Raw genomic sequence first — 53,537 nt, forward strand, 5'->3', positions numbered from 1 at the left:
CCGCCAAGCTCCCGACCGCCGAGCAGCGCCAGCGCATGCTCGATTCGGTCAAGGACAACCCGGAACAGTTGGAGCGCCGCAAGCGCTTCCTCGAGGCGCTGGACCGCGGCGACCCGGCGGCGCTGGAGCGCTGGCAGCGCATGTCCGAAGGCCGCGGCGAGGGCGGACAGGGCAGGCGCGGCCCATGACAGGCAATAGCCGCTGCAGCGCGGAGACCTCCCGGTGAGCCCCTCACGCCCGTTCATTCTCCGGCCGGTGGCGACCTCGCTGCTGATGGTCGCCATCGTGCTGGCCGGACTGGTGGCGTTCCGCTTCCTGCCGCTGTCGGCCTTGCCGCAGGTTGACTACCCGACCATCCAGGTGCAGACGCTTTACCCCGGGGGCAGCCCCGAGGTGATGAGCAACACCGTCACTGCGCCGCTGGAGCGCCAGTTCGGCCAGATGTCGGGGCTCGACCGCATGAGCTCGACCAGCGCCGCGGGTGTGTCGATCATCACGCTGCAGTTCTCGCTCGGCCAGACGCTCGACGTCGCCGAGCAGGAAGTGCAGGCCGCCATCAATGCCGGCGGCTCGCTGCTGCCGGCCGACCTGCCCGCGCCGCCGGTGTATGCCAAGGTCAATCCGGCCGATGCACCGGTGCTCACGCTGGCCGTCACGTCCGACACGCTGCCGCTCACCGAGGTGCAGAACCTCGTCAACACGCGGCTCGCACAGAAGATCAGCCAGGTCTCGGGCGTCGGGCTGGTGTCGCTCAGCGGGGGGCAGCGCCCGGCCGTGCGCATCCAGGCCAACACGCAGGCCCTCGCCGCCAACGGCATCGGGCTGGACACGCTGCGTACCGCCATCAGCGCGGCCAACTCGAACGGCGCCAAGGGCAGCTTCGACGGCCCCAAGCGCGCCTACACCATCAACTCGAACGACCAGCTGCTCACGGTCGAGGACTACAAGAACCTCATCGTCAGCTACAAGAAGGGCGCGCCGATCCGCATGGTCGACGTGGCGCAGGTGGTCAACAGCGCGGAGAACACGCAGCTCGGCGCATGGGCCGGGACAAAGTGCCCCCCCGAAGTTGCTTCGCAACCTCCCCCCCAGGGGGGCGACTGCCTTGGGACGGCCCGGCGCCAGCCCGGGACCGCCGAGGCCGGCGAGGGCAAGCTCACGCCGGCCATCATCCTGAACGTGCAGCGCCAGCCGGGCGCGAACGTGATCGCCACCGTCAACGCCATCAAGAAGCTGCTGCCCGAGCTCCAGGCCGGCTTTCCCGCGGGCCTGAAGATCGAAGTGCTCAGCGACCGCACCGCGGGCATCCGCGCTTCGGTGCAGCACGTGGAGATGGAACTGGTGCTGGCCGTGGTGCTGGTGGTGCTGGTGATCTTCGCCTTTCTCGGCAGCCTGCGCGCCACCGTCATTGCCAGTGTCGCGGTGCCCATCTCGCTCATCGGCACCTTCGGCCTGATGTACATGCTGGGCTACAGCCTGAACAACCTGAGCCTGATGGCGCTGACCATCGCCACCGGCTTCGTGGTGGACGACGCGATCGTGATGATCGAGAACATCGCGCGCTACATCGAGGAGGGCGAGAAGCCCCTGCAGGCGGCCTTCAAGGGCGCGACGCAGATCGGCTTCACCATCATCTCGCTGACGGTGTCGCTTATTGCCGTGCTGATCCCGCTGCTCTTCATGGGCGACGTGGTGGGGCGGCTGTTTCGCGAGTTCGCGGTAACGCTGGCCATCACCATCCTGATCTCGGCCGTGGTCTCGCTCACGCTCGTGCCGATGATGTCGGCGCGCTGGCTCAAGCACCAGCCGAAGAAAGAAGGCGGCACGGGCTTCGGCGCGCGTGCCCAGCGTTTCTTCGAAGGCGTGATGCTGCGCTACGACCGCTCGCTGCATTGGGTGATCGATCACCAGCCGCTCACGCTGCTGGTCGCCTTGCTCACCATGGTGCTGACCGTGGTGCTGTACCTCACGATCCCGAAGGGCCTGTTCCCCACGCAGGACACCGGCCAGCTGCAGGGCCGCATCCAGGCGGCGCAGGACGTGTCGTTCGACCGCATGTCGCAGCTGCAGCAGCAGGCGGCCCGCGCGATTCTGGACGACCCCGACGTGGAGAACCTCAGCTCCTTTGTCGGCGTGGACGCCGCCAACAACACCATGCTGCATACGGGCAGCATGCTCATCAACCTGAAGTCCGGCCACGACAGCCAGCAGAAGGTGATGGACCGGCTGCGCGAACGCGCGCGGCAGGTGGCCGGCGTCACGCTGTACCTGCAGCCCACGCAAGACCTGACCATCGACGCCGAGACCGGGCCGACCGAATACCGCGTGTCGCTCGAAGGCGTGGACAGCGCGACGATCACCGGGTGGATGAAGAAGCTCGTGGCGAAGCTGCAGGACTCCGACAAGGTGCGCAACGTGAGCAGCGATGCCGGGGCGCAAGGGCTGGCCGCCTTCGTGAACGTGAACCGCGATACGGCGGCCCGGCTGTCGATCACCGCGAGCACGGTGGACGATGCGCTCTACAGCGCCTTCGGCCAGCGCATCGTGTCGACGATCTTCACCGAGACGAACCAGTACCGCGTGATCCTCGAGGCGCAGCCCGGGATGGTGAACACGCCGCAGACGCTCGGGCAGCTGAGCCTGATCGCGGGCTCCGGCACCGCGACGCCGCTGTCCGCCATTGCCGACATCACCGAGCAGCAGGCACCGCTGCAGATCACGCACGTGGCGCAGTACCCGGCGAGCACGCTGAACTTCGATACCGCACCTGGGGTTTCGCTTGGCGCCTCGGTCGATGCGATTCGCGCGGCGGCCAAGGAGATCGGGCTGCCGGGCAGCGTGACGATGACTTTCCTGGGCGCTTCAGGGGCCTACGAGAGGTCGCTGTCGAACCAGCTGTGGCTGATTCTTGCCGCCGTGGTCTGCGTGTACATCGTGCTGGGGGTGCTGTACGAGAGCTACGTGCATCCGCTGACGATCCTGTCCACGCTGCCTTCTGCCGGGGTCGGTGCGTTGCTCGCGTTGATGATCACGGGCAACGACCTGGGGGTGATCGGGATCATCGGGATCATCCTGCTGATCGGCATCGTGAAGAAGAACGCGATCATGATGATCGACTTCGCTATCGATGCGGAGCGTACCCAGGGCAAGTCTGCGCGCGAAGCCATTCATCAGGCTGCCTTGCTGCGCTTCCGGCCCATCTTGATGACGACGCTGGCCGCCTTGTTTGCTGCCATTCCTTTGATGTTGAGTTTTGGGGAAGGCGCCGAGTTGCGCAGGCCTCTGGGCTTGGCGATCTTCGGCGGGCTGATCGTCAGCCAGTTGCTGACGCTGTTCACTACGCCTGTGATCTACCTGGCGTTTGACCGGCTGGGTGGGGGGAGCTCTCGACGGGTCGTGATCGAGGAGGAGGCGGTTTGATGCTGTCTGACTCCTGGTGCCTGGTTTGCTTTCCGGGGCCGAGGCCCGGCCGGCGCCCCGAGCAGGGGGCACAGCGATGAATCTCTCGCTGCCCTTCGTCCGCCGCCCCATAGGCACAGTCCTGCTGACCATCGGCGTCGCCCTCGCAGGCATCGCCGCGTTCTTCGTCCTCCCCGTCTCACCGCTACCCCAGGTCGACTACCCGGTCATCTCGGTAAGAGCATCCATCCCGGGAGCAAGCCCCGAGACGATGGCAACCAGCGTAGCAACCCCGCTGGAGCGCCACCTGGGCACCATCGCAGGCGTCAACGAAATGACGTCCACCAGCTCGGTAGGCTCCTCAAGAGTCACCCTGCAGTTCGACCTGAGCCGCAACATCGACGGCGCGGCCCGCGAAGTGCAGGCCGCCATCAACGCCAGCCGCGTGGACCTTCCCGCCACGCTGCGCAGCAACCCGACCTACCGCAAGGCCAACCCGGCGGCCTCGCCGGTCATCATCCTGGCCCTCACGTCCAAGACCAAGACTCCGGGCCAGATCTACGACGCCGTCTCGAACATCGTGAGCCAGCGACTGTCGCAGGTGGATGGGGTGGGCGACGTGGAGATCGGCGGCGGCTCGCTTCCCGCGGTGCGCGTGGAACTGCTGCCTTTCGCGCTCAACCGCTACGGCATCAGCACCGAGGACGTGCGTGCCGCCATCCAGGCCTCCAACGCCAACCGCCCCAAGGGCATCGTGCAGGGCGAAGGCCGCAAGCTCCAGATCTACACGCAGACGCCGGCCCTGCGCGCCAGCGACTACGCCTCGATGGTGGTGGCCTGGCGAAACGGCGCGGCGGTGCGGCTGCAGGACGTGGCGGAGGTGCTCGACGGCGTGGAAGACACGCGCACGCTGGGCCTCTTCAATGGCCAGCCGGCGATCGTCATCCTCATCACGCGGCAGCCCTCGGCCAACATCATCGAAACCGTCGACAGCGTGCGCGCGCTGCTGCCCGAACTGCAGGCGCAACTGCCGCCCGACGTCACGCTGCAGGTCGCGTCGGACAGCACCAACTCCATCCGCGCCTCGTTGCGCGAGGTCGAGTTCACGCTGATCGCCGCGGTGCTGCTCGTGGTGCTGGTGGTCAGCCTGTTCCTGCGCAGCGTTCGCGCCACCATCGTGCCGGCGGTGGCCACGGTGGCGGCCCTGCTCGGCACCTTCGGGGTGATGTACCTGCTGGGCTTCAGCCTCAACAACCTGAGCCTGATGGCGCTCACGGTGGCGACGGGCTTCGTGGTGGACGACGCCATCGTCGTGCTCGAGAACACCAGCCGGCACATCGAGTCGGGCATGACGCGCATGAAGGCGGCGCTGCTGGGCGCGAAGGAAGTGGGCTTCACCGTGCTGTCGATCAGCGTGTCGCTGGTGGCGGTGTTCATTCCGCTGCTGTTCATGGGCGGGCAGGTGGGGCGGCTGTTCCGCGAGTTCGCGATCACGCTGTCGGCGGCGGTGATGATCTCGCTGGTCATCTCGCTCACCACCACGCCGATGATGTGCGCATGGCTCCTGAAGCCCGGCGGCGAGCACGACAAGAACAAGCCGCAGGGACGCCTCGGCCGCATGGCGGCGCGCAGCTACGACTGGGTGCTCAAGCGCTACGAGAACAGCCTCGACTGGGCGCTCGACAGCAAGGCGCTCGTCATGCTCATTCTGGTGGCAGTAGTCGGGCTCAACGTCTACCTGTTCAGCGCCGCGCCCAAGGGTTTCTTTCCGCAGCAGGACAGCGGCCAGCTCAATGGCGGGCTGCGCGCCGACCAGAGCATTTCGTCGCAGGCGCTGGCCGACAAGCTGCGGCAAGTGATCGATATCGTCCGCAAGGACCCCGCGGTTGACACGGTGATCGGCTTCACCGGCGGATCGCGTGCGGGTGGCGGCTTCATGTTCGTCAACCTGAAGCCGGCCAACCAGCGCACGGAAAGCGGCCTGGCCGTGATCGCGCGGCTGCGGCCGCAGCTCAACGAGGTGACCGGCCTGCGCGTTTTCCTCGGCCCCGTGCAGGACGTGCGCTCGGGCGGCCGCGCCAGCAATTCCACCTACCAGTACTCGCTCAAGAGCGACAGCCTGGCCGACCTGCGCACCTGGGCCGTCAAGCTGTCCGACGAACTGAAGCTGCAGCCGGTGCTGACCGACATCGACACCGACCAGGACCAGAACGGCGTGGAGACGGTGGCCAAGGTCGACCCGGACAGCGCGCGCCGGCTCGGCCTGACTTCCACCGCCATCGACAACGCGCTCTACAACGCCTTCGGCCAGCGGCAGGTGGCAACCATCTACACCGAGCTCAACCAGTACCACGTGGTGATGGAGTGGGCGCCGCGCTACACGCGCAGCCCCAATTCGCTGAGCGATGTGTACGTGCCGGCGACCAAGACCTCGGTGATCGGCGGGCAGACGGTGACCACGCAGGTGGCGGCGGCGACGGGTACCACGTCGTCCTCCGGCAGTTCGGCGGCATCGGCCACGGCCGCGAGCGCGACGGTGCCGGTCTCGGCCAACGCGGGCCTGCGCGGCGCGTCGACCGGCAACGTGCTCAGCAACACGCCCACCGCCCTGGTGCCGCTGTCGGCGGTGGCGAAGTTCGAGGAGCAATCCGTCGCAACCTCGGTAAGCCATGAAGACGGCGAGTTGGCGACCACGATCTCGTTCAACCTTGCCGAGGGCGCGAACCTCGGCGACGCGCGCGAGGCCATCGCCAAGGCCGAGGCCAACATCGCCATGCCCACCAACGTGCGCGGCGCGTTCGCCGGCACGGCAGCCAGTGCGCAGCAGTCGCAGGGGCAGCAGTTGATGCTGATCCTGGCGGCGCTGGTCGTGATCTACATCGTGCTGGGCATCCTCTATGAAAGCCTGGTGCATCCGATCACCGTGCTGTCGACGCTGCCGTCGGCCGGCGTGGGCGCGGTGCTGGCGCTGCTGATGTTCCGCATGGAGTTCTCGATCATTGCGCTGATCGGCGTGTTCCTGCTGATCGGCATCGTGAAGAAGAACGCCATCCTGATCATCGACTTTGCGCTGGAGGCGGAGCGCTCGCGCGGGCTCACGCCGCTCGAGGCGGTCCGCGAGGCCTGCCTGCTGCGCTTCCGACCGATCCTGATGACCACGCTGGCAGCCGCGTTGGGTGCGCTGCCGCTGGCCATCGGCTTCGGGGAGGGCGCCGAGCTGCGCCGGCCGCTGGGCGTGGCCATCATCGGCGGGCTGATCGCGAGCCAGCTGTTGACCCTGTTGACGACGCCAGTGGTCTACCTGTTGCTGGACAAGCTGCGCCGCCGAAGCAAACATGAACACGAATTGAGCCGTGCCACGCCCGTCTGAGAACAACACCGCCATGAACGCACTGCTTTCCACTTCGCGCTTTTCGCTCTCGGCGCTCGCGCTCGCCGCGGCCCTCGCCGGCTGCGCCGTCGGCCCGCGCTACGTGCAGCCCACCACCGCAGCGTCCATCGACTGGAAAGAGCAGAAAACCGCCGAAGGCTGGCTGCCCGCCGCGCCGGCCGATGCGCTCGACCGCGGCGAGTGGTGGAAGCTGTTCGCAGACCCCGCGCTCGACGAACTGGCTGGCCGCGTGCAGGTGTCGAACCAGAACATCGCCGCGGCGGTGGCCAACTACACGCAGGCCCAGGCGCTGGTGCGCGGCGAGCGGGCGGCACTGTTCCCGTCGGTGTCGCTCGACGGTTCGGGCAAGCGCTCCGGCACGGTGGGTGGCAGCAGCACGTCGAGCCCGGCGAACACTTTCTCGGTCACGCTCGGCGCGAGCTGGACGCCCGATGTGTGGGGCCGCCTGCGCGAAGCCGTGAGCAGCGCGCAGGCCAACGCGCAGGCGAGCGAGGCCGATCTTGCGGCCGCGCGGCTCTCGGCCATTGGCAGCCTCGCGACCAACTACTTTTCCCTGCGCGAGGCCGATGCCGAGATCGTGCTGCTCGACGAGACCATCCAGGGCTATCAGCGCGCCTTCGAGATCACGAGCAACCGCTATGCGGCCGGCATCGCCGCGCAGACCGATGTGCTGCAGGCGCAGACGCAGCTCGTCAACGCCAAGGCCGAGCGCGTGGGCCTGCAGCGCACGCGCTCCACCTACGAGCACGCCATTGCGATGCTGCTGGGCGTGGCGCCCGCCGACTTCAGCCTGCCGGCCGCGCAATGGGCGCCCATGGTGCCCGGCGTGCCGCTCGGCGTGCCTTCCACGCTGCTGCAGCGCCGGCCCGACATCGCGGCGGCCGAGCGCTCGGTGGCGGCGGCCAATGCGCAGATCGGCATTGCGCGCGCGGCGTACTTCCCGAACATCGGCCTCACGGCCTCGGTGGGCAGCAACGCAAGCCGCGTGAAGGATCTGTTCGGCTCGGCCAACACACTGTGGGGGCTCGGGCTGTCGGTGGCACAGGTGATATTCGACGCGGGCGCGATTGCGGCCAATGTCGATTCCGCCAAGGCCGGCTACGAGTCCAGCGTGGCGCGCTACCGCCAGACAGTGCTCACCGCCTTCCAGGCCGTGGAAGACCAGCTCACCGCCAGCGCAACGCTCGCGCAGCAAGAGGGCCTGCGCCGCGAGGCATCCGCGGCGGCCGACAAGACCGAGCAGCAGCTGCTCAACCGCTACCGCGCCGCACAGGTGAGCTACACCGACGTGGTCACGGCACAGGCTGCCGCGCTCAGCGCGCGGCGCACGCTGGTGCAACTGCAGGTCAATCGCCAGAACACCGCCGTCGCGCTGATCCAGGCGATGGGTGGCGGATGGCAGGCCGGGTGGATGGAGGGCAACGCCAAGGCGGATGCGGCAGCACCGCACCCCGCCGCTTCCCGCACACAGTAGGGCGGCGATGCCGGGGATGGGCGCGAGGCCCATCCGCAAGCCCGAAGGTCAGCGCAGGCGCTTCGCCGGGCCTAATTGCAATGTCACGACGTCCGGGCGGTCAATGCGCCGTACGGTCGATGGTGTGGCCCAGATAGTCCTTGTCGGTCACCAGCACCCACAGCGCCAGCACCAGGATCACCGCGGCCACGAGCACCGCGTTGACCATGGCCATCTCGATGCCGCGGAAACCGAGCACCCAGGGCGAAACCGCGAGCCAGGCTGCCAGGCCCACCTCGGTCCATTCTTCCCACTGCCGGGGCACGAAGGTCGCACCGAGCGCCACCGCGCCGAGCAGGATGCCGGTCGCAACCATCGTCCACATGGCGGCCGTCGTGCCCGAAAAGCCCAGAACCCAGGGCGAGACGATCAGCCAGGCGCCGGCGGCGGCGTTGACAGGGTCTTGCCAATGCTTCACTTGCTTCATGGTCATTACCTCCTGTCGCGACAAGGCGCCGCGACAGCGGTTGGATACACCGTTGCGGGCAGGGTTCCGCTGGAGGAAGCTAGCTGCCCCGCGCCGCCGGGGCCGTGAGGTAGGCCCCCGATTCGAACAGTTGCGCCTCCGCCTGGTCGATGCGCCGGATCACGGGCTTGCCGGCGCGGCTGGCCAGCAGCTCGACCAGCGCTTCCGTTACCGCCACCCCGGCCGCGACCGAGGGGAAGAACGAGGGGCTGTTGATCGTGAAGAGCAGGGTTTCGTCCGCCAGCAGCGACAGCGGCGAGGCCGCGCTGTCGGTGATGGCAACGATGCGGCAGCCCGCCGCCCGGGCCGCCTGCGCCACCTGCAGCGCCTCGCGCGAGTAGGGCGCAAAGCTCGCCACCACCAGCGCGTCGCCCTTGGCGAAAGCGCGCTGCTGCATCTCCAGCGAGCCGCCCTGGCCGTCGACCAGGTGCACGCTGGCGCGGAAGAGCCGGTACACGTAGACGAATGAAAAGGCGATCGGAAAGCACGCCCTGAAACCCGCGGCGTGCACGGCCGGCGCCTTCTCGATCAGCACGCAGGCCTTCTGCAGCGCCTGCTCGCTTTGCTGGTGGGTGGCCTCGAGGTTGCGGCGCTGCACCTCGAACATTTCGCCCGTCAGCGTCTGGTCTTTCGCGCGGCCGACGAGCTGCTTGGCGCGCCCGCCGTAGGTTTCGGAGCCCAGGCCCATGTCGGCGGCAAATGCTTCCTTGAGCTGCGGCCAGCCTCCGAAACCCAGATGCTGGGCGAACCGCACGAGCGTGGCAGGCGTGCTCTGCGAACGCGTGCCGACGTTGCGCATCGAGCCCGTGACCACCTCGTTCGGATGGTCGAGCACGTAGCGCGCCACCTGCTGCAGTGCGGGGCTCAGTTCGTTGAAACGCTGGCGGATCTGCTCTCTGGTGTTCATTGGATGACCTCCGTGCTGCGCACTGCGGTGCGCGCTTGCTTGGGGCGGGCCGGCGGCGGCGCTCATGGCTCCGTCTCTCTTCGGCTGCGGTTGGAACAAATGTACCGGAGGTGGAAGACGGGAACAGTTGACGGAACAAATGTTCCAAACAATAATCCGGGCGAAACGTTGGTTCCAAGCATCCGAAACACCATGACGCACGTCTTCCACCGCCACCTTCGCCAGACCCCGCCCGTAGCCGCCGGCTCCCACGGCATGTTCATCCGTGACGCCGAAGGCCGCGAATACCTCGACGCTTCGGGCGGCGCTGCGGTGTCGTCGCTGGGCCATGCGCACCCCGAGGTGCTGGCCGCCATGCACGCCCAGCTCGACAAGCTGGCCTATGCGCACACCAGCTTCTTCACGAGCGAGGTGGCCGAACAGCTGGCCGACGAGATGATCGGCTCCGCTCCCGAAGGCATGAGCCACGTCTACCTGGTGAGCGGCGGTTCGGAGGCGGTGGAGTCGGCGCTGAAGATGGCGCGGCAATACTTCGTCGAAATTGGCCAGCCGCAGCGCACGCACTTCATCGCGCGCCGCCAGAGCTATCACGGCAATACGCTCGGCGCGCTGGCGGTGGGCGGCAACGCGTGGCGGCGCGAGCCCTTCGCGCCGATTCTCGTGCCGGCCACGCATGTGGCGCCGTGCTATCCGTACCGCGAGCAGCGCGCCGACGAAAGCGCCGAACAGTACGGCCTGCGCCTCGCGGCCGAACTCGAGGCGGCCATCCTCGCGCAGGGTGCCGACCGGGTGATCGCCTTCGTGGCCGAGACCGTCGGCGGTGCCACGGCCGGCGTGCTCACGCCCGTGCCGGGCTACTTCAAGGCGGTGCGCGCGGTGTGCGACAAGTACGGCGTGCTGCTGATCCTCGACGAGGTGATGTGCGGCATGGGCCGCACCGGCTCGCTGCACGCCTGCGAGCAGGAGGGCGTGGTGCCCGACCTGATGACCGTCGCCAAGGGCTTGGGCGGCGGCTACCAGCCCATCGGCGCGGTGCTGGCGCAGCGCAGCATCGTCGATGCCATGTCGAAGGGCAGCGGCTTCTTCCAGCACGGCCACACCTACCTCGGCCATCCGATGGCCTGTGCCGCCGCGCTCGCGGTGCAGCGGGTGATCCGGCGCGACGGGCTGGTGGCCAAGGTGCGCGAAGGCGGCATTGCGTTCGGCGCGATGCTGGCCGAGGCGCTGGGCGCGCACCCGCACGTGGGCGACGTCCGTGGCCGCGGCTTCTTCTGGGGCATCGAGTTGGTGGCCGATCGCGCGAGCAAGGCGCCGTTCGACCCGGCGCTGAAGCTCAACGCCACCGTCAAGAAGGACGCCATGGCGCGTGGCCTGCTGTGCTACCCCTTCGGCGGCACGGTCGATGGCCGGCAGGGCGACCACGTGCTGCTGGCACCGCCCTTCATCGCCACGCGGCAGGACCTGCAGGAGATCGCCGCGCGGCTCGCGGCCTCCATCGACGCTGTCACGCGCGCCGCTGCGGCAGCTGCGCGCTGAGCACCACTTTTTCAGTTCTCTTTTCCTTCAACCGTCCTTCCGAGGAGCGTTCCATGCCCAAGCTTCGTCTGCCGTTTCCCTTCGGTGCCACCGCGCTCGCGATGCTCTTCGCGGCCCTCATGCCGCTCACGGCCGCACAGGCCCAGGACAACGACACGCTTGCCAAGATCAAGGCCAGCGGCGCCATCACCTTCGGCTACCGGGAGTCGTCGTTCGGCTTCTCGTACCTCGACGGCAACCTCAAGCCCGTGGGCTACAGCATCGAGATCTGCAACCGCATCGTCGAGGCGGTGAAGGCCGAGCTGAAGCTGCCCGCCATCGAGATCAAGTACCAGGCTGTCACCTCCGCCAACCGCATGCCGCTGGTGCAGAACGGCACGGTCGACATCGAGTGCGGCTCCACCACCAACCTGGTCGAGCGCCAGAAGCAGGTGGCGTTCTCGCCGGACATCTTCCGCTACAACGTGCGCATGCTGGTGAAGGCCGATTCGGGCATCAAGGGCATCGCCGACCTGCAGGGCAAGACCGTGGCCACCACCACCGGCACCACCTCGTTCCGCCTGCTGCGCGAGGCCGACCGGGGCCGCAGCCTCGACGTGACCAACCTCGCGGGCAAGGACCACAGCGACTCCTTCCTGCTGGTGGAAAGCGGCCGCGCCCAGGCCTTCGTGCTCGACGACATCCTGCTGGCCGGGCAGATCGCGAATGCGCGCAACCCGAAGGACTTCCTCATCACCGGCGAGAGCCTTCGCACCGAGAACCAGTCGCTGATGTTCCGCAAGGACGACCCGGCCTTCAAGGCGCTGGTCGACCGCGTGGTGTCGGGCATGATGAAGTCGGGCGAGATGGAAAAGCTCTATGCCAAGTGGTTCATGTCGCCCATCCCGCCGAAGGGCATCAACATCAACTACCCGCTCAACGCCGAGACGAAGGACGCCTTCGCGATCCCCTCGTCGAAAGGCATCTGAACCCCCGTGACCCCATGACTCGCATTGCCCTGATCCACGCCCTGTCGCACTCGGTCGCGCCCATCAACGACGCCTTCGCGCGCGACTGGCCCGAGGCTCGGCGCATGAACCTGCTCGACGACAGCCTGTCGGCCGACCTCGCGCGCAACGGCAGCAAGGGGCTCGACGGCGCCATGCACGAGCGCTTCCAGCGGCTCGCGCAGTACGCGGTCGACACGGGCGCGCAGGGCATTCTCTTCACCTGCTCGGCCTTCGGGCCGTGCATCGAGGCGGTGGCGCGGTGCCATGCGGGCATTCCGGTGCTCAAGCCCAACGAAGCCATGATCGACGAGGTGGCGCAAGGGCAGGGGCGGCTCGGGCTGATCGCCACCTTCGCGCCGACGCTGGCCTCCATGCCGCCCGAGTTTCCGCGGGGTACGGCAATCGAACCCGCGCTGGCCGAAGGCGCGCTCGACGCATTGAATGCCGGCGACACGCAGCAGCACGACGCCCTGATCGCCGCGCAGGCCGTGGCCCTGAGCAAGCGCGGCTGCACGCGCATTGCCTTGGCCCAGTTCAGCATGGCGCGGGCGCGCGCCGCCTGCGAAACGGCCAGCGGCCTGCCGGTGCTGACCACGGTCGACAGCGCAGTGCGCGCACTGCGCCGGCGCATCGGGCCCGGGTCAGCGTGAGCGCGAGCCTTCGATGACCGAGAACAGCGCCGTCATCGCGATCTGCGCCGCGTCGCTGCGCCCCAGGTAGCGGGGTATGCCGGTTTCGCGGTCGGTTGCGTCCAGGCCTTGCGACAGCCGCCGGTAGATGCCCGCCGAGGGCATGCACGCCGAGGTGCCCAGCGCATCGCAATAGGTGTCGATGAGCACGCCCGCGAGCTGCTCGCTCTGCGCGTTCGACAGCTTCATCGGGGTGCCCGCGAACACGGCGGCGATGCAGTGCATCAGGTAGGCCTGCGTTTCGAGCGAGAACGACTGCTGCCGCACGTAGCACTCGACGGCTGCCCAGAACAGCGGCTCGGAGGTGCGGCGCCAGCTTTCCAGCACCTTGCGCGCCTTGGCCACCAGGTCGGCGTGCGCATCGCCGGGCTCGGTGGGGCGCAGCGCCAGGCCCTGCAGCGTGAGCGCGGCCTCGGGGCCGGCCGCACCGAGGATGAAGCTCCAGAACTTCCAGCGGGCGTACCACTTCTTGTCGTGCGCCGGGTCCAGCGTTTCGAGCAGCCGGAAATCGATGCTCTGCATGGCGTCGACCTGCTGTTCGGCCATGTTGCCGCCGCCGAGGTCCAGCACCGACATGCCCGATTGCATGCGGTCGGCCGCGATATGGCCCTGCGCCACGATGCCGGCACTCGTGCCCGAGCGGTCGATGTCGAGCAGCCGCTGCATCAGCTGCTGCAGCTCGCTGGTCGATGCGCCGGTGGCCTCGGCCACCCGCCGCATCGAGGCGCGCTGCTCGCGCTCGAGATCCTGCGCGTTCTTCCGGCGGTCTTCGCCGTGATCGTCGGCGGTCGAGGCGTGTTCTTCGAGCCCGTCGTTGGGCGTGAACGTTCGCATTGGGTCAAGGCTCCTTCGGGCGCCACACATGCCCGAACATGCCCGACTGTGTGCCAACGCACCGGGTCTGAACATCACCCGAACAGGGGAGCCTGAATGGCGCCTGACTGCTCCCTCGCGATAATGGCCGCTCTTCAAAGGAGTGCGCGTGGACATTGTTTTGCTGGTCAAGGCCGCCGTGATGGGCATCGTCGAAGGGCTGACCGAATTCCTGCCGATCTCGTCGACCGGCCACCTGATTCTTGCGGGCTCGCTGCTCGGTTTCGACGACGACAAGGCCAAGGTCTTCGACATCGCCATCCAGACCGGCGCGATCTTCGCGGTGATCCTGGTCTACTGGCACAAGATCAAGTCGACCGTCGTCGCGCTGCCCCGGCAGCCGAAGGCGCAGCGCCTGGCGCTGAACATCTTCATCGGCTTCCTGCCCGCGGTGGTGCTGGGCCTGCTGTTCGGCAAGGCCATCAAGGCGCACCTGTTCATCCCGACCGTGGTGGCGAGCACCTTCATCATCGGCGGCTTCATCATCCTCTGGGCCGAGAAGCGGCCGCCGGGTTCGGTGCGCGTGGAGCATGTCGACGACATGTCGCCCTGGGACGCACTCAAGGTCGGCCTGGTGCAGTGCTTCGCGATGATCCCCGGCACCAGCCGCAGCGGCTCGACCATCATCGGCGGCATGCTGCTGGGGCTGTCGCGGCAGGCGGCGACAGATTTCTCGTTCTTCCTGGCCATTCCCACGCTGATCGGTGCCGGCGTGTACAGCCTCTACAAGGAGCGCGCGCTGCTGTCGGTGGCCGACCTCCCGCTGTTCGCGGTGGGGCTGGTGTTCTCGTTCATCAGCGCATGGTTGTGCGTGCGCTGGCTGCTGAAGTACATCAGCACCCACAACTTCATTCCGTTCGCCTGGTACCGCATCGCCTTCGGCATCGTGGTGCTGGTCACTGCGTGGACCGGCACGGTGGTCTGGGCGGACTGATCCGGACTTGATTCCTCAGGCCGAGGCGCCCAGCAGGGCGCTTGCGGCCCTGGCTTCCTGCCGCACCGCCGCGGCGATGGGCCCATCGATGGACGGGTCGAAGCCCCCCGTGGCGCCCAGCGCGGTGATCACGGCGCAGACCCTCCCCGCATAGTCGTACACCGGCGCCGCCACGGCGCTGATGCCGCGCAGGTAGGTGTCCCTGACGCTCGCGCAGCGCGCCTGCCGCACCTCGTGGCGCAGCTGGCCGATCGGGTCTTTCGCGTCGAGCAGGGCGCGCATCTCCGGCGTGGCATCGGCCAGCTCCTGCTCGGCCAGCGCCAGCACGCGCGACTCGTCGAGCAGCCCCAGAAAGGCGCGGCCGGTGGCCGACCACAGCATCGACATCACCGAGCCGGCGCGCACGTTCACCGTCACCGGCAGTCCCGGCTCCTCGAAGCGCACGATGGTCGGGCCCTTGTTTCCCATCACCGCCACGAAGCAGGTCACCTCCAGCGATTCGCGCAGGCGGATCAGGCAGGGCTCGGCCGCTCGGATCGGATCGGCCTGGCGCATGGCGGCCAGCCCGATCTGGATGGCTTCGGTGCCCAGGTAGTAGTGCTGCGAGGCGGCGTCCTGCAGCACCAGGCCCGCTTCCATCAGGCTCGCGAGGTAGCGGTGCACCTTGGCGGGGCTCTCGGCGACGTGCGCCGACAGCGCGGTCAGGCTGCTGCGCCCGCCCAGGTGCGCCAGCCCCTTGAGCACGGACATGCCGGTCTCGGCGGACTGCACGCGCTGGCGGCGTTCGCGGGTGGGAGGAGAGGAGGGCTCGGATTCCGTGGACTGCGTCATGACGGCTGGATGTTAGGTGCTCGCGCGATGGGGTCGGGTAAACCCGCGATCCGTGAATTACGCTATGCGTATGATAATTACGCAATACACAAAATCCAGTACGGAGACACCCTCATGAAGAAGCACTTCGCCCGCTGCCTCGCGGTTCTTTCCCTGGCTGCCGTCGCTGCCGGCGCCGGCGCACAGCAGGCCTTTCCCGCCAAGCCGATCCGCTGGATCGTTCCCTACGCAGCCGGCGGCGGTTCCGACTTCCTTGCGCGCACGGTGGCGCAGACGCTGTCCACCCAGGTCGCGCAGCCGGTGCTGGTGGACAACAAGCCGGGTGGCAACACCGCGCTGGCTGCTTCCGAAACCGCGCGCGCGGCGGCCGACGGCTACACCATCCTCTCGGCCGACAACGGCACGCTGGTGTTCAACCCCGCGCTCTACAAGTCGCTGAGCTACAGCCCCACGAAAGACCTGGCGCCCGTCACGCTGATGGGCAAGTTCCCGATGATCCTGGTCGTCGGCGCCAACTCGGGCTTCAGTTCGGCCAAGGACTTCATCGCCCAGGCCCGGGCCAAGCCGGGCGGCATCAACTACGCCTCGGCCGGCGCGGGCAGCCCGCACCACCTGGCCATGGAGCTGCTGAAGGTGGAGGCCAAGCTCTTCATGGTGCATGTGCCGTACCGCGGCGCGGCACCCGCGCTGGCTGACGTGGTCGGCGGGCAGCTGCCGGCCATGATGGTCGACCTGGCCGCGGGCTCCGGCTTCATCAAGGGCGGCAAGGTGCGCGCACTGGCCGTGGCCAACCCCACGCGCCTGCCGCAGCTGCCCGACGTGCCCACCTTCGCCGAGCTGGGCTACAAGAACGTCGAGGCCGCCGCGCTGGTCGGCGTGGTGGTGCCCTCGGCCACGCCAGCCGACGTGGTGAACACGCTCAACCGCCAGCTGGTCGCCGCCATCAGCGAGCCCTCGGTGCGCACGCGCATGGTCGACTTCGGCGTGGAGCCGGTGGGCAACACGCCCGCGCAGTACGCCGAGCTGCTGAAGAACGAGACGGTGCGCTGGCACAAGCTCATCCGCGACCTGAAGATCACCCTCGACTGAAGCTGCCCGCCATGCCAGATACCGCCACGTCCTCGCGCACCTCCGGCTGCCCCGTCGCGCACGGGGCGCTGTCCTCCGAGCGCACGCCCACCGGCTGCCCGGTGAGCCAGCGCGCCGCCGGCTTCGACCCCTTCGAGGACGGCTACCAGCAGGACCCGCCCGAGTACGTGCGCTGGGCGCGCGAGCAGGAGCCCATCTTCTACAGCCCCAAGCTGGGCTACTGGGTGCTCACGCGCTACGAGGACATCAAGGCGGTGTTCCGCGACAACATCACCTTCAGCCCCTCGATCGCGCTGGAGAAGATCACGCCCACCGGCGAGGAGGCCAACGCGGTGCTGGCCTCCTACGGCTTCGCGCTCAACCGCACGCTGGTGAACGAGGACGAGCCCGCCCACATGCCGCGCCGCCGCGCGCTGATGGACCCGTTCACGCCCGAGGCGCTGAAGCACCACGAGCCCATGGTGCGCGAGCTGGCGCGCGAGTACGTCGACCGCTTCATCGACGACGGCCGCGCCGACCTCGTCGACCAGATGCTGTGGGAAATTCCGCTCACGGTAGCGCTGCACTTCCTCGGCGTGCCCGAGGAAGACATGGACACGCTGCGCAAGTACTCCATCGCGCACACCGTCAACACCTGGGGCCGTCCGAAGCCCGAGGAGCAGGTGGCCGTGGCGCACGCGGTGGGCAACTTCTGGCAGTACGCCGGCAAGGTGCTCGACAAGATGCGGCAGGACCCCGATGCGCCCGGCTGGATGCAGTACGGCATCCGCAAGCAGATGCTGCACCCCGAGGTGGTGACCGACTCGTACCTGCACTCGATGATGATGGCCGGCATCGTCGCCGCGCACGAGACCACCGCCAACGCCACCGCCAACGCGGTGAAGCTGCTGCTGCAGCACCCGCAGGTGTGGCGCGAGCTGTGCGAGGACCCGGGGCTCATTCCCAACGCGGTGGAAGAGTGCCTGCGCCACAACGGCTCGGTGGCCGCGTGGCGGCGCATGGTCACGAAAGACACTCAGGTCGGCGGCGTCGACCTGCCGGCGGGCTCGCGCCTGCTGATCGTCACCTCTTCGGCCAACCACGACGAGGGGCATTTTTTCGATGCCGACCTGTTCGACATCCGCCGCGACAACGCCAGCGACCACCTGACCTTCGGCTACGGCTCGCACCAGTGCATGGGCAAGAACCTGGCGCGCATGGAGATGCAGATCTTCCTGGAGGAGTTCACGCGCCGGCTGCCGCACATGCGGCTTTCCGAGCAGCGCTTCACCTATGTGCCGAACACCTCCTTCCGCGGCCCCGAGCACCTGTGGGTGGAATGGGACCCGGCCGCCAACCCCGAGCGCGCGAACCCCGGCCTGCGCGACGTGCGCGTGCCGGTGCGCATCGGCGAGCCTTCGGCGCACGCCATCGCACGGCCCGTGGTGGTGCAGGCCGTGACGCCCGTGGCCGATGGCATCGTCAGGCTGCGCCTGGTGTCGCCCGACGGCAAGCCGCTGCCGCGCTGGACGGCCGGCTCGCACATCGACGTGGAATGCGGCACGCCCGAGCTGTCGCGCCAGTACTCGCTGTGCGGCGACCCGGACGACGCGGGCGCCTTCGAGATCGCCGTGCTGCACGAGCCCGAGGGGCGCGGCGGCTCGGCCTGGGTGCATGGCAGCGTGAAGGCGGGCGACCGGCTGCGCATCCGCGGCCCGCGCAACCACTTCAGGCTCGACGAGTCGCTGAAGAAGGCGATCTTCATCGCCGGCGGCATCGGCATCACGCCGGTGAGCGCGATGGCGCGGCGCGCGAAGGCGCTGGGCATGGACTACGAGCTGCACTACAGCGGCCGCAGCCGCAGCAGCATGGCCTTCGTCGACGAGTTGGCCGCGCTGCACGGCGAGCGGCTGCACCTGCACGTCGCGGACGAAGGCCGGCGCAACGACCTGCAGGCGCTGCTCGCGCAGCCGGTGCCCGGCGCGCAGGTGTATGCCTGCGGCCCGCTGCGCATGCTCGAGGCGCTGGAAGACTGCTGCGCCGCCTGGCCCGAGGGAGCGCTGCGCGTGGAGCATTTCGAATCCACGCTGGCCACGCTCGATCCGTCGAAGGAACATGCCTTCGAGGTGGAGTTGAAGGATTCCGGCCTCGTCCTCACGGTGCCGCCCGACCAGACTCTGCTGACCGCGCTGCGCGCTGCGAACGTCGACGTGCAGAGCGATTGCGAGGAAGGCCTGTGCGGCTCCTGCGAGGTGCGCGTGCTCTCCGGCAAGGTCGATCACCGTGACGTGGTGCTCACGCGGGTGGAGCGCGACGCCAACACCAAGATGATGGCCTGCTGCTCGCGCGCCTGCGAAGGGCGGCTGGTGCTGGAGCTCTGATCAGACTGCCAGCGGCATTCGCAGCGCGACTTGCGTTTCGCCCGGGCGCGACTGCAGCAGCAGCTCCGCGCCCAGCCGGCGCGCCCGCGTGCGCAGATTGCGCAGGCCCGCGCCGGCCGTCTGGCCCTCGACCTCGAAGCCGCGCCCGTCGTCGCGCACGCTGAGCCGCAGATCGGCGCCATCGCGCGCCACCGTCACGTCCACCCGGCGGCTCGCGCTGTGCTTGAGCACGTTGGTCAGCGCCTCCTGCAGGAAGCGCATCAGGTCCAGGCTCTGCGAGGGCGGCAGCTCCAGCGTGTCGATGCCCGACACCTGCCAGCGGCAGTCGATGCCGTTGGCGTCCAGCAACTGCGCGCTGCGGTGGCGCATCGGCGCCAGCAACTCGCCCAGGGCGCGGGCGCCGTCGTCGCGGCCGGTGGCGTCGATGATGAGCCGCAGGTCGTCGCGCAGGCGCTTGAGCATCGCCAGCAGCTCGGGCGCGCCGAGGTTCCCGGGCTTGCGCTCCAGTGTCGCGATGCTGCCCACCAGCATGCCGCCCAGCCCGTCGTGCAGGTCGCTCACCAGGTTCACGCGCTCGCCGATGCGCGCATGGGCCAGCTCCAGCGCATGCTGCTGCGCCAGCGTGGCGGCCAGTTCGGCCTTGGCCGCGTTCACTTCCTCGATCAGCTCGGTGTTGAAGTTCTCGATGCGCTTGAGGCTGCTCACGAAGCGCGCGGCCAGCGTCAGCGCCATGCCCAGCAGCAGCCCGTAGGACGAGATGGCCGTGTAGTAGATGGTGGCGTCGATCAACTGGGTGAACGCCAGCAGGTCGTGCGTGGCCGCGGCCGCCGATACCGCCATGAAGGGCGTCAGCGAGCGCATGGGGCTGTCGCGATGGCGCGCGGCGTGAACGATCGAGGCGCAGTTCACGGCGATGCTCATGAGCGTTCCTGCCGACATCCAGATGGCGCGATGCGCGATCAGATCGGAAACGGGCGCCAGCCACAGGTCGAGCACGCCGGCGACCGCGATCACCAAGGCCGCGCCCTCCAGCCAGGGCATGCGCCGCGCGCAGAAGCGCAGCGCGAAGACGAGGTAGGACACGCTGAAGACCAGCAGCACCGAGATGTTCAGCGCCTGCCATGCGTGGTTGCTCGCAAAGGGCCAGGGGCTGGTGGCGATCTGGTTGTAGCCGAACAGCAGCCACAGCATGTTCATCAGGGCGAACCAGCCGTAGGCGCCTTCCTTGCGCCGCAGCAGCCACAGCGCGGCGAAGAAGGCCGACACGGCCGCGCTCACCGCGAGGCCCAGCACCTGCAGGTCGCGACGCACCAGGCGTTCGCTGTCGAACTCGGCCTGCATCGCGGCCGGCGTGCCCAAGCTCACCGGCCCCAGCCCCGCCTGGTAGGCGAAGAGGCCCGACACGCGCACCATCAGCGTGTTGGTGCTGCCGGGTTTCAGCAGCGGCGGTGCCAGCAGCCAGTAGCGCGGCGTGTTCCAGGCGCGGGTGAGCGGCTCGACCAGGCTCTGGTCGCGCGAGATCGTCGTGCCGTTGAGCGACACCTCGCCGGCCATGTTCAGGTAGTGCAGCAGCAGGCCCGCTTCACGCAGCTGTTCGGGCTGCTCCCAGGTGAGGCGATACCAGACCACGCCGTCGAAGCCGGGCCAGCGTTCGGCCCAGCTGTCGGGCAGCGTGACGCGCGTCCAGCCGTCGGTCGGCGGACTGGTCTCGTTCCAGCCCGTGCCGCGCACTGCCTCGACATGGAACTCGGGAGGAGGGGGCTGCTGCGCGAGCGTCCTCGCAGGGATGTAAACAAGGAGGAAGAAAAGAAGGGCGCCCATCAACGCGGCAAGCAATGCCTGTGCGGGCGACGCGGGCTGCCGGCTCCTCATCCGATCCAGATCCTTCATTTACCAGTTCTCGGGGATGGCCTCGATGAAAACGAAAAGACACACTTTGCCATGTTTTGTCTTGGTTGTTCACAGAGGGAGAAGTCGATGTCCATCCGGATCCACGTCAATGGCGAGTATGAAGTCTTGCGCGAATGCCCGAGAGGAAAACGGCGGTTCGCAGGGGGGCTAAGGCAACTGCTGGCGATGACCTTGCTTGTCGCAGGAAGCGCGCACGCCGCGGGCTATGCGGCCGGTGGCGCGGGCAACGCAGGGCCCACTCTGCCAGGCTGGACGACCAGTGGCGGCGGCGGCGCGGCTACGGTTTCCGGCGACGGGGCCACCGCGATCGGTGCGGGTGGAGATGGCAGCAGCGGAACTGCTGGCGGAACCGGTGGAACAGGCGGCGTTGGCGCCAGTGCAACCGCGAACGGTTCGACGGCCATCGGGGGTGGCGGAACCGCGGGGGCAGGTTCTGCGGGTGGCACGGGCGGGGCAGGGGGAAGCGGCGCCCAGGCCACGTCCTTCGGCGCCATTGCCGTCGGCGCTGGCGCCGCCGGCATTGACGGCTGCTGCGGCTTCGGCGGCCAGACCGGCGGCAGCGGTGCGCAGGCTACGGGCAACTCGGCGGTCGCCATCGGAAGCGCCTCGGGCACCAGCCAGGGCGCATTGGCGTCCGGCAACGGCAGCACGGCGATCGGCGGCGCGAACGGTGGCGCTTCGGGCGCGGCGGCGCTTGCGACGGGCGGTGTGGCGATCGGCTCGGGCAGTCGGGTCGAAAGCGGTGCGAGCGGCAGCGTGGCCATTGGCGCGAACTCCGTTGCCACGGCGGCCAATACGGTCTCCTTCGGGTCCACCGGCCAAACGCGCGGCCTGGTCAACGTCAGTGCGGGATCGGTGACCGCCACGAGCACCGACGCGGTCAACGGCGGCCAGCTGTACTCGGTGCGAGAGACCGCCGACACCGCCCTTGCCAATGCAGGCACGGCACAGGCCATGGCGAACGGAGCCCAGGCCGCGGCAGCAGCGGCCCAGGGCACGGCGAATACTGCCTTGGGCGTGGCGAACAACTCGGTCCAGTACGGTCCGGGTGGCGCGACCGTCAGCCTGAATGCCAACGGCGGCGCGGGAACCACGCTCAGCAACGTTCGCGCCGGCACGGCCATGACGGATGCCGCCAACGTCGGGCAGGTCCAGCAGGCCGAGCAAGGCGCCGTGGCGACCTCCAACAGCTTCACGGTGCAGCAGGTGGCCGCATTGCAGAGCGTCATGAATCAGGCCTTCGCCAACGGCCTGTGCAGCTTCAGCGGAGGCAGCGTGACCTGCGGCACGGGCAGCAAGGCCACCGGTGCGGGCGCCACGGCGATGGGCACCAATGCCACGGCCAACGGGGACAGCACCACCGCCGTTGGCAGCGGCGCCGAGGCCCGCCATGCCGGCTCGGTCGCCATCGGTGCAGGCGCAAGGGCGCTGGCCGATCCCACCACCGCCGTAGGCAACAACGCGGTGGCCACCGGCAACAACGCCGTGGCGCTCGGGGCCAACACGCTGGCTTCGGGCAGCAATGCGGTCGCGCTGGGCCAGGGCTCGGTGGCCGATCGCGACAACACCGTGTCGGTGGGCAACGCGGCCACCGGGCAGTTGCGCGGCATTGCGAATGTTGCGCCCGGCGTGCTGGGCACCGACGCCGTCAACGTCAACCAGATGCAGCAGGCGGTGAGCAGCGCGACCAGCCAGGCGAATGCCTTTGCCGCAAAGGGCATTGCAGCGGCGCTCGCTATGCCCTCGATGCCGACGCTTGCGGCAGGCAGGAAGTGGATGGGGGCCGCCGCGGGCAACTACGCCGGCGCATCCGCCATCGGCTTCGCTTTCGGCTACCAGGTCAACGACAACCTGAACCTGGGGCTGGGTGTATCCACGGCCACCAGCAGCGGCAGCAGCAACCGCATTGCCGCCCGCGTTCAGGCGGGCTATGCATGGTGAAGGGCAGGGAAGAACGCCGGCGCGGGCCAGGTCAGCGCAGCAAGCCGTGCCGCCGGCCCTCGAAGACGGCTTCGGTGCGCGAGCTGACGGCCAGCTTGCGGTAGATGTTCTTGGTGTGGCATTCCACGGTCAGCCTGGAGATCGACAGTGATTCGGCCATGTCGCGGTTGCTCAGGCCTTGCGAGACGAGCTCCAGTATCTTGCGCTCCCGGCGCGTGAGCGCGGCCGGTGCTTTGCCGGAGGTCTGCACCGCCGCTTCGGCCGGCAGCGGCTGGTGCGTCGCCAGCCAGGCGAGGATGTGGCGGGCGATGCTCGGGTCGATGGGCGCGCCACCCTGTTCGATGCTGCGCAGCGCGATGCCCAGCTCGATGTCGTCGCGCTCCTTGAGCAGGTAGCCGATGGCGCCTGCGCGCAGGGCTGCGAAGATGATTTCCTCCGTGCGCCAGGCCGAGATCACCACCGCCGGAACGCCCGGGTGGTGCGCCTGCAGCCAGCCGATGAGCTCGACCCCGCTGCCGTCGGGCAGGCCGATGTCCACCAGCACCACGCCGTAGCCCTGTTTGTCGAGCAGTTGCCGGGCGCCGGCGACGCTGTCGGTCACCGAAATGCGGTTCTCGTCGCAGCCGAGGGTGGACAGCACGTAGCGCAGACGCTCCTGCATGGCCGGCTCGTCCTCGACGATCAGCGTGGGGCTCAGCGAAACGGGTTCGGCGTCTTCGGTCGGAAAGGGGGACATGCGGCGGATTCTTCGGCCAGGCCGGCGAGCCGGGCGCAAGGTATTTGCTTATTTTTCCAGACTTGCTGCCAACTATTGTCGGGTAGGTCTGCACATGATCAGGTAAGTCGAATTCGTGACCGGCTCCAGGTGCTCCGCCTCGCCGCGGAAGCCCAGCCGCTCGTAGAAGGCCACGCTACGCGGCGTGAAGGTTTCCAGGAAGCAGGGCACGCCCGCCGCGTCGGCCTCGGCCAGCGTAGGCGCCAGCAGCTTTGCGCCCAGCCCGCGCCCCTGTGCATCGGGCGAGATGCCGAGGATCGACAGGTACCAGGCATGCGCCGGCGCCATGTCCGGCGAGCGCGCGGCCATGAAATCGACGATGCGGCGGTAGTTGCCGAGGCCCCGCGCGCCCAGCGCGCTGGCGAGGTAGTCGCTCTTCGCCGCCGACTCGGCCGCATCGATCGCATCGGCGCGAGGCAGCAGCCAAGCCGCCGCCCCGAGCCGGGCGTCTTCGGCGGCGAGGTAGCGGCCAGTGCGCGCGGCCTCGCCCAGCGAGTAGGCGAAGTAGTTGGCGAGCACCGCCTTGCGCTGCGGCATGTCGTGCTCGAAATCGACGGAGATCGCGAGATAGAACGGGTCGACGATCAGTGCGTCGGCCAGCGCGGGCGCTGACGGAAATTCGGGCTGCATGCGGAATCGGCGAGGTTCGGGAATGACCCGGGCGATTCTAGGGAGCCCGCCCTGACCACACCTTAGTCCAGCGTGACACCCCCGCTCAGGTTCAGCACAGCGCCCGTCATCGCGCCCGCACCTTCGGAGGCCGCGAACAGTGCGGCGGCCGCCATCTGGTCGAGCGAGGGCAGACGCTGCACCAGCAGGCCGGGCGGCTTGGCCGCGAGCATCTGTTCCACCGTGAGCCCCATGCTCTCGGCGGCCGGGCGGAACACCTCGCGGGCGTGCGAGCCTGCCGTCACCGCCTCGGGAATGGCGTGCGAGCGGATGCACACGGTGCGGATGTTGAAGGCCGCCAGCTCGCCCGCCATGTGGCGCGAAAGCGCCTCCACGCCCGCGCAGGCCACCGCGTGGCCCAGGTAGCCCGGCCCCGGCAGGCGCGAGGCCGGCGTGGACACCGAAAGAACCACGCCCCCGCCGCGCTTCGCCATGTGCGGCGCCACGGCTTTGGCCGTGAGAAAGCAGCCGCGGGTGTAGGCCTGCACGGGCAGGAAGAAGTCTTCCAGCGCCAGCGCCGACAGGGGTGTGCCCTGCACGTGCGTCACGCCGATGGCGTTGAGCGCGATGTCGATGCCGCCTGCGCTTTCGGCCACCTCGGCGGCGTGGCGGATCATGGCCTGCTCGTCGAGCGCATCGACCATGGCGGCCTCGGCGCGCCCGCCCTCGGCCTCGATGGCCCGCACCGCCGCATCGAGCCTGGCCCGGTTTCGCCCGGTGATGAACACCCTGGCGCCTTCACGTGCGAAGGCGCGGGCCACCGCGCCGCCGATGGCACCGCTGCCACCGTGAACCACCACGCACTTGTTGCTGAACGTCTGCGACATCGCTTCTCCTCGGATTGCCGCCCGCGACATGCGGGCGTTCCAACCAAGGACGCGGACCGGCGGCCCGATCCGACATCGCCGATCAGTTTTTTTCTCAGACCTGCGGAATGCGCGCTGCGATCACCCCCGGGTCGTACCAGGTGACCGGCCTGATCTCGAACACCCCGCCCTCGAAGGCCAGCCGGTGCGCGGCGTGGGTCGCTTCCTCGACCGACTCGCACTCCACGATGTAGATGCCCATGAGCTGTTCCTTCGTCTCGGCGAAGGGCCCGTCGGTGACCAGCGGGTGCATGTCGCCTGCCTGGCGCACGGTGGTCGCCACGTTCGGCATCAGCCGCAGCACGGTGCCGAGCCGGCCCTGCGAGTGCAGGTCTTCGCGCAGGTCGGTGTGGCGTTCGAGCATTTCCTCTTCGACGCCGGGCTCCCAGGCGGCCACCGCGGATTCGGAGCCGTAGATGAGGATGGAATAGAGCATGGTCTTCCTTTTCTTTCCGTGGTTCGTGGCGGGTGGGATGGATGGAGTCAGCCGGGCGAGCCCAGGCGGTCGAGCATCGTGCGGATGTGCGCGGCCTCCGCTGCCGTGCGGGCCATGCCGAGGGCGCGTGCGAAGGCGGCGCGGGCTTCGTCGGCGCGCTCCAGCTGCATCAGCAGCGCGCCGTGCAGGCCGTGGAAGTGGAAGTAGCCGTCGAGCGCGCCGGCCAGCGGTTCGGTCAGCGCCAGCGCGGTCTGCGGCCCGTGCAGCTTGTGCACCGCCACCGCGCGGTTCAGCGTGACGACGGGCGATGGCTGCAGGGTTTCGAGCGCGGCGTAGAGGCGGTCGATCTCGGCCCAGTCCGTGTCCCCGGCGTGCGCGGCCTGCGCGTGGGTGGCGGCGATGGCGGCCTGCAGCTGGTAGGGGCCGGGCCTGCGCTGCCGCAGCGCGCCTTCGACCAGTGCCAGCCCCTCGGCGATGAGCGCACGGTTCCAGCGTGCGCGGTCCTGATCTTCGAGCAGCACGACCATACCGCCGGCATCCAGCCGCGCATCGGCGCGCGCATGCTGCAGCAGGAGCAGGGCGGCCAGGCCCATCAGCTCGGGCTCGCCGGGGAACAGTTCGAGCAGCAGCCGCGCAAGGCGTATCGCCTCCTCGCAGAGCGCGGTGCGCACGTGCTCCTCGCCGCCGCTGGCCGAATAGCCTTCGTTGAAGAGCAGGTAGACGGTGGTGCACACGGCCGCCAGCCGCTCGTCGCGTTCGCGCCGGCCCGGCGTGTCGAAGGGAATGCCGGCCGAGGCCACGCGCTTCTTGGCGCGGGTGATGCGCTGCTCCATCGCGCTTTCGCCGACCAGGAAGGCGCGCGCGATCTCCCGCACCGACAGGCCCGAGACGATGCGCAATGCCAGCGCGATCTGCTGCGTCAGCGGCAGCTCGGGGTGGCAGCAGACGAAGAGCAGGCGCAGCACGTCGTCGCGGTAGTGCGCCTGGTCGAGCCGCTCGACCAGGGCGGCCTCGGTGTCGTCGAGGTCGGAAACGAGCGCGTCGTCCTCGGGGAGCGGCTCGTGCGGGCCGCGCCGGCGCACCTCGTCGAGCGCCGCGTTGCGCCCGACGAAGATCAGCCAGGCCAGCGGATCGCGCGGCGGGCCGCTCGCGGGCCAGTGCCGCAGGGCGCGCAGGCTGGCTTCCTGGAAAGCTTCCTCGGCCATGTCGAGCTCGCGGAAGTAGCGCAGCAGCGCGGCCACCGCGCGCGGGCGCGAGGCGGTCAACGTGGTGGCGATCCAGGCGGTGTCGTCGTCGGTCATGCGGCGCGCTTGCTTGTCCTTCGTTCCTGCTCACCCAAGGACGCACGAGTATGCGTCGCGCCGACACGCTCGGCAAAATCGGACGCACTTTCCTCGACGAACAAGAAATGGAGCACCGCGAAATGACGTTGGCAATGAGCTGGAGCGAATGGGCTGATCACGACGGCATCGGTTTGGCCGAACGCGTGCGCAAGGGCGACGTGACGGCGGCGGAACTGGCCGCGCAGGCCGCAGCCGGCATCGCGAAGGTCAACCCGCAGCTGGACGCAGTCGTCGAGGTTTTCGACGACGTGGTAGCCGACCCGCTGAAGGACGGCATGAACCCCGAAGGTGTGTTCGCGGGCCTGCCCTACCTGATGAAGGACCTGGGCCCCACGCTGAAGGGCCGGCTGCAGGAGTTCGGCTCGATGATGATGCAGGGCCATCGCCCGGCGGCCGACAGCTTCCTCACGCAGCAGCTGCGCAGGGCGGGGCTGAACATCGTGGGCCGCAGCACCACGCCGGAGTTCGGCGTGTGCAGTTCGGCGGAGAACGCCTTCCACGTCACGCGCAACCCCTGGGACCTCGAATACACCACCTGCGGCTCGTCGGCCGGCACGGCGGCGATCGTGGCCGCCGGCGTGCTGCCGCTGTCGCATGCCACCGACGGCGGTGGCTCCATCCGCATTCCGGCGGGCGTGAACGGCAACATCGGGCTGAAGGTGTCGCGCGGCGTGTTCTCGCTGGCGCCGGGGCTGTCCGATCTTTCGGGGCTGGTGTCGATCCAGGGCTGCCACAGCCGCACCGTGCGCGACACGGCCGCCTTCGTCGACCACTGCCGCGGCGGCGCGCCCGGCGAGTTCATGCCCTTCTGGTCGCCGGCCGAGCCGTACAGCGAGCTCATCCGGCGCGACCCGGGCCGGCTGCGCATCGCGCTGTCGCATGAGTGGGGCGACTTCCGCGCCACGCCGCATTTCGTGGCCGAGCTGGAGCGTGTCGGCAAGTTCCTCGAGGGGCTGGGCCATCACGTGGAATGGGTGCTGCCGGCGGTCGACTTCAAGGCCGCCTTCGACGCCCAGACCACCTGCTACATCAGCAACTTCGCGCAGGTCATCGACGGCCACCTGCACCGGCTGGGGCTGGAGCGCCCGCCGGCCGAGCTGCTGGAGCCGATCAACATCAAGATCTGGGAAGCCGGGCTGCACACCTCGTACACCGAGCGAGCGAAGATGCAGGCGGTGTTCAACACCACTTCGCGCGCCTTCGGCGACTTCTTCCAGCGTTGGGACATCATCCTCACGCCCATCACCGCGCTGCCCACGCCGAAGGTGGGCACCAGCGAGTACCTCACGACCAGCACGAACCCATCGGTATACGACTGGTTCGCCAACCTCTGGCAGAACTTCGCCTACACGCCGCTGGCCAATCTGTGTGGCATGCCGGGCATCTCGCTGCCGATGGCCGCGCAAGACAACGGCCTGCCGCTGGGCATCCAGGCACAGGCTGCCCAGGCGAACGACGGGCTGCTGCTGCAGCTGGCGGCGCAGGTCGAGCGGGCGCTCGGGGGCCAATGGAATTCGGGCAGGCGGCCCGGGGCGCACGTTGCCGAAGAGTGACGGCGCGGCGGCCGCTCAGAGCAGGTTGCGCAGCGCCGCCTCGATGGCAGCGGCGGTGGCCAGCGGCTTTTCCATGGGAAACAGATGGCCGCCGTCGAGCATCGCGATGCGTCCCTTGGTGACTTGCTCGGTCATCGCCATGCCTACCTGCCTCATCTCCACCGACTGGCGCCCGCCGATGAAGGCCACCTTGCACTTGGGCGGGTGGCGGCGCAGCAGGGCACCGAGGTTATGGGGCAAGGTGTTGTAGATGGCCGTTTCCACGTTGCGGTCGAAACTCAGCTCGCGCGTGTTTTCCCCCTCGAAGGTGCCGTGGTCGATGTAGTCGTGCAGCACCTGCTCGTCCCACTTGGCAAAAGCCTTCTTGCTGCGGAAGTGCTCGAACACCGCCTCCCGGTGTGCCCAGCTGTTCCTGCGCCGGTGGCTGATGGCGCCGGGCGACACGCTCTTCATGAGGGGCGTGCGCTTGACCACATTGAGCGTGTTCGCGCGCCAGCCGCTGAGGATCGGCGAATCGAGCAGCACCACGCCGCAAGCGAGCTCCGGGTGCAGCGCCGCGCACATCAGGCTCAGGATTCCGCCAAGCGAATGGCCGACCAGGAACACCGGTCTGCCGGCGCGGCCGGCGTGCTGCTGCGCGAAGTCGGCCAGCTGCTGCACGAGGTGCGGCCAGTTGTCGGTGACGGGATACTTCGGGTCGTGCCCGAACTTCTCGATGGCGTCGACCTCGAAGCCGCGGTCGCGCAGGCTGTCGAGAACGACGCGGTAGGTGCTCGCGGGAAAACTGTTGCCGTGCGAGAAGACGACGGGAGGCATCACCACAGCCGCACCGGGCTTCAGATGAGTTTTTCGTCGGGCGTGGAGATCTTGCGCAGCGCGCTGTGCCGCGTGGCGGGCATCTTCAGAGGATGCTCGGTATGGCTGTCGTCCCACACCGGATCTTCGATGCTGTCGAACACCTCGCGCAGCTTCTGGCCCCAGCTGTTGTGCATCATGCGGTAGTAGGGGTTGTCGGCGTCGATGCAGATCACGCGGTCGGTCTCGAGCTTGTTGGCCTCGTACACCACGAGGTCGAGCGGCAGGCCGACCGACAGGTTCGACTTCATGGTCGAGTCCATCGACACCAGCGCGCACTTGGCGGCCTCGTCGAGTGGGGTCTCTGGCGTGAGCACGCGGTCGAGCACGGGCTTGCCGTATTTCGATTCGCCGACCTGGAAGTAGGGCGTCTCGGTGGTCGCTTCGATGAAGTTGCCCGCCGCGTAGACCAGGAACAGGCGCATGCCCTCGCCCTTGACCTGCCCGCCGAAGATGAAGGACACGTTGAAGTCCAGCCCCGCATGCTTGAGTGCTTCGGCGTCGCGGTCGTACACGTGGCGCACCGCCGAGCCCAGCACGCGCGCGGCATCGAACATGCTCTTGGCGTTCCAGATGGTGATCGGGTCGCCCTGCGTGCCGTCCTCGCGGGTTTCGCGCAGTTCCTCGATCTGGAGGATTTCGCGCACCGACTGCGAGATGCTCAGGTTGCCCGCCGACAGCAGCACCATGACGCGGTCGCCCGGCTGCTCGTAGACGATCATCTTGCGGAAGGTGCTGATGTGGTCCACGCCCGCGTTGGTGCGCGAGTCGGAGAGAAACACCAGGCCGGCGTTGAGTTTGATGCCTACGCAGTAAGTCATGAGTTCATCTTGCATGAACGGTGCCCGGTCATGCGGCGCCGAGTTCACGTTTATTCAGTTTTTGAAGGGCATACAAGGCGTCGAGCGCCTCGCGCGGGCTCATGGTGTCGGGGTCGAGCGCAGCCAGCGCGGATTCTACGGCGCTGGCCAGCGGCGTTTCGGCTACCGGGGGCGGTGCGAACAGGTCGACCTGTGCACGAGTTTGCGCATGCTGCGATTCGAGTGCTTCCAGCGCTTGCCGCGCATGGTTGACCACCGCCGCGGGCATGCCCGCGAGCCGCGCCACCTGGATGCCGTAGCTCTTGCTGGCCGGGCCGGGCTGCATTTCATGCAGGAACACGATGTCGCGGCCTGCCTCGGTGGCGCTCACGTGCATGTTCACCGCACCATGGTGCGTGGCCGGAAACTCGGTCAGCTCGAAATAGTGCGTGGCGAACAGCGTGAAGGCCTTGCTGCGGTCGTGCAGCTGGGCCGCAATGCCCGCGGCCAGCGCCAGCCCGTCGAAGGTGCTGGTGCCGCGGCCGATCTCGTCCATCAACACCAGCGACTGGGCCGTGGCGCTGTGCAGGATCTGCGCGGCTTCGGTCATCTCGAGCATGAAGGTCGACTGCGCATTGGCAAGGTCGTCGGCCGCGCCGATGCGGGTGTGGATCGCGTCGATCGGCCCGAGCCGGCAGGCGGCCGCCGGCACGTGCGAGCCGATGGAAGCCAGCAGCACGATGATCGCCACCTGCCGCATGTACGTCGACTTGCCGCCCATGTTGGGGCCGGTGATGACCTGCATGCGCTGCTGCGTCCCAAGCTGCGTGTCGTTGGCGATGAAGCCGCCCGACGACTTCTCTGCCAGCCGCGCCTCCACCACCGGGTGGCGGCCCTGCTGGATCTCGATGCACGGGTGCGCCACGAAGCTGGGCGCGCGCCAGTGCAGCGTGTGCGAGCGCTCGGCCAGTGCGCACAGCGCGTCGAGCGTGGCGATGCCGCCGGCCAGCTGCGTGAGCGCGGGCACCGAGGGCTGCAGCGCGTCGAGCAGCTGCTCGTACAGCCATTTCTCGCGGGCCAGCGCGCGGTCTTGCGCGCTCAGGGCCTTGTCCTCGAAGGCCTTCAGCTCGGGCGTGACGAAGCGCTCGGCATTTTTCAGCGTCTGGCGGCGGCGGTAGTTGTCGGGCACCTTGGAGAGCGCGCTTTGCGTCACCTCGATGTAGAAGCCGTGCACGCGGTTGAACTGCACCCGCAGGTTGCTGATGCCGGTGCGCTCGCGCTCGCTGATCTCGAGTTTCAGCAGGAAGTCGTCGCAGTTCTCGCTGATGGCGCGCAGCTCGTCGAGCTCGGCGTCGTGGCCGGTGGCGATCACGCCGCCGTCTCGCACCAGCGCGGATGGGTCGGGCTTGATGGCGCTGGCCAGCAGGTCGGCGCAGCCCGGTGGCGGGGCGAGGCGTTCGGCGATCCGGGCCAGCAGTGCGGCGGCGCCGGGCAGCAGCGGCGCGAGCTGTTCCGCCTTCGACAGCGCCAGGCGCAGCGCCAGCAGTTCGCGCGGTCGCACCTGGCGCAGCGCGATGCGCGCGGCGATGCGTTCCACGTCGCTCGTGTTCTTGAGCTGCTCGCGCAGCGTGCGCCAGGGTGCAGCCGTGCCTCCCAGCACCGTGGCCTGCAGTGCGCCAATGGCTTCGAGCCGGGCCTGCGCCTCGGAGCGGTCGCGCCGCGGCGAAAGCAGCCAGCGCTTCAGGAGCCGGCTGCCCATGCCCGTCATGCAGGTGTCGAGCAGCGAGAACATGGTGGGCGAGTCTTCGCCGCGCAGCGTCTGCACCAGTTCGAGGTTGCGCCGCGTGGTGGGCGGCAGCTCGATCAGGTCGCCGTCGCGCTCGACCGAGAGGCGTTGCACGTGCGAGAGCGCGCGGCCCTGCGTGTGCTCCGCATAGCCCAGCAGCGCGGCGGCCGCGGCGTGCGCGTTGGTGAGCGACTCCGCGTTCCAGGCGGCGAGGCTGTTGCTGCCCATTTGCTCGCTGAGCTTGCGTTCGCCCAGGCCACCGTCGAACTGCCACGCCGGTCGCAGCGACAGCGTGAACGGCGTGGTGGCGCGCGCGGCCTTCAGGCGTTGCTCGAAGGCGGGCGTCACTTCGGCGCTGTAGAGCAGCTCGCTCGGCGCGATGCGCGCGATCCAGGCTTCGAGCGCGTCGGCCGGGCATTCGGCCAGCCGCAGTTCGGCACCTGTCACGCTGAGCCAGGCCAGTCCGCAGAAATTGCGCGAGCCAGCATGCACCGCGAGCAGCAGCGATTCGCTCTTGTCGTTGAGCAGTTCGGAGTCGGTCAGCGTGCCGGGCGTGACCACCCGCACCACCTTGCGCTCCACCGGCCCCTTGCTGGCGCCGACCTCGCCCACCTGCTCGCAGATGGCCACCGATTCGCCCAGCTTGATGAGCCGCGCGAGGTAGGTGTCGACCGCATGGAAGGGCACGCCGCACATCACCACCGGCTGGCCGGCCGACTGGCCGCGCTGGGTGAGCGTGATGTCGAGCAGGCGCGCGGCCTTCTCGGCGTCGGCCCAGAAGAGTTCGTAAAAATCGCCCATCCGGTAGAACAGCAGGGTGTCCGGATGGTTGGCCTTGAGGCCGAGGTACTGCGCCATCATCGGCGTGTGGCCCGAAAGATCAGTTGCCGCCAACTGTGTTTTGTCCGTCATTGGTTGTCTGCATAAGCCATGGATGACATGGAGAAAAGAGGCTGTCCGGCGTTGCCGTGGGGGCAACGCGGCGAAAGATCAACCCATTATTGTGGCCTGCCCGGCGCCACCCTTTCGCAGGGCCATCAGGACACCCGGATTGTCTGCTCGCGCGTCAGAGCGATTCCCGGGGGGGCGATCTCGATTTCCAGCGTCCAGACCGCCTCGAGCCGGTTGCCCGAGTTCGACGACATGCCGGTCCGCCGTATGAGCCTGCTTTTCTCGGGTCTCGGCGTCTTCTCTGAAGCTGCCGTGGATCGCTTCCCCGAATGCGTACTCCTTCGCCCGCATGGCACCATTGGCAGCTTATGACTGCGAACTTTGTGGGGTACCGATGCTGATCAACTGCGTGGCCTATGAAAACGGTGCCAAGCTCGCCGACATTCCGGTCGAGGACATCAGCGAATACATCAGCCGGCCGGGGTGCTTTGTCTGGGTGGCACTGAGCGACGCCACGCCAGGGGAGCTGGCCGAGATGCAGCAGGAATTCGGCCTGCATCCGCTCGCGGTGGAAGACGCGCAGCATGGCCACCAGCGCCCCAAGGTGGAGGAGTACGGCGATTCGCTCTTCGTCGTCATGCACCTCGTGGAGCCTTCGCCCGAGGGCGAGCACTGCACGAACGTGGGCGAGGTCGACGTGTTCGTCGGCACCAACTACGTGCTGTCGGTGCGCAACCGCAGCAAGCAGGGCTTTCTGGGCGTGCGCGAGCGCTGCGAACGCGAGCCCGAGCTGCTGTGCAACGGCGCGGGCTTCGTGCTGTATGCGCTGATGGACGCGGTGGTCGACCGCTACTTCCCGGTGATCGACGCGCTGGAGGTGGAGCTCGAGGCCATCGAGCAGCAGATCTTCGGTCAGGGCGGCGTGGCGCGCGACAAGATCAAGCAGCTGTACGACCTGAAGCGGCGCAGCATGATCCTGAAGCGCGCGGTGGCGCCGCTGCTGGAGGCGGCCAGCAAGCTGCACGGCGGGCGGGTGCCCCAGATCTGCATGAGTTCCCAGGAGTACTTCCGCGACGTGGGCGACCACCTGGGGCGCATCAACGGCTCGATCGACGCCATGCGCGACACCATCGGCACGGCGGTCCAGGTGAACCTGTCGATGGTCACCATCGAGGAGAGCGAAGTCACCAAGCGCCTTGCATCCTGGGCCAGCATCTTCGCGGTGTGCACCGCCTACGCCGGCATCTGGGGCATGAACTTCGAGAACATGCCGGAGCTGAAATTCCGCTACGGCTATGCGGTGGCGCTGGGGCTGATCGCCGGCACCTGCGGCTATCTCTACTACCGGTTCAAGCGCGCCGGCTGGCTGTGAGGGCGGGGCTGCCCCGGTTTTTTTCCTTCCCCGGGGAGGGGAAGGAGCAAGACCTTACTCGTCGTGCGTGTCGTGCGTGGCGATCGCGCCGCGGCGCCAGTAGCCCGAGGCCCGTGTCCATTTCGGGTTCGCGCCTCGCTCGCCCACGAGGTGCGCGCGCAGCGCCTTGGCGATCGCCGATTCGCAACCCACCCATGCATGGAAGTCGCCGGCCGGCAGCTGCATCGCTTTCAGCGCGTTGAGCAGCACAGGACTCAGGCCCGGTTCGGTGCCGCGGCGGTGCACCCACCTGAGCGTGAGCTCGGCCTTCGTGTCGAACGGAATCTCGTCGGCTTCGCTGTCGACTTCCGCCAGCACCACCGCGCGCGCACCGGCCGGCAGCTCAGCCAGGCGGCGCGAGATGGCGGGCAGGGCGGTGTCGTCGCCGATCAGCAGGTGCCAGTCGAATTCGGTCGGCACGATGAACGAACCGCGCGGGCCGCCCACGCCGACGACGTCGCCGGGCCTGGCCTGCTCGGCCCATTGCGTGGCGGGGCCGGCTTCGTGCAGCGCGAAGTCGATTTCGAGCGTGCCGGCCGTGGCGTCATGGCGGCGCGGCGTGTAGTCGCGCATGGTCGGGCGGCCTTCGGGCCAGATCGGGCCCTCGGGGCCGACCGTGGGCAGCGTGAGCTTGCCGGTGGCATCAGGAAAGAAGATCTTCGCGTGGTCGTCGAAGCCGGGGCTGGTGAAGCCCGCGAGGTCGTCGCCCGCGAGGGTGATGCGGATCAGGTGCGGCGTCACGCGCCGCGCGGTTTTCACCGTGAGCCGGCGAAAGCGCAGGTCGTGGCGCACCCGGCGCGGCATGCGGTCGGGCGCGGTGGAGGCGGATGAGTTACTGGAGTCAGTCATTGCAGGAATCCTGTGGTGAACAGGACGGGTTGAGATTCGGGGGAGGGCGCAGGCTCAGATCTTTTCGATCTGCTGGGCCGCGGCGTCGAGCACCGCGGCGAATTCATGCGCCTGCTGCTCGGTCATCGCGGCGCCCGACAGGCGCATGCGCATTGCGAGCTTGAGGTTCTCGATGGCGCGCGTGACCTGCGGCGGCCGTCCGCCGCGCGGGCCGGCGCCGTCCACGCCGCCGCTCATGCGGGCCATCATGGCGTCGGCCATCTCGCGGTTCGCAGCGAGGAATTCCTGGCCGCTGGCCGTGACGCTGTAGCGCTTGCGGCCGCTGCCGTCGCCGGCTTCCACGCTGAGGTAGCCCATTTCCTCGAGCAGCGTGAGCGTGGGGTAGACCACGCCGGGGCTCGGCGCGTAGCTGCCGCCGAGGCGGTCTTCGATGGCCTTGATCAGTTCGTAGCCGTGGGCCGGCTTGTCGGCAATGAGCTGCAGCAGCACGAAGCGCAGGCCGCCGTGGCCGAACACGCGTGCGCCGCCACGGCCACCGCCGCGGTGTTGTCCGCGCCCGCCGGAAAGGCCGTCTTCATGTTCGCCGCGGGCGGTGCGGCAGTGGTGATGGCTGGAGTGGAAATGTCTCATGGCGAGCATCCTTCATGATGTACATCGAAATTATTTTAGATATATCTAAAATAAAGTCAAACCGATACCCCAGACCACACGGAAGGCGGCTCGCCCATCGCCGCGAGTCAGCCGTCCGAAGCCTCTCCAGCGGCCACGAAGCGCCGCTGCCGCATCCACTTGGTCGCCACCCATTTCTCGCCGTGCAGCACGGGTCCGCCCGCATGCAGCGATGCATGGTCCACTTGCCCGAGGCTGTTGCAGTACTCGAAGTACACCGCGCTGCCGCGTCGTGGCGGCACCGACCAGCCGCATTCGGGAAATATGGTCTCGCCGCCTTCCTCCACCTCGTTGAGGTAGCTCACGAGCGTGCTCACCCGCTGGCCGCTGCGTGCCAGCGAGGCCTTGTTGGCTGCGTTCGACGGCACCAGGAAATCGAAGTGGGGCATGCTCTGCGCGCCGGCCGGGTAGCACAGCACCTGCAGGCCTTCGCCGTTTTCCACCGGCAGGTTCATGAGCTCCGACACGCGCTGATCGAGCCTGGCGATGAAGGCGTTTTCGCGCAGCCGGAAGAACATGCCCAGGCTGCTGCGCTGTTCACCGACAAGGTCGCGCCCGGACAGCGGATCGACGGTGGTCGATGGCGCCAGCCGGGGCCTCGCGAGCGCGATCAGCTCTTCGCATTCCCGCGCGTCGAACACGTCGTCGAGCACAGCCATGGCCGGCTGCGCCGCGCGCGCGGCCACGCGCACGAGCCGGTCCGTGGTACAGATCGACGTGCCCGGCGGCAGCCGCGGCGGCTCGTACTGGTAGAGGGGCGCTACCGTTACCGAATCGACAGGCACCGGGCTTCCGGTGCGCAGCGCGAACACGAAGGCATCGACGATGGTCCTGGCGGCCTCGGGCGGCATGTCTTGCGCGCGCATGGCCTTGATCACGTTCGCGGGGGCGCAGCCCTGGCGCAGGTTGTGCAATACCCAGTCGCTCAGCGCGGGCGAGAAACGCAGCACCGCATCCATCGGCTCAGACTTCCGCCGGAACCCAGCCGTTGCCGGTGCGTTTGAAGTTCTGCTTCAGCTGCATGGTGCCGGCGCCGCGCACCACGCGGTCGACCATCGGAAAGGCCTTTTGCACGTCGGCATTGCCCGTCCAGGGCGCGGCATCGATCCTGTAGGTGTAGGTGACGACGACTTCGGCCGGGTCCTTGGCGTCCTTGCGCGCTTCCCAGCCGACGATCTTGTCGAGCGTCAGGTGAGCGGCGCAGAAGTCGCCCTGGCCGCTCTGGCCGCCTTGGTTCTTGCGCACCAGGAAGTACTTCTTTCCTTCGTCGGTCAGCGCGTAGCGGGTGACCTCGATTTCGCCGGCCTCCTTGTCGTTCTCGACCTTCGCCGTGGACGCACTCACCAGCCCGACATGTTCCAGCACCGGCATCTGCACCGCGTTGCGCGCGCGCGTGCCTGCCTCGCGCTGCGGCACGTCGATGGGCCATTGGGTCTTGCCCAGGCACAGGTCGCCTTTCTTCGCAAGGTAGGCGTTCATCGCGGCCGTGAGGTTCGGCAGGTCGGCTTCGGGCTGCTGCGGGCCGCAGCCCGTGAGTGCGGCCAGGGTGGCGGCGCCGATTGCCGCGCAAAGGATCTTGTTGTTCATGTGTAGGCAAATCAATTGACGCACGCCCCCGGCTTCGCGGGCGTGGCCGCTGCCGTGTCCGCATCGCTCAGGGTGTTCAGGAAGCAGAGCAGGTCCGCGATGTCCTGCTCGGACATGGGAGGCGCGGAGCCCGCGGCGCGGCCGTCCATCGGCAGTTGCGTGTCGATGTTGGCCGCGTAGGCAGCCGGCAGGTCGTCGTACTTCTGCACTTTGCCGCCCGTGTACTGCGTCGTGACGAGGCCGTACGCCGGAAAGCCGGGATCGTTCTTCGCCTTGGGCGTTCCGCCGACGGTGGGGTACCACAGCTCGGGCTGCGTGTCGCGCGTGTTGTAGAAGCGCACGACCTGCTCCAGCGAATGCATCACGCCGTTGTGGAAGAAGGCCTGCCGCGTCGCCACGTTGCGCATGGTCGGCGCCTTGAACATGCCGCAGAAGCCGTTCGCAGCGTTGGGTGCGGCCGGCGCGTGGTCGGTGCGCATCGGGCCGCACACGCCCATGTCGAAATACTTCAGGTCGCCGTTGGCCGGAATGCCCGCGTTGCGCGGCACGCTGATCGCCTCGTACGAGAAGTCGGTGAACAGCGCCGAGCTGCCGTTCAGGCCCGCGCCCTGGTAGTGGCACGAGGCGCAGTTGCCGGTGGCCGGGTTGGTGAACACCTTCAGCCCTCGCGTTTCCGCCGGCGTGAGCGTGCCGCCGATCTTGTTGGCCGCGTACAGGTCGAACTTGCTGCTGTACGGGTGAAAGCTCTTGTCCTCCAGCTGGTAGGCCTGCAGGGCCTGCAGCGCGCTGGCGAAGGCGGCGTCGCTGTCGTCGAACACCTTCGCGCCGAAGGCCTTGGCGACCAGCGGTGCGTAGTCGGCCGCCTGCAGTTTCTTCACTACGTCGGTGCTGCTCGCGTTGGCCATCTCCAGCGGATCGAGCAGCGGAAGGCGGGCCTGCGCGGCCAGCGTGTCGGCGCGGCCGTCCCAGGCGAAGCCGCCGCCGGGGCCGGGCGCGCTGATGCCGTCGGGGTTGTCCAGCAGATCGGCGTAGGGCGGCGTGATGTCCTTGTAGCGCAGCGAGGGCACTGCGCGCAGGCCGGCCTTGTCCATGCGCTCGCCGCCGAGCTGCACGGAGAGGTCGTTGGCCGGCGCGTACGCATGGGCCGGGTCGTGGCAGCTCGCGCACGACATGGCGCCGGAGCCCGAGAGGTTCTTGTCGAAGAACATCTTCTGGCCCACCTGCGCCGCGAGGCTCAGCGTGCTGGCGGAAGCGGGCGCCGCCGCGGGCGCGCTCGCCGCCGTGACGGGCGCGGAGGCGGTCGGCAGCGCGGCCGCCGATCCCCCGCCACCGCCGCCGCAGGAAACGAGCGCACCGCCCGCCGCGCCTGCTGCGGCCAGCACCGCCAGCCCGACCCAGCCGGCGCGCGTCACCGCCGGCCCCTTCGGGCCCGAACGGCGTTCGCTCATTGCTTCAGCGACCAGACGTTGAACTGGTTGGCATCCGGCCCGACCTGCGCGGCGGTCGACACGTCGCCCGACTGCTTCTGCGTGTAGCTCGCCGGGATCACGAAGGCGTGGTTGATCGGCCGCACGCTGTCGAAGTGCGTGTCCGCGCTGCCCGCGTACTCCGGCAGGTTCATGATGTTCTGGGCGATGAAGGCCTCGGTGTACTTCGAGCGGTTCATGTACGAGCCGTCGACCGCCGGGTCGGCCAGCTGGAACATGTCCTGCAGCGTGCGCACGAACGAGAAGTGGCTGTAGGCATCGCTGTCCGATACGCCCTTGGGCGCGTCGGGCTGGTTGGTCAGGATGCCGAAGATGCTCTCGCCGTGGCCGCGGTTGCCCTTGGTGTAGTTGTTGATCGTGGCATCGACCGACCAGGTACCGTCCGCGTTCTGCTTGATCGGGTTGGCAACGGTGCTGTTGGCCACGTTCCAGCCGCAGCAGGAATTGAAGCCGCTGGTGGCGCTGCCTTCGTCGAACATCAGCACGATCGCCACGCGCTTGTGCGTGTTCTTCCACAGCGGCGAAGCCTGGATGCGCTTGACCGTGAAGTCCACGTAGTTGTCGCCGCGCGTGATGATCGGCGAGACGGCCGTGGTCGACACGTTGTTCGCCACGCTGCTGCAGTCGCTCGCGGTGCCGGTGCCGCCGGCGCCCTTCACGCTGATGCCGTGCATGTCGTCGCACTGGTCGGGCACCAGGAAGTTCAGGTTGCCGACGTTGCCGCTGGCCAGGTCGGTGCCGAGCTGGTCGTAGTCGTAGCTTGCGGGAATGGCGTAGTCGGTGCTGTTCTTCAGCGCCGCATCCCATTGGCCGCCGCCCATGGTGCGGTTGCTGTACTTCCATTCGGGCGCGCTGCGCACGTTCTGGTAGGCCATGCCGGGGTGATGCTTGGTCTTGTACAGGCCCGCGGGCAGCGGCAGCGTGAGTGTGGCGTCGCCGATGGTCGCGTTGTTGCCGCCGAGCGTGCCGGGCGGGTAGACGTTGTCCTTCGCGGTGACGGCGGCGTCGGCCACGCTGTCGGTGCGGAAGTCCTGGCCCGGGTTCATTGACTCGCTGTAGGTGCGCCAGGTGAGGCCGGCGCTCGTGATCGCGTTGAAGAGGTTCGGCTTGCCGACGATGTTGTGGTTCACCGCGGCGGCCTGCGTGCAGGTGGCCGCGAATGGCGACTTGGCCAGGCCCGGTTGTGTGTTGTCGGGCACGGGCGTGTCCTGCACCGCATTGGCGCCGGTCGCGTCGCAGTTCCACTGGCTGTCGTCGCTGATGCCCCAGTCGTCCGCGCCGCCCAGCGCCGTGTAGTTGGGCTCGCTCGGGTTGCCGGTGGCGTAGTAGCTCACCAGCTGGTTTCCGGCCTTCAGGTAGCCGTTGATCTTGGGCGCGTAGGCCGAGTTCAGGATCGACATCGTGGCCTTGTTCTCCAGCATCACGATGAAGATGTTGTCGTAGCGCGGAATGCCCTCGACGTTGAATGCGGCCTGCTGCGCCTGCAGGAAGGTGATGGGCTTGCGGTTGTCCGCGACGCCTGCCGTCGCCACCGTCACGCCCGCCATGCCGCTCAGGCGCGGGTCGCCGCCGGGGTTGGCCAGCGCGTCGGGGTACAGGTCGCCGCGGTCAAGCTTGGTGGTCGCGTAGGCGAAGCGGTTGTTGAGCGCATTGGCCTCGCCGAGCAAGGCGGTCTGCACATTGGCGGCCGCGGCATTGAAGTCGGCAAGCAGGGCGTCGACCGGCACGCCCAGGCGCGTGGCCAGGTTCTGCTTCTCGGCTGCGTAGCTCGTGCCGTTGGCTTCGATCAGGCGCGCGACCTCGGATGACAGCGGGCTCACCACCACGGCCGTGCCTTGCTCCTTCACCTGGTCGAGCGCCACGCGCAGCACTTCGCGCCTGGGCACGCTGGCGTTGGTGGCGGTGTTCTTCGCGTTGGTGCCGATGTCGGCAATGAGCGCGGACGCGGCGGACAGCGAGAGGCTGAACTTGCCGTTGGCATCGGTCACGGCGGCGGGCTCGCCGCTGTCGCAGCGGCCGTTGTTGTTGCTGTCGACGCAGACCGTGGCGCCTGCGTAGTAGCCGGCCGCAATCACTGGATCGGTGCTGCTGCCGGCCTTGAAGGCGGTGGCGGCGAGCACGCCGCTGAAGGTGGTGTTGCCGGAGCCCGCGGGCTGGCTCACGGGTTGGCTCGCGGGCGGCGGGAGGAATGCAACCGGCCCCGAGCCGCCGCCTCCGCCTCCGCACGCAGCCAGCAGCGAAGCTGCGAGCACGGTCAGGGTGGGACACAGCAAGCCGGATCTGATTTTTTGAATGGCTTTCAATTTCTTCTTTCGAGCGTGGAGGGGAGCGTGAAGCAGCGGCGCAGCCGATGGCTGCGCTTGCACTGCGGATCGCGGATGAATCTAGGAGCGCCGCATGTCAGTCAAAAGGCAGAAGACTTAGCAGCGAATTAGCGAGGCCCCGCGACCTGACCACGTCGAAAGAAGCACAGGAAAAGCCGAAACGAACGGCGTGCAGGAGGGCTGACTGCCACCTGACTTTTTGGCGCGCCGCGCACCTGAAATGCGGCCGTCGCGGGGCGAGCCGACACTGGCGGCGGCGTGATCGCGAGCCACCCACCCGGACCGTGGAAAGCCGGTCAGGGACGTCGCGCCGGAAGACTCAGGACTTCGCTTTCTTCGAAGACTTCGCCTTGCCCGCCCCATTGAGCGCGACCGCTTCGAGAACCAGCGCCTTGAACGCGGCTGCGTCCGGCTCTTCACCTTCATGGATGTCGATGGCGCGGCGCACGTTGCCGTCGAGGCTCGAATTGAAGAGTCGGGCCGGGTCCTTCAGCGACGCCCCCTTGGCGAAGGTCAGCTTCACCACGCTCTTGTACGACTCGCCCGTGCAGATGATGCCGTCGTGCGACCAGACCGGCGTGCCCATCCACTTCCACTCCTCGATCACCTGCGGGTCTGCCTCGGTGATGAGCTTGCGCATCCTGGCGAGCGTTGCGCCGCGCCAGTCGCCGAGTCCGGCGATTTTTTCGGAGATGAGTTCCGAGGCCGGCTGGCCCTGGTCTGCTTTCGTGTCCGACTGCTTCATGTTCGTACCTCGATGAGTGGATCCAGTTCGGCGCGGAGGCGTTTTACCGCCACTTCGTGCCGCAGCGTCTGCGCGCCGCGCCCGTAGGTCGCGGCCTTGCGAATCAGCCGCAACTGCTCACGCTGCAGCCGTGCCTTCAGGCGCCTTGCGCGCCAGCCGTAGGTCCAGCCCGTTTCCCTGCGGAGCTTGTACCGCTGCATGGGCGCGCCCAGCCGCACCCATTCGTCGTCGCGGATCAGCTCGCGCTCCGGCACGAACCAGGCTGCCAGTGCGTGCAGGTACGTGCCGTTCTCGCGCGCGGCAACCTGCCAGAAGAGCCCCGCCACGATGATCGCGGGAAGCCCCTTGATCACCAGCATGATGGCCATTTCGCCGTACCCGCCATCGAAGAGATCTTCGAGGAAAGGTGAGTTCCAGATGAAATGCATCGCCCATGCGAGCATGAAGCACAGCAGCGCGCATGCGATGCGCACCGCCATCGGCCGATGCGGATGCAGCAGGAACCACGCCACGCCGAAAGACGCGATCGCCGTGTAGGCCGCGTGGCTCCACAGCCCGCTCAGCAGCCCGCGCGTCAGCAGGTTGAGCAGCACCGGATACACCTGGTTCTCCAGCGGAAAGTGCATGGAGGCGTTGACCGTGTAGCTCAGGTTCTCGACCACCTGAAAGCCCAGCCCCGCCATCGCGCCGACGATCAGCACCGACAGGTAGGTCTGGAACTGGTTGCGCGCCACCAGCACCAGGAGGACGACCCCGGCAAGCTTCAGGAACTCTTCCGTGACCGGCCCCGCAACAGCCGGCCCCCACACCGCGACGAACTCCGGCGACACCAGCTTGGCGCACAGACTTTGGATGGCGATGTTGGCCGGCGCCGCGAAATAGACCGCGCCCATGCCGCCCCATGCGAAGGCCAGCACGTAGGCCTCCGGCGGGTGCTGCTCGAGCAGGTCCAGCGTACGAAAGGCCAGCACGAAAAGCAGCGTGTAGGCCCCCCACACCAGCAGCCCCAGGAATGCGGTGATGGGCACCACGCGAAACCCCATCGAGAACATCTGGACCGTGTAGAACAGCCCGTTGACGATCAGCGCCGCCAGCAGCCAGAAAGCTGCGCGCCCTGGCTGGAAGAACGAGTCGGTGCCGACCGGCCACTGGGCCCGGTCCTGGTCGAAGACGGGCGGCCTCACTGCGCGGCCTCCAGGTCCATCGAGTCCAGCATGCCGCGGGCTTCGGTCAGCGCGTCGTCCATGCCTTCGTTGGCGCCGTAGAAGTCGATCTGCACGAGCGATTTGCGCTGCAGGTCGACCACCTGCCAGAACCGGCCCGCCAGCTTGGAGCCGTAGTAGGCGAAGGTCTTGCCCTGCAGCCCCCACGACGTGACGAAGTCGGACACGTCGCCATCGATGCGCAGGCGCTGGCCGCGCTCCATCAGCCGCTGCTGCCGCACCAGCGAGCCATCCGGCCCGCCGGCCCAGGGCTGCGTCGTTACCAGGAACTTGTGGCTGCCCTTGAAAAGCATCAGCGACTGGCCTGCCTTCGAGCGGGAAACGTCCATCTCCCATCCCTCGGCGGGGACGAACCTGGCCTGGCCGGCGTCCACCGTCTGTCCCACGGGCAACGGCCGGTTGCCCGGCGTGTGACGGTTCCAGAAGGTGAGACCGCCCACATAGGCGGCAATGGCGAGGAGCACCGCCAGCGCGCCCGGCCAGGTGCGATACGGTATGCGGCGTGACGGCTCATGCATCCTTTGATCGTGCCATACGATCGCATGCGCCTGGCGGCCCCCGCAACCGATGCGGCATACTGCCAGCCCCTAAAAACTCCCAGAAGCCCGCCGAATGGAAAACGAAGTCGACCCCCAGGTACTCGCAGTCATCAATGAAAAGCGACTGTCCGGACCACGGCTCACGCCGGTCGAAATCGTTGCCAAGATGGGCGTGTTCGACGCGCGCGAAAAGCCGTTCGACCACGCCTGGCTCGCAACCGGCGACAACGTCATCGCCACCATCTGGGCCGAATGGGTGAACGTGGGGGCCGGCGGGCGCTGGTTCTGCCTGGAGTCGCTCGACATCCACCACCGTGCGGGCGGCGGCGAGCGCAACGCGCAACAAGTCCAGCGCGGCAAAGACCGCCTGGCCTTGCTCAAGCGCACCTTCGACGCCGGCCAGGGCTTCCGTGCCGTGGTGCAGACCAACCGCCTCGCCATCGTCGAAGTGGAAAGCAACAAGGACGCCAAGGTGTCCACCCGCGTGCGCGACGACGACGAGTGGCACGTCGCCAGCTGGGAGCCCGAGCAGAAGCTGGCTGTGCTGGTTCGCGGCCCGCGCGGCTGGGTGCCGACCGAGGCCGAAGTGCAAACCGCCAGGGCGCGCAGCAACGTGCCGCAGCAGCTGGCCGCAGCCGCCGGTGCAGCCGATGGCGCCGCAAGCAAGGCCTCACCCGAAGAAGTGCGGGCCGCCGCCATCGCGTACGTCGTCAAGCATTTCACGGGCTATGGCTACAAGGCCGAGAACCTCGCCGACAAGAACATCGGCTACGACCTCGAAGTGTCGAACGCCAAGGGCCAGACGCTGCTGCGCGTCGTGGTCAAGGGCACCGCGCCGGGCGTGCCGAGCTTCAAGCTCAGCGAAGAAGAAAGCGCATGCTCCGTGCGCGAACCGCTCTGGCGTCTACTGGTGGTGACCGACGCGGGCAGCCCGACCGCGCAGCACAAGATCTACAAGCCCACCGAGATCAACTCGGCCCCGGGCCACGACCCGTCGTAAGCAGCGCGCCGGGGCCGGCGCATCTCAGGCCCACCGCATGGAGGAATCCAGATGCCTGTTGCAATGTTCGCCGCCCTGGGCTTTACGGTCGCGCTCCTCGTCACGACGGCCTACTTCATCATGGGTTCGATCCCGCTTCTGGTCCTGCAGCACGACACACCGCTCGACGCCCGCTTTGTGCGCGGCTTCTTCAACATCTACTACAACGCCGCGTTCATTACCGCGACTGCAACAGCCATCAGCTTTGCACTCGCAGGGCGCGCGGGGCTCGCCGCGGGTGCCGTGGTGTTGGCGCTGATTGCCGTCGCCCTGCGCAGGAAGATCATCCCCAGGATGGACTCGCTCGGGGCGCAGATCCAGGCGAACTACATGGACGCCATTCCGGGATTTCGCCGAACCCACGTCATTGCGATCCTGATCAACATCGCCCAGCTCGTGGCCATCGTGTGGAGCCTCATTTCGCTGGGCCGATAGTTCGAGCCGGGAGCCCGACTGTCTGCTGCGCGTCGGCGACTGCCAATGCCTCGCCCAAGGTGCCGGCGCACAGAACCCGCGCCTCGGGTCGCAGTGCGCGCAAGCCGAAAGCGAAACCGGCCTGGTACAGAGGGCGGGGGCGGGTGCTCGCGTGGAAATCGACCCGAGTAGACTCCGCGGCTTTCTGTTCTGCAGAGGAGCGACCCGCGATGGCTGTCTTCGGCGCCGGCCCTTACTTCCACGGTACGCGGGCGGACCTCCAGGTGGGCGACCTGCTCACCGCAGGCTTCCGCTCGAACTACGACGGCCGCGTCGTCATGAACCACATCTACTTCACCGCCTGGCCAAAGGGCGCCGGGCTGGCCGCCGAAATGGCGAAGGGCGAGGGCCGTCGCCGCGTCTACATCGTCGAACCCACGGGTGCCTTCGAGGATGACCCCAACGTCACCGACAAGAAGTTTCCGGGCAATCCCACACGCTCGTACCGCAGCCGGGAGCCGCTTCGGATCGTGGGCGAACTGGCGACCTGGGAGCTCTTTGACGCGGAGTACATCCTGCAGCTCAGGGAGCGCGTACGCGTGGGTATGGGGGAGATCATTAACTGAATCCGGCCTGCCATGCCGCGCTGGGTAGCGATCGGAAATGGACTGGGTCGCGGAGATCGCCCAGCGCGATGCCCGGCGTTGGATGATGGATTCGAGCGTCGGCCACAACCAGACTTTAGGAGTGCACCACGGATGGTCCGCGCAGCTCGAACAGTCATTCACCGACGGCGAGCGGCCGCACCACCCGCTCACCGCAGTTCCGGAAAAGACAGCCCCATCACATTTGCCGATTCAAGCCAGTGATCCCTGTGGCGCAGGAATTCGCATGCGCGCGTTTCCCACGGCAGCGGTCCTTCCCGCCGTTCATCACCTCTGCGGCATGTCCTTGATCGAATACCCCAGGCTCACAGTCGCATCCTCCGGAATCGCCGGCATCGTCGCATTCCAAGCCTGCCAATCCGCCCGCATCGCAGCCAGCCTTTCCGGCTCCTTCTTCGCCAGATTCGCCCGCTCGCGCTCATCCCCGGGAATGTTGAACAGGTACTCGTTCCCGTCCACCTTCAGGTACTTCCAGTCCCCATCGCGCATGGCTTCCTGCCCGCGGTGGTTCATGCGCCAGTGCAACGGCCTGCGGAAGCTTTGCTTCGCATCCTTCAGCACGGGCATCAGCGAGACGCCATCCAGCGGATAGTCCGCATGCGCCGCCACGCCGGCCGCATCGAGCATGGTGGCCGACCAGTCCATGGTCATGCACAGCTGCGTGCTCTCGCCGCCCTTGCCAATCACCGCAGGCCAGTGCGCGATCCATGGCACGCGGATGCCGCCTTCGGTCAGATCCATCTTGCCGCCCACCAGCGGCCAGTTGTCCGAGAAGCGCTCGCCGCCGTTGTCGCTGGTGAACACCACCAGCGTGTTGTCGGCCATGCCGTGCTTCTGCAGCGCGGCCATGATCCAGCCGATGCCTTCGTCCATGTGATGGATCATGCGGCGGTACACGTGGATGTTGCCGCCGGCCAGGTCGAACAGGTTGTCCTTCACGGCGGGTGCCTTGGCCGCGTCGTCGCGCGTTTCCCATGGCCAGTGCGGGGCGGTGTAGTGCAGGCTCAGGAAAAAGGGCGCTTCCTGCTTCGCCATGCGCTCCACGTACTCGACCGCGCGCTTCGAGAGGATGTCGGTGAGGTAGCCCTCCTCGACCTTGTCTTCCTCGCCGAACCACAGGTCGTGCCGTCCGGTGGAGTCGCAGTGGGTGAAGTAGTCGACCCCGCCCGACATCGGACCGAAGAATTCGTCGTATCCCGAGCGCAGCGGCCCGAAGCTGGGCGGGTAACCCAGGTGCCATTTGCCGATGAGCGCCGTGCTGTAGCCGCTGGCCTTCAGCAATGAAGGCAGCGTGGGATGGTCGGTCGGCAGGCCAAGCGTGGTGCTGCCGCGGCTCCTGCTGTTGATGGGCTCTTCGGCGGCGCCGCGCAGGCGGTACTGGTAGCGCCCGGTGATCATGCCGAAGCGCGTGGGCGAGCACACGGGCGAGTTGGCGTAGCCCTGCGTGAGCTTCAGGCCGTTGGCGGCCAGCCCGTCGAGCACGGGCGACACGGGGCCGAACACGGCGTCGCGGCCGCCGTAGCAGCCGAGATCGGCATAGCCGAGGTCGTCGGCCACGATGAAGATGATGTTGGGTCTTGCCATGTCTCTCTGGGGCTCTCTCGCTTGCTTGGTTCTTTGCTTCTGCTTGTCGGTGGTCAGGGCTGGTAGCCCGACTTCTGCACCACGGGCGCCCACTGGGTGCGGTAGGCCTTGAGCATCGCGGCGGTCTGCGCCTGGGTGCTCACCACGGGCGTCATGCCCGAGTCCTTGAACTTGCGTTGCGTGTCCGGGTCCTGCATGACTTCGCGGATCACGGTGGCGAGGCGTTCGACCTTTTCCTTCGGCATGGTGGCCGGTGCGAAGAAGGTGTTCCAGCCGGTGGCGGCAAGGTCGAGGCCCGCTTCCTTGAAGGTGGGCACGTCGGGCACGAAGGGCGAGCGCTTGGTGCCCGAAATGGCGAGGATGCGGACCTTGCCGGCGGTGTGCTGCGGCACGACCACGTCTTCGGTGTCGACGGCAATGGGCACCTGCCCGCCGATCAGGTCATTCAGCAGCGGCGCGGAGCCGCGGTAGCCGATCACCTGGGTCTGCACCTTGGCCTTCTCGCCCACCATGAGGCCGAAGAAGTGCGGCAGGCTGCCGGTGGCCGGCACGCCGACGTTGGCCTGGTTGGGGTTGGCGCGCATCCAGGCGAGCAGATGGTTGAGCTCGCGCACGGGCAGGGTGGGGGACACCGCCAGCGCGAAGTTGTAGTCGTTGACGTAAGACACGGGCACGAAGTCGCGCTCGGGGTCGTAGTTGTTGTCCTTGAAGACCAGCGGCGCCACCACTATCACGGCGGGGTTGGCGAGCATCAGCACGTTCTGGCTGGCCGGGGTGGTCTTCACCTGCTGCGCCGCGAGGCGGCCGCCCGCACCGGGCTTGTTGTCGACCACCACGGGCACGCCCAGGCGCGAGGAAAGCTTGTCGCCCACGATGCGCGCCACGCGGTCGGTGGCGCCGCCGGGGGCGTAGCCGACGACGATGTGCAGCGGGGTGTCGAACGTCTGCGCGCTCGCCGCGGGTGCCGTGGCGGCGATGGATGCCATGAAGCCGGCTGCGGCAAGCAGCGTGGCCAGGCGGCGGGTGATGGGGGTCGTATTCGGCATATCGGGGTTCCTCCTCGTTTCGGTCGTTCGTTTGGTTGTTCAGTCGTTGGCCTGGAAATTCACGGCTTTCATGATGCCCGCCCAGCGCGCGGTGTCCTCGCGCATGGTCTTCAGCAAGGCGTCGCTGCCGTCGCCGACCGGGTACATGCCGTTCTGCAGCAACTGTTGGCGCACCTCGCGCGAGTTGACGGCGCGGGCGAATTCCGCGCGCAGCTTGTCGACGGTGGCTTGTGGTGTCTTGAGCGGTGCGTAGTAGGCGAACCAGGCGGTGGCCACCACGTCCTTGTAGCCGGCTTCGACGAAGCATGGCAGGTTGGGCATGAGCGGCGAGCGCTTCTCGCCGCTGGTGGCCAGCACCTTCACGCGGCCCGAGGGCATCATCTGCTGCGCGCCGCCGACGGTGTCGAAGTACACGGGTATGGTGCCGCCCATCACGTCCTGCCGCGCGGGCGTGGAGCCGCGGTAGGGCACGTGCACCATCTTCAGCCCGGCCGTGCGGTTGAGCATCTCGCCTAGAAAGTGCGAAGGCGTGCCCGAGCCGTAGGAGCCGAAGCTCAGCTTGTCGCCCTGCGCCTTGGCCCAGGCGATGAACTCGGCCAGCGTGTTGGCAGGCACGTCCTTGTGCACGGTCAGCGCCAGCTCGAAGCGCGCCGCGTTGATGATCGGCACGAAATCCTTGAACGGGTCGTACGAGAGGCTGCGGTAGGCGCTCGGGTACATGGTCATCATGCTGGCCGTTCCCAGCAGCAGCGTGTGGCCGTCGGGGGCGGCCGTCTTGACGGTTTCCGCCGCAATGCGGCCCGCCGCGCCCGCGCGGTTGTCGACGATGAGCGGGCCCAGCGCCTCGCGCACCTGCTGCGCGATGGCGCGGGTCAGCACGTCCTGCGTGCCGCCGGCGGGCACGCCGATCAGCACCTTGATGGGCTGGCCGGGCCTGAAGGCCTGGGCCCGCGCATCGAGGGCGAGCGGCGCAAGGGCAAACCCGCCCAGGGCGGCGAGTGCGTGGCGGCGGTCGAACGAAGAAAGGGGCGTGGGCATGGGGCGGCGTCTCCGGGGTTTTCTCGGGGTTGGAGTTCGATCCCGAAGACTGTAGAGACGCTACAGTCGATTGATCTAATCAACCAACCCCCGGACTAACCCCCAATGACCACGCAGCACCGTTCGCTCGACGACCTGCTGCTGTACCGGCTGTCGCGGGTGGTCGGCGTGGCGGGTGGCATGGTGATCCGGCTGTGCGAGGGCCGCTTCGGCATCACGCGGCGCGAATGGCGGCTGATCGTGGTGCTCGCGCGCCGCGGCGAACTGGGCTCCTCCCAGCTGGCCGAGCATGCCCAGCTCGATCGCGCCCGCACCTCCAAGGCCGTCGGTTCGCTGGTCGAAAAACAGCTGGTCTCGCGCGTGGCCCGCGTGGGCGACCGGCGGCAGGTGCTGCTGGACCTGACCGAGGCGGGGCACGCGCTGTACGCGGAGCTTTTTCCGCTGGTCACCAGGATCAATGCCGAGCTGATAAGCGCCCTGAGCGGCGAAGACGCGGCGCGCCTGGACCAAATCCTGCACCTCCTGCAGGCGCAGGCCGAGCGCATGGTGGCAGTGGCCGTGCTGCCCAAGGCGGACCGGGGCCGCCGCGGGGCGGGCGGCATCAGGCCACCTTCATCACGGTCGCCTTGACGATGCCGCGGTAGCGCACCTGGTTGCTTGCCAGGCGGTGCGCTGCGGCGCCGCCTTCATCGCCGAGCGCCTCAACGCCGTATCAGGCCACGGCTCGTTGTTGCTGTTGTCCGTATTCCTGGTCGCCGTCGCTCGCGATGCGCATCTTCGGCAGGAACTGCGGGTGCTCGCGCTGCATGAAGTCGATCAGCCCTTCGCGCACGCTGCAGCGCAGGTCGAACGCAAGGCCCGATGTTGCCGCGGTGCACAGCACGCGGATCTGCATGGTGCGCTCGGTCGCATCGGTCACTCGCAGGTTGAAGAAGCGGCCGTCCCATTCGGGTGCGGCCTTCACGATGCGCTCGACCTCCGCGCGCAGCGGCGCGAGCGGCATGCCGTAGTCGACGTAGATGAACACGGCGCCCAGCAGCTGCGCCGAGTGCCGCGTCCAGTTCTGGAACGGCTTCTCGATGAAGTAGGTGAGTGGCAGGATCAGCCGGCGCTCGTCCCAGATCTTGAGGACGACGAAGGTGCCCGTGATCTCCTCGACGCGGCCCCATTCGCCCTCGACCACGAGCACGTCGTCGATGCGGATGGGCTGCGCCAGCGCGATCTGCAGGCCCGCAATGAGGTTGCTGAACACCGGCTTGGCCGCGAGGCCGGCCACGATGCCGATCACGCCGGCCGAGGCCAGCAGGCTCGCGCCCACCTGGCGCGCACCCGGAAAGGTCATGAGCATCATCGCGCCGCCGGCCACCAGCACCACCGTCATGGCGGTGCGCGCCAGCACGCGCGTCTGCGTGAGCACACGGCGCGCCTGCAGGTTGTCGTCGATGTCGGAAGGGTTCTGGGCGAGCACGCCTTCGGCGAAGCCGCTGATGGCCTTCACCGTGAGCCAGGTGGCGGCGGCGATGAGCAGCAGTCCGTTGAGGTGGCGAACGTTGCCGATGAAGCGAAGGTCGTCAGGCGCCGCCTGGAAGATGAGCAGCAGCGCCACCAGCGGCAGCACGAGCCGTGCCGGCGCGTTGCAGTTGATCACCATCGCGTGCACCGTGGGTACGGGGCGGGTGATGCGCTTCAGGACAAGGCCGCCGATGCGGTGAACCAGAAGAGCGAGCGGGATGGCGACGAGGATGGCAATCCATGTGCCGAACCAGGGGTGGGCAAGTATCTCTTTGGTCATCAGGCGGTGGTCGTCGTGGCTGCTGTTGTCTCGTTCAGGGGTTGAAGAATGCGCGCCGCGTCGTCGCGCAGCTGCGTGGCGAGTGCCGTGGCGAGGTCGAGCCGGCGCAGCAGCCAGGGGCTGATGTCGTTGTCGAACGGGTCGGGCAGGGGGATCGGGCCACCCACGGTGGTCGAGCCGGCGCTCTCGGGTTGAGAGGGGCCGGTGGTAGGAATGGTTCCGATGGCCGCTTCGATGCGCTGCGCGGTGCGGCTGATCGGGCCTTCGACCTCTGCGGGCGTGAGGCGGTCACGCCGCAGCACCAGCATCGACTTCACGGCGCTCAACTGCGCAAGCAGCTGGTAGCTGTGTGCCTGCAGGTGCTCGAGCGGCTCCAGCGGCGGCTGCACCGCGCGCGGCTCCGAGAGCGAGCGCTGCGTGGCCTGCACCAGCGCCGAGAGGCTGTCGTAGGCCTCGCGGCGCGCGAGCCGCCATTCGAGCTCGGGGCTGCTGTCGATGGCCTTGAGCTGGCCCAGGCCGAGCGCGAGCCGCGCATGCCGCGCCTGTGCGGTGAGCACGCGCGACACCAGCGCCGGAATCTGCGTGCGCTCCCACGAGGGCAGCACGTAGCAGAAGCCCCAGGCCAGCGCGGCGCCAATGAGCGTGTCGGCGATGCGCTCGAAGAGCGCGAAGATCGGCGCGATGCCCACGTTCAGCATGTGGGCCTGCACCAGGCCGAGCACGGTGGCGGCCACGGCGGTAATGAGGTAGCGCCGCACTGCGAAGCTGTGCGCGATGGCCTGCGCCACCGTGACGATGACCAGCAGCATCAGCGCCGACGGGTGCGCCGACAGCAGCCCCACCGCGAGCACGCAGCCCAGCAGCGTGCCGGCCACGCGCGCGTTGCGGCGCTCCAGCGTCTGCGACAGGCTGCCGCGCAGCACGACCACGATGGTCAGCAGGATCCAGTAGTCGTGCGAGCCCCAGGGCATCGACACCGCGATGGCGTAGCCGGCTGCGATGGCCAGCGCGGCGCGGATGGCGTGGCGCAGCGGCGGCTGGTCCCAGCTCCACAGCGTGAGGAAGGGGCGCAGCGACCAGTCGGTGGGGCTCACGAAGAGCTGCCAGTTGGCTCGCACCACGGCGAGGTTGGGCTCGGCGTCGCCGCGCGCCATGGCCGACAGGCGCAGCACCTCGTCGTTGATGTGGCCGATGCGGCTGGCCAGCCCGCGCGCGAGCATGGCGGCCGTGGGGCCGCTGCCGCCGTGCATGTCGGTGCTGTCGTCGGCCGAGACGTGGATGGCCGCCAGGCGCGGGCGGCGGTCGGCTACGGCCTCGGGGTGGCGGCCCATCATGAGGGCGTCGGCCAGCGCGATGGTCTCGTCGGCGAGCTCTTCGAGCACGCGGCGCATCTCGATCAGCGCCTCGGCGTGCGCGGGGTGGGCGCGCAGGGTGTCGAGGTCGAGCTCGCTGGCCAGCAGCTGGTCGCGCATCTCGAGCACGATCACCAGCATGGCGGCCAGGCGCTGGCGGCGCGGAGTGCGCGGCGACTCGAGCACGATGTCGCGCGTGGCCTGCAACTGGTCGGCCAGCGCGGCCTGCTCGCGCAGCAGTTGGCCCAGCAAGGGCGCGGGAGTGTCGCGCACGTCGCGGGTCTCGTCCTGCGGCAGGAACTGGCTGGCCTCGGTTCGCATCAGCGCGGCCAGCGAATACAGCACGTCGGCCACCGACTGGGTGCGAAAGCGCCCGTTGAGCGCGAGGTTGGCCAGCGTGGCCCAGATCACGTAAAGGCCCGCGCCCAGTCCGAAGTGCCAGGTGCGCTCGATGGCGTCGGCCATGCCGGCGGGCGGCGGCGTGGCCATGGAGAACACCATCGAGAACATCACCGCGATGGCGATCGGGATGCCGCGCTTGCCCCAGGCCATGGCCAGGAAGGCGACGAAGGTGGCGGGCACCAGCACCAGCCCGAGCCGGATGGGGGCACTGTGCAGCATCTGCACCGCGAAGAAGAGCGGCAGCCCGATGAGCGGCGCCGGCAGCATCTGCAGGAACTTGCCGCGGCGTGGGCCGGGCAAGTCGGGCGGCGCGGTGACGATCACGCCGGTGGCGGCCGCAGAGGCCGCAATGGTGCCGAGCCAGAGGTGGATGCCGCCCGAGATGAACAGCAGGCCCAGCGCAACGGTGAGCCCGCTCGCGACGTAGTGGCTCAGCGCGATGCGCAGAGCGGCACGAACGCGGGGCGCGGCGTGGGGCCCCAGCATCGTCACTTGGCGGGCGTGTCGCCCTCGGAGGGGCCACTGGCGGCGGGTGCGTCGCGGCGGATGCGCGTGAGCTTGCGGGGGG

The 53,537-nt window shown here is 68.2% G+C and carries 44 protein-coding genes and 1 pseudogene; 18 read left to right on the plus strand and 27 right to left on the minus strand.

Translation table 11 applies throughout. The annotated features are described in order from the left end of the window. From ACCC97_RS17400 to ACCC97_RS17415, 4 genes and pseudogenes are all read left to right on the plus strand, one after another. A pseudogene (locus ACCC97_RS17400) lies at positions 1-188 on the plus strand (efflux RND transporter periplasmic adaptor subunit); the annotation flags it as partial. Between the two features lie 34 nt (positions 189-222). Continuing rightward, positions 223-3,420: an efflux RND transporter permease subunit gene (locus ACCC97_RS17405; protein ID WP_413334061.1), complete on the plus strand. Its 3,198-nt coding sequence runs from the start codon at positions 223-225 to the stop codon at positions 3,418-3,420. Between the two features lie 76 nt (positions 3,421-3,496). Beyond that, positions 3,497-6,769 (plus strand): efflux RND transporter permease subunit, encoded by a 3,273-nt coding sequence (locus ACCC97_RS17410; RefSeq protein ID WP_007833809.1) that lies wholly within the window; start codon positions 3,497-3,499, stop codon positions 6,767-6,769. Between the two features lie 13 nt (positions 6,770-6,782). Beyond that, positions 6,783-8,264, plus strand: coding sequence for an efflux transporter outer membrane subunit (locus tag ACCC97_RS17415; protein WP_413334063.1), 1,482 nt, complete (start codon positions 6,783-6,785; stop codon positions 8,262-8,264). 100 nt (positions 8,265-8,364) lie between these two features. Here the strand turns inward: ACCC97_RS17415 and ACCC97_RS17420 are convergent, their stop codons facing one another. Further along, positions 8,365-8,730 carry an SPW repeat protein gene (locus tag ACCC97_RS17420; RefSeq protein ID WP_413334065.1) on the minus strand — a complete coding sequence of 122 codons (366 nt, stop codon included), beginning with the start codon at positions 8,728-8,730 and terminating at the stop codon, positions 8,365-8,367. A 79-nt stretch (positions 8,731-8,809) separates the two neighbouring features. Further along, positions 8,810-9,676 (minus strand): MurR/RpiR family transcriptional regulator, encoded by an 867-nt coding sequence (locus ACCC97_RS17425; RefSeq protein WP_007833803.1) that lies wholly within the window; start codon positions 9,674-9,676, stop codon positions 8,810-8,812. A gap of 192 nt (positions 9,677-9,868) precedes the next feature. On the opposite strand from ACCC97_RS17425, the gene ACCC97_RS17430 reads away from it, so the two are divergent. The 3 genes from ACCC97_RS17430 to ACCC97_RS17440 are packed head-to-tail and all read left to right on the plus strand — an operon-like array spanning position 9,869 to position 12,851. Then, positions 9,869-11,212, plus strand: coding sequence for an aspartate aminotransferase family protein (locus ACCC97_RS17430; RefSeq protein ID WP_413334067.1), 1,344 nt, complete (start codon positions 9,869-9,871; stop codon positions 11,210-11,212). Between the two features lie 53 nt (positions 11,213-11,265). Then, entirely contained in the window at positions 11,266-12,180 is a 915-nt protein-coding gene (locus ACCC97_RS17435) for a transporter substrate-binding domain-containing protein (RefSeq protein WP_413334069.1), read from the plus strand. A gap of 14 nt (positions 12,181-12,194) precedes the next feature. Next, on the plus strand, positions 12,195-12,851 hold the full coding sequence (locus ACCC97_RS17440) for an aspartate/glutamate racemase family protein (RefSeq protein WP_413334071.1): 657 nt from the start codon (positions 12,195-12,197) through the stop codon (positions 12,849-12,851). Here ACCC97_RS17440 and ACCC97_RS17445 read toward each other — a convergent pair. Further along, positions 12,843-13,724 carry a hypothetical protein gene (locus ACCC97_RS17445; RefSeq protein ID WP_413334073.1) on the minus strand — a complete coding sequence of 294 codons (882 nt, stop codon included), beginning with the start codon at positions 13,722-13,724 and terminating at the stop codon, positions 12,843-12,845. The two genes, ACCC97_RS17440 and ACCC97_RS17445, sit on opposite strands and share 9 nt — an antisense overlap. Before the next feature lie 148 nt (positions 13,725-13,872). On the opposite strand from ACCC97_RS17445, the gene ACCC97_RS17450 reads away from it, so the two are divergent. Further along, a complete protein-coding gene (locus ACCC97_RS17450; RefSeq protein ID WP_413334075.1) occupies positions 13,873-14,697 on the plus strand; it encodes an undecaprenyl-diphosphate phosphatase in 825 nt (274 codons plus the stop codon). Between the two features lie 15 nt (positions 14,698-14,712). Here the strand turns inward: ACCC97_RS17450 and ACCC97_RS17455 are convergent, their stop codons facing one another. Next, a complete protein-coding gene (locus tag ACCC97_RS17455) occupies positions 14,713-15,528 on the minus strand; it encodes an IclR family transcriptional regulator (RefSeq protein ID WP_413316155.1) in 816 nt (271 codons plus the stop codon). Positions 15,529-15,642: 114 nt separating this feature from the next. Here ACCC97_RS17455 and ACCC97_RS17460 point away from each other — a divergent pair, with 114 nt between their 5' ends. Together ACCC97_RS17460 and ACCC97_RS17465 are read left to right on the plus strand one after the other, a co-directional pair. Further along, complete coding sequence (locus ACCC97_RS17460) at positions 15,643-16,617, plus strand: Bug family tripartite tricarboxylate transporter substrate binding protein (RefSeq protein ID WP_413334077.1); 975 nt, start codon at positions 15,643-15,645, stop codon at positions 16,615-16,617. A gap of 11 nt (positions 16,618-16,628) precedes the next feature. Further along, a complete protein-coding gene (locus ACCC97_RS17465) occupies positions 16,629-18,977 on the plus strand; it encodes a cytochrome P450/oxidoreductase (protein ID WP_413334079.1) in 2,349 nt (782 codons plus the stop codon). On the opposite strand, the gene ACCC97_RS17470 is transcribed toward ACCC97_RS17465, so the two are convergent. Then, complete coding sequence (locus tag ACCC97_RS17470; protein ID WP_413334081.1) at positions 18,978-20,849, minus strand: ATP-binding protein; 1,872 nt, start codon at positions 20,847-20,849, stop codon at positions 18,978-18,980. Positions 20,850-21,053: 204 nt separating this feature from the next. On the opposite strand from ACCC97_RS17470, the gene ACCC97_RS17475 reads away from it, so the two are divergent. Then, a complete protein-coding gene (locus tag ACCC97_RS17475; RefSeq protein WP_413334083.1) occupies positions 21,054-22,829 on the plus strand; it encodes a YadA family autotransporter adhesin in 1,776 nt (591 codons plus the stop codon). 31 nt (positions 22,830-22,860) lie between these two features. Here the strand turns inward: ACCC97_RS17475 and ACCC97_RS17480 are convergent, their stop codons facing one another. From ACCC97_RS17480 to ACCC97_RS17500, 5 genes are all read right to left on the minus strand, one after another. Then, the gene (locus tag ACCC97_RS17480) at positions 22,861-23,565 is read right to left on the minus strand and encodes a response regulator (protein WP_413334085.1); all 705 of its coding nucleotides are present in this window, start codon (positions 23,563-23,565) and stop codon (positions 22,861-22,863) included. A gap of 72 nt (positions 23,566-23,637) precedes the next feature. After that, positions 23,638-24,234 carry a GNAT family N-acetyltransferase gene (locus tag ACCC97_RS17485; protein ID WP_007833774.1) on the minus strand — a complete coding sequence of 199 codons (597 nt, stop codon included), beginning with the start codon at positions 24,232-24,234 and terminating at the stop codon, positions 23,638-23,640. A 62-nt stretch (positions 24,235-24,296) separates the two neighbouring features. Continuing rightward, entirely contained in the window at positions 24,297-25,100 is an 804-nt protein-coding gene (locus ACCC97_RS17490) for an SDR family NAD(P)-dependent oxidoreductase (RefSeq protein ID WP_007833773.1), read from the minus strand. A 94-nt stretch (positions 25,101-25,194) separates the two neighbouring features. After that, positions 25,195-25,575 (minus strand): YciI family protein, encoded by a 381-nt coding sequence (locus ACCC97_RS17495; protein WP_007833772.1) that lies wholly within the window; start codon positions 25,573-25,575, stop codon positions 25,195-25,197. 47 nt (positions 25,576-25,622) lie between these two features. Next, positions 25,623-26,876 (minus strand): RNA polymerase sigma factor, encoded by a 1,254-nt coding sequence (locus tag ACCC97_RS17500; RefSeq protein WP_413334088.1) that lies wholly within the window; start codon positions 26,874-26,876, stop codon positions 25,623-25,625. A 122-nt stretch (positions 26,877-26,998) separates the two neighbouring features. Here ACCC97_RS17500 and ACCC97_RS17505 point away from each other — a divergent pair, with 122 nt between their 5' ends. Further along, positions 26,999-28,471: an amidase gene (locus ACCC97_RS17505; RefSeq protein ID WP_042673446.1), complete on the plus strand. Its 1,473-nt coding sequence runs from the start codon at positions 26,999-27,001 to the stop codon at positions 28,469-28,471. A gap of 15 nt (positions 28,472-28,486) precedes the next feature. Here the strand turns inward: ACCC97_RS17505 and ACCC97_RS17510 are convergent, their stop codons facing one another. Genes ACCC97_RS17510 through mutS form a run of 3 tightly spaced genes read right to left on the minus strand, consistent with a single transcriptional unit; the run spans position 28,487 to position 32,824 of the window. Beyond that, the gene (locus tag ACCC97_RS17510; RefSeq protein WP_413334090.1) at positions 28,487-29,287 is read right to left on the minus strand and encodes an alpha/beta fold hydrolase; all 801 of its coding nucleotides are present in this window, start codon (positions 29,285-29,287) and stop codon (positions 28,487-28,489) included. Between the two features lie 20 nt (positions 29,288-29,307). Beyond that, positions 29,308-30,147: a proteasome-type protease gene (locus tag ACCC97_RS17515; protein ID WP_042673444.1), complete on the minus strand. Its 840-nt coding sequence runs from the start codon at positions 30,145-30,147 to the stop codon at positions 29,308-29,310. A gap of 28 nt (positions 30,148-30,175) precedes the next feature. Then, positions 30,176-32,824: a DNA mismatch repair protein MutS gene (gene mutS / locus ACCC97_RS17520; protein ID WP_413334092.1), complete on the minus strand. Its 2,649-nt coding sequence runs from the start codon at positions 32,822-32,824 to the stop codon at positions 30,176-30,178. An 18-nt stretch (positions 32,825-32,842) separates the two neighbouring features. Here mutS and ACCC97_RS17525 point away from each other — a divergent pair, with 18 nt between their 5' ends. Then, the gene (locus ACCC97_RS17525) at positions 32,843-33,175 is read left to right on the plus strand and encodes a hypothetical protein (protein WP_157632202.1); all 333 of its coding nucleotides are present in this window, start codon (positions 32,843-32,845) and stop codon (positions 33,173-33,175) included. Between the two features lie 22 nt (positions 33,176-33,197). Continuing rightward, positions 33,198-34,175 (plus strand): magnesium and cobalt transport protein CorA, encoded by a 978-nt coding sequence (locus ACCC97_RS17530; protein WP_007833758.1) that lies wholly within the window; start codon positions 33,198-33,200, stop codon positions 34,173-34,175. Between the two features lie 54 nt (positions 34,176-34,229). On the opposite strand, the gene ACCC97_RS17535 is transcribed toward ACCC97_RS17530, so the two are convergent. The 9 genes from ACCC97_RS17535 to ACCC97_RS17575 form a co-directional block, all read right to left on the minus strand. Next, positions 34,230-35,063: a siderophore-interacting protein gene (locus tag ACCC97_RS17535; RefSeq protein WP_413334095.1), complete on the minus strand. Its 834-nt coding sequence runs from the start codon at positions 35,061-35,063 to the stop codon at positions 34,230-34,232. Between the two features lie 54 nt (positions 35,064-35,117). Then, positions 35,118-35,693 carry a PadR family transcriptional regulator gene (locus ACCC97_RS17540; RefSeq protein ID WP_007833756.1) on the minus strand — a complete coding sequence of 192 codons (576 nt, stop codon included), beginning with the start codon at positions 35,691-35,693 and terminating at the stop codon, positions 35,118-35,120. Between the two features lie 107 nt (positions 35,694-35,800). Continuing rightward, complete coding sequence (locus ACCC97_RS17545; RefSeq protein ID WP_413334097.1) at positions 35,801-36,691, minus strand: 2OG-Fe(II) oxygenase; 891 nt, start codon at positions 36,689-36,691, stop codon at positions 35,801-35,803. Positions 36,692-36,695: 4 nt separating this feature from the next. Continuing rightward, the gene (locus ACCC97_RS17550; protein WP_007833751.1) at positions 36,696-37,319 is read right to left on the minus strand and encodes a hypothetical protein; all 624 of its coding nucleotides are present in this window, start codon (positions 37,317-37,319) and stop codon (positions 36,696-36,698) included. Between the two features lie 11 nt (positions 37,320-37,330). Continuing rightward, complete coding sequence (locus tag ACCC97_RS17555) at positions 37,331-38,767, minus strand: cytochrome-c peroxidase (protein ID WP_413334101.1); 1,437 nt, start codon at positions 38,765-38,767, stop codon at positions 37,331-37,333. Next, complete coding sequence (locus tag ACCC97_RS17560; protein ID WP_413334102.1) at positions 38,764-41,079, minus strand: alkaline phosphatase family protein; 2,316 nt, start codon at positions 41,077-41,079, stop codon at positions 38,764-38,766. Before ACCC97_RS17560 ends, ACCC97_RS17555 begins: the two co-directional genes overlap by 4 nt. Before the next feature lie 370 nt (positions 41,080-41,449). Beyond that, entirely contained in the window at positions 41,450-41,875 is a 426-nt protein-coding gene (locus ACCC97_RS17565; protein WP_007833747.1) for a DUF1801 domain-containing protein, read from the minus strand. Beyond that, positions 41,872-43,059, minus strand: a complete 1,188-nt coding sequence (locus tag ACCC97_RS17570; RefSeq protein WP_413334104.1) for a PrsW family intramembrane metalloprotease — start codon at positions 43,057-43,059, stop codon at positions 41,872-41,874. Before ACCC97_RS17570 ends, ACCC97_RS17565 begins: the two co-directional genes overlap by 4 nt. After that, complete coding sequence (locus tag ACCC97_RS17575) at positions 43,056-43,616, minus strand: hypothetical protein (protein ID WP_007833740.1); 561 nt, start codon at positions 43,614-43,616, stop codon at positions 43,056-43,058. Before ACCC97_RS17575 ends, ACCC97_RS17570 begins: the two co-directional genes overlap by 4 nt. A gap of 94 nt (positions 43,617-43,710) precedes the next feature. Here ACCC97_RS17575 and ACCC97_RS17580 point away from each other — a divergent pair, with 94 nt between their 5' ends. The 3 genes from ACCC97_RS17580 (at position 43,711) to arr (ending at position 45,716) form a co-directional block, all read left to right on the plus strand. Then, complete coding sequence (locus tag ACCC97_RS17580) at positions 43,711-44,637, plus strand: protein NO VEIN domain-containing protein (RefSeq protein ID WP_413334106.1); 927 nt, start codon at positions 43,711-43,713, stop codon at positions 44,635-44,637. Positions 44,638-44,700: 63 nt separating this feature from the next. Then, positions 44,701-45,111 (plus strand): hypothetical protein, encoded by a 411-nt coding sequence (locus tag ACCC97_RS17585; RefSeq protein ID WP_237726095.1) that lies wholly within the window; start codon positions 44,701-44,703, stop codon positions 45,109-45,111. A 209-nt stretch (positions 45,112-45,320) separates the two neighbouring features. Then, entirely contained in the window at positions 45,321-45,716 is a 396-nt protein-coding gene (arr, locus tag ACCC97_RS17590; RefSeq protein WP_007833735.1) for an NAD(+)--rifampin ADP-ribosyltransferase, read from the plus strand. 306 nt (positions 45,717-46,022) lie between these two features. Here arr and ACCC97_RS17595 read toward each other — a convergent pair whose 3' ends face one another. From ACCC97_RS17595 to ACCC97_RS17605, 3 genes are read right to left on the minus strand one after another with little or no spacing between them, the layout of a single operon-like run. Further along, entirely contained in the window at positions 46,023-47,339 is a 1,317-nt protein-coding gene (locus tag ACCC97_RS17595; RefSeq protein ID WP_413334109.1) for a sulfatase, read from the minus strand. A gap of 53 nt (positions 47,340-47,392) precedes the next feature. Then, positions 47,393-48,385: a Bug family tripartite tricarboxylate transporter substrate binding protein gene (locus tag ACCC97_RS17600; RefSeq protein WP_413334111.1), complete on the minus strand. Its 993-nt coding sequence runs from the start codon at positions 48,383-48,385 to the stop codon at positions 47,393-47,395. Between the two features lie 39 nt (positions 48,386-48,424). Further along, complete coding sequence (locus tag ACCC97_RS17605; protein WP_007833732.1) at positions 48,425-49,423, minus strand: Bug family tripartite tricarboxylate transporter substrate binding protein; 999 nt, start codon at positions 49,421-49,423, stop codon at positions 48,425-48,427. Positions 49,424-49,528: 105 nt separating this feature from the next. Between ACCC97_RS17605 and ACCC97_RS17610 the strand changes: the two genes are divergently transcribed. Further along, on the plus strand, positions 49,529-50,053 hold the full coding sequence (locus tag ACCC97_RS17610; RefSeq protein ID WP_007833731.1) for a MarR family winged helix-turn-helix transcriptional regulator: 525 nt from the start codon (positions 49,529-49,531) through the stop codon (positions 50,051-50,053). Positions 50,054-50,135: 82 nt separating this feature from the next. Here the strand turns inward: ACCC97_RS17610 and ACCC97_RS17615 are convergent, their stop codons facing one another. Further along, the gene (locus ACCC97_RS17615; protein WP_007833730.1) at positions 50,136-51,215 is read right to left on the minus strand and encodes a mechanosensitive ion channel family protein; all 1,080 of its coding nucleotides are present in this window, start codon (positions 51,213-51,215) and stop codon (positions 50,136-50,138) included. Further along, positions 51,215-53,455, minus strand: coding sequence for an FUSC family membrane protein (locus tag ACCC97_RS17620; protein WP_413334114.1), 2,241 nt, complete (start codon positions 53,453-53,455; stop codon positions 51,215-51,217). The genes ACCC97_RS17615 and ACCC97_RS17620 overlap by 1 nt, the downstream gene beginning before the upstream one ends. Positions 53,456-53,537: the final 82 nt, after the last annotated feature.

The sequence above is a fragment of the Variovorax sp. Varisp85 genome (assembly GCF_047304045.1).
GTDB lineage: Bacteria > Pseudomonadota > Gammaproteobacteria > Burkholderiales > Burkholderiaceae_C > Variovorax.

Bases quoted from the DNA above. Each gene is read 5' to 3' on its own strand.
- ACCC97_RS17410 (WP_007833809.1), top strand. From the start codon at position 3,497: ATGAATCTCTCGCTGCCCTTCGTCCGCCGCCCCATAGGCACAGTCCTG.
- ACCC97_RS17415 (WP_413334063.1), top strand. From the start codon at position 6,783: ATGAACGCACTGCTTTCCACTTCGCGCTTTTCGCTCTCGGCGCTCGCG.
- ACCC97_RS17420 (WP_413334065.1), bottom strand. From the start codon at position 8,730: ATGAAGCAAGTGAAGCATTGGCAAGACCCTGTCAACGCCGCCGCCGGC.
- ACCC97_RS17425 (WP_007833803.1), bottom strand. From the start codon at position 9,676: ATGAACACCAGAGAGCAGATCCGCCAGCGTTTCAACGAACTGAGCCCC.
- ACCC97_RS17430 (WP_413334067.1), top strand. From the start codon at position 9,869: ATGACGCACGTCTTCCACCGCCACCTTCGCCAGACCCCGCCCGTAGCC.
- ACCC97_RS17435 (WP_413334069.1), top strand. From the start codon at position 11,266: ATGCCCAAGCTTCGTCTGCCGTTTCCCTTCGGTGCCACCGCGCTCGCG.
- ACCC97_RS17440 (WP_413334071.1), top strand. From the start codon at position 12,195: ATGACTCGCATTGCCCTGATCCACGCCCTGTCGCACTCGGTCGCGCCC.
- ACCC97_RS17445 (WP_413334073.1), bottom strand. From the start codon at position 13,724: ATGCGAACGTTCACGCCCAACGACGGGCTCGAAGAACACGCCTCGACC.
- ACCC97_RS17455 (WP_413316155.1), bottom strand. From the start codon at position 15,528: ATGACGCAGTCCACGGAATCCGAGCCCTCCTCTCCTCCCACCCGCGAA.
- ACCC97_RS17460 (WP_413334077.1), top strand. From the start codon at position 15,643: ATGAAGAAGCACTTCGCCCGCTGCCTCGCGGTTCTTTCCCTGGCTGCC.
- ACCC97_RS17465 (WP_413334079.1), top strand. From the start codon at position 16,629: ATGCCAGATACCGCCACGTCCTCGCGCACCTCCGGCTGCCCCGTCGCG.
- ACCC97_RS17470 (WP_413334081.1), bottom strand. From the start codon at position 20,849: ATGAGGAGCCGGCAGCCCGCGTCGCCCGCACAGGCATTGCTTGCCGCG.
- ACCC97_RS17475 (WP_413334083.1), top strand. From the start codon at position 21,054: ATGACCTTGCTTGTCGCAGGAAGCGCGCACGCCGCGGGCTATGCGGCC.
- ACCC97_RS17480 (WP_413334085.1), bottom strand. From the start codon at position 23,565: ATGTCCCCCTTTCCGACCGAAGACGCCGAACCCGTTTCGCTGAGCCCC.
- ACCC97_RS17485 (WP_007833774.1), bottom strand. From the start codon at position 24,234: ATGCAGCCCGAATTTCCGTCAGCGCCCGCGCTGGCCGACGCACTGATC.
- ACCC97_RS17490 (WP_007833773.1), bottom strand. From the start codon at position 25,100: ATGTCGCAGACGTTCAGCAACAAGTGCGTGGTGGTTCACGGTGGCAGC.
- ACCC97_RS17495 (WP_007833772.1), bottom strand. From the start codon at position 25,575: ATGCTCTATTCCATCCTCATCTACGGCTCCGAATCCGCGGTGGCCGCC.
- ACCC97_RS17500 (WP_413334088.1), bottom strand. From the start codon at position 26,876: ATGACCGACGACGACACCGCCTGGATCGCCACCACGTTGACCGCCTCG.
- ACCC97_RS17505 (WP_042673446.1), top strand. From the start codon at position 26,999: ATGACGTTGGCAATGAGCTGGAGCGAATGGGCTGATCACGACGGCATC.
- ACCC97_RS17510 (WP_413334090.1), bottom strand. From the start codon at position 29,287: ATGCCTCCCGTCGTCTTCTCGCACGGCAACAGTTTTCCCGCGAGCACC.
- ACCC97_RS17515 (WP_042673444.1), bottom strand. From the start codon at position 30,147: ATGACTTACTGCGTAGGCATCAAACTCAACGCCGGCCTGGTGTTTCTC.
- mutS (WP_413334092.1), bottom strand. From the start codon at position 32,824: ATGACGGACAAAACACAGTTGGCGGCAACTGATCTTTCGGGCCACACG.
- ACCC97_RS17525 (WP_157632202.1), top strand. From the start codon at position 32,843: ATGGATGACATGGAGAAAAGAGGCTGTCCGGCGTTGCCGTGGGGGCAA.
- ACCC97_RS17530 (WP_007833758.1), top strand. From the start codon at position 33,198: ATGCTGATCAACTGCGTGGCCTATGAAAACGGTGCCAAGCTCGCCGAC.
- ACCC97_RS17535 (WP_413334095.1), bottom strand. From the start codon at position 35,063: ATGACTGACTCCAGTAACTCATCCGCCTCCACCGCGCCCGACCGCATG.
- ACCC97_RS17540 (WP_007833756.1), bottom strand. From the start codon at position 35,693: ATGAGACATTTCCACTCCAGCCATCACCACTGCCGCACCGCCCGCGGC.
- ACCC97_RS17545 (WP_413334097.1), bottom strand. From the start codon at position 36,691: ATGGATGCGGTGCTGCGTTTCTCGCCCGCGCTGAGCGACTGGGTATTG.
- ACCC97_RS17550 (WP_007833751.1), bottom strand. From the start codon at position 37,319: ATGAACAACAAGATCCTTTGCGCGGCAATCGGCGCCGCCACCCTGGCC.
- ACCC97_RS17555 (WP_413334101.1), bottom strand. From the start codon at position 38,767: ATGAGCGAACGCCGTTCGGGCCCGAAGGGGCCGGCGGTGACGCGCGCC.
- ACCC97_RS17565 (WP_007833747.1), bottom strand. From the start codon at position 41,875: ATGAAGCAGTCGGACACGAAAGCAGACCAGGGCCAGCCGGCCTCGGAA.
- ACCC97_RS17575 (WP_007833740.1), bottom strand. From the start codon at position 43,616: ATGCATGAGCCGTCACGCCGCATACCGTATCGCACCTGGCCGGGCGCG.
- ACCC97_RS17580 (WP_413334106.1), top strand. From the start codon at position 43,711: ATGGAAAACGAAGTCGACCCCCAGGTACTCGCAGTCATCAATGAAAAG.
- ACCC97_RS17585 (WP_237726095.1), top strand. From the start codon at position 44,701: ATGTTCGCCGCCCTGGGCTTTACGGTCGCGCTCCTCGTCACGACGGCC.
- arr (WP_007833735.1), top strand. From the start codon at position 45,321: ATGGCTGTCTTCGGCGCCGGCCCTTACTTCCACGGTACGCGGGCGGAC.
- ACCC97_RS17595 (WP_413334109.1), bottom strand. From the start codon at position 47,339: ATGGCAAGACCCAACATCATCTTCATCGTGGCCGACGACCTCGGCTAT.
- ACCC97_RS17600 (WP_413334111.1), bottom strand. From the start codon at position 48,385: ATGCCGAATACGACCCCCATCACCCGCCGCCTGGCCACGCTGCTTGCC.
- ACCC97_RS17605 (WP_007833732.1), bottom strand. From the start codon at position 49,423: ATGCCCACGCCCCTTTCTTCGTTCGACCGCCGCCACGCACTCGCCGCC.
- ACCC97_RS17610 (WP_007833731.1), top strand. From the start codon at position 49,529: ATGACCACGCAGCACCGTTCGCTCGACGACCTGCTGCTGTACCGGCTG.
- ACCC97_RS17615 (WP_007833730.1), bottom strand. From the start codon at position 51,215: ATGACCAAAGAGATACTTGCCCACCCCTGGTTCGGCACATGGATTGCC.
- ACCC97_RS17620 (WP_413334114.1), bottom strand. From the start codon at position 53,455: ATGCTGGGGCCCCACGCCGCGCCCCGCGTTCGTGCCGCTCTGCGCATC.